This window comes from Niallia sp. FSL W8-0951 (assembly GCF_038006525.1).
Classification (GTDB): Bacteria; Bacillota; Bacilli; order Bacillales; family Cytobacillaceae; genus Niallia; species Niallia circulans.
The window spans coordinates 56,721-114,391 of sequence record NZ_JBBOVK010000003.1; the positions used below are offsets into that span (position 1 = coordinate 56,721).

Below are 57,671 nucleotides of genomic sequence, written 5' to 3' on the forward strand. Positions count from 1 at the left end.
TTCTAACAAGCCTTGCTAAATCCAGCTAATCGGCTAAGGATGAACATTTTGATGATTAAGGCTTGCACCTACAGTTACTGTAGGTATTACAATGGGAACAAAGGGAGGCGATTCTTATGAAGGAAACTTATTCAGTTGGTAAATTTTCTGAATTGACGGGAATACCGGTAAGAACGCTACATTATTATGAGGAGATGGGTCTTATAAAACCTCATAGACAGGCAAGTGGGCATCGGATATATAAACTCGAGGACATGGTGGAACTACAGAAAATATTAAGTTTGAAGTCACTTGGCTTTAGTTTAAATCAAATAGGTGAACTGCTCAAAGTCCCCCAATATGATCAATCACTTGTTGAGATGTTGAGTTTGCAACAACAGGCATTGGAATTAAAGCTTGTTAAGATGGAAGAATCTCTTGAGTTAATAGGACGTTTGATTGCAATCATTCAAGCTGAAAAGCAGCTGGATCATCCACTAATGTTCAGTTTAATTCATAATATGAATCAAGAAAGCTTGCAACGGGAGTGGGTGGAGAACCATCTATCCGATTATACAGTACAAACCCTGTTTGAGCGGTCAGCGGAGGCGCAGACGAAAATGGATGCGAAAACTGTTCAATTCTCCCGAGCAGTAAGACGGTTATCAGAAGGTCCGATCGATTCGGAGGAGGCCGAGGCGGTGATCTGTGCATATGTGAATTGGGCGCTGGCAAATTTTGATCAGAAGGCAATGGATAATTTAAGAAATTTGGATGAGGAGCATTATGCCAAACTTGAGCATTTAGTGGAGATGCCTTTCAATGAAAAGGAGAGCGCTTGGCTGGACAAGGCAATGGAACATTATTTTTCGAAATATATGATGTCTGAACAAGGAGAGCTAAAATTGTAAAGAAGGCTGATACTTAAAACGGAATAATGGACGATTTCGTGGAGTGTGACCCGGGAAGAAGGCGACAAATTGTTTAAATCATTATAAATTGAGGTGGAAAAATAATGAAAAAAGAAGAGTTGGTGCAGCAATTCACATCATTATTTACAGAGGTTAAAAAGCAAGAAATTTTCAATGGTGTGGTTCTTGTAGCTGTTCAAGGGGAAAAAGTGTTATGTGAAGCGATAGGGATAGCGGAATACAATGATAGTAGCGCCCGCCGCTTGACGATAGGCTCTATGTTCGAGCTGGCCTCTGTTTCCAAACCAATTACTGCTCTAGGTATTGTCTTTTTGCAGCAACAGGGGAAATTGGATTGGGATGATCCGATAGCTAACTGGATTCCTGAACTGCCGTATCCAGGAATTACAGTACGTCATTTACTCTGTCATACATCGGGCTTACCTGATTATATGGAGTTATTTGCAAAGAAATGGGATCCTATGCGTTATGCTTGTAATGAGGATGTGTTGCGTATGCTGATTGAGCATCAGCCAGAGCCGTTGTTTGCTCCTAATGAGCACTGGCTGTACAGCAACACTGGTTATATTTTGCTAGCTATCCTCATAGAGCGGATAAGTGGTCAGAGTTACGGCGACTTTTTGGACGAACAAATCTTTCAACCTCTCCGGATGAAGCGAACGCTGGTCTATAATCGTCGAGTCGATCTAAGGGATGTTCCAAATGATTACGCTTTTGGGTATGTTTATAGAATTGAACATGATGGATATGTATTGCCTGATGATATACCGGAACTGAATTATGTAAAATATTTAGATGGGTTACAAGGAGATGGGATGGTCAACAGTACTGCTGATGACTTATTGCGACTGGATATGGCCCTATATGATGATAATTTTATTAGTCCGATCGTGCGCCAGTTGATTTTTTCTCCAGTTATGATGAATAATGGTGAGTCATTTGATTATGGAATGGGTTGGCTGCTCGAGGATGATGAGCGATTTGGGAAAAGCGTCCACCACAGTGGAGGTTGGCCAGGATACTCGACATTGTTTAAACGTTATATTGAGCGTGATATCACATTGATTATGCTGCAAAATGGCGAGCGGGATCATGCTTATACACAGCAGCTGGTAAATAGCATTGAACAGATTATGAGCGGGGAGGCTTACACGGTACCAAAGCCTTTAGAGAGTAAGATAATCATTCCACTTGATCTGAAAAATGCTGAGATATTGCTTGGAAAATACAGATTTGCAAATGAACAGGGAGATCCTTCTGATTTAGATGTATTTGTAGAGCAGGGCAAGTTATATATGAGGATGGAAAATGGGATGTTGCTAAAGTTACTGCCATTATCATCAACATGCTACTATGAGGAACAAACGGCTACAGAACTTGAGTTTCAGAGCGATGAAGATGGCAAGGGCATGCGTCTAATTTGGCATTCAAATGCTAAGCCGGAAGTAGCGGAAAGGGTAGGTATTGATTGAAGTCAAAAAGGTCTCTTTTTATAGGCAGGAAAGATTACTATAGTTAAAGAGACAATCTTGGCAGTTACAGTAAATAGTCACTTTTAATAATAAAAAATAAATGGTAGATAAATGGACATGCAGCGGGGCATGATTGAATATGCAAAATGTATTATAGTAGAAACTTACTGTTACTAATAAAGTAAATGGAGAAAGGATATACATATGAAGTATAAATCAAGAAATGTACAGTTGAGAGAAATCGAAGCACCAATGCCTGATTGCAGTAGAGAACCGTTATTAATCGATGATGAAACGATAAAGACTAGATATGAAAATGTATTGCAAGAGATGAGAATGGATGGGCTTGATGCGTTATTGGTATATGCAGATCTTGAACATGGTGGGAACTTTGAATATTTAGTGGGATTTGTTCCAAGATTTGAAGAAGCTATATTGGTTCTTCACTCTAAAGGCAATGCCTTTCTAATCTTAGGAAATGAAAACTTTAATAAGGCACAATACTCTAGAATTCCAGCCCAAGGAATACATTGCCCGCACTTTTCCTTACCGAATCAGCCTATGGAACCAGATACTCCATTTTCAAGCGTCTTTCTTAAAGCAGGAATCCGAGAATCGATGAAAATTGGTTTAGTGGGGTGGAAGCACTTCACAAGTAAAGTTGAGAATAATCGAAATTTCTTTGATACACCTTCTTTTATTGTGGATACGATCAGAGATATTGTTGGGAAGGAGGGTTCCCTAACTAATAGAACAGATATTTTCATTGCTGGAAACCGTGGAGTACGGAGAGTGAATAATGCAAATGAAATAGCACACTATGAGTTTGGAGCATCTCTTGCGTCGGATTGCATCTTGCGTACTATAAATAAATTAGATGTTGGTGTCTCTGAAATGGAACTAGGTAAAGAACTGAATGATTTAGGCCAAAGAAATAGTGTAGTGACGATAGCATCCACGGGTAAAAGATTTGAAAAGGGAAATTTATACCCTATGTCTAAAAAGGTGACGAAAGGAGATGCCATTTCTTTAACTGTGGGATACAAAGGAGGATTATCCAGTAGGGCAGGATATGCTGTTATGGAACGCTCTGAGTTACCAGAAAGTAAAAAAAATTATGTAGAAGACTTAGCTGCTCCTTATTACACTGCTATTGTAGCATGGCTTGAGAATATTCGAATTGGGATGTCTGGTGGGGACATGTATAGCTTTATTAATTCTGTTCTTCCTAAAGAAGTGTTTCATTGGGAGCTATGCCCAGGACACTTGACGGCTGATGAAGAGTGGCTGGCCTCTCCGATTTATGAGAACTCGGATGAAATTATTAAAAGCGGAATGATTTTTCAAACTGATATAATACCACGTGTCGCTGGATATGATGGAGTATCAGCTGAAAGTACAATTGCACTAGCTGACGATGCATTAAAAGAGGATATAAGAAAAAGTTATCCTGAACTTTGGATGAGGATTCAAAAAAGAAAAGAATATATTAATGATTTCCTTGGAATTAAATTGAGTAATGATGTTTTACCATTATGCAGTACGGTTGCTTATCTAAGACCGTATCTATTAAATAAAAAACTTGCATTTTGTTACAATCATAATGGCTGAATTTAAGATTCTTCGTAAAGTAGTTTAAAAAGTCATGTAATGTAATTGAATATAGGATACTTATCACCTCCTTGTAGCCAAATTTTCTTGTCAGAAAACTTATTACAAGGAGGTTTTATTATTAATAAATCAATTAAGCATATAAAAATAAATATTGCATAGAAATTAAATCTAAAATATAGGTAATACCATATTTTCCATAAATACTAAGATAGTCATTTGAAATGCTATTTTTGCTTATATAAAATATATTTTCATAAGCAATTTTTATACTCTTGTCCTGATTACCAGTTATTAAGAATTTATATCCTCGCAAACTTTTAACAAAATCAAGTGATAATTCTGCGAATTTACCGGATGCCGACACAGTTATAATTATATAGCAGCTTGCTGGTGCTTTTTTGCATTAATTCCAAATAATAATTTTGGTGTGGTTTGAATATTTTTGTGTCCTAAACGTTTCGATACATAGGTAATATCTATATCATGGGCAAATAGAAACATCACATTTTGCATTTTGTGTTTTTAACGAAGTGATATCAAAAGTAGAACTAATTAAATGTCTAACTATGGTTGTATTGCTAGCAGTTCTCCATGTTGCATCCCATTTCTCATACTGAAGTTTCCTTATTTTTATCGATACAAGATTGTATAAGTATACAGCTCGAAGAAGTTTGACGAGAAGGCAAAACAAAAGATATACAAGAAGAAATATTATAACGTTTGATGTTGTTTTTCAATTTTCAAAATTGTAAGATCAACTTATCTACTCGGAGGTGATGTTAATGTATATAGGAAATGGCCATTACTGTTATTCAAATTCAACTGCAATGTTTCTTTCATCAATAGGAGAAAATGTATCTCCTCAACTTGTAGAAGTATTAACTGGTGTTGGATTAGGTGCCATGATAGAAAATGAAAAAAACCTTTTTTTTAGTATGAGAGATCCCGATGATGGTATCAATTATGCTCTAAACATCCTTGGATTTACTGCAGAAGAGCATCAGCAAGCTAGTGACTTAGATGACTCATTTACGTTGTTAAAAAAGCAAATCAAACAAAACCCTGTCATTCTAGGCCCTTTAGATATGGGGGAGCTAACATACCATCCGAATCATAAAAATTTACATGGTTCAGACCATTATGTGCTAGCTTATCAAATGGATAATAAAAATATTTATGTACAAGATCCAGCTGGCTTTCCATTTGTTCCATTATCACTGGACCAATTTAAGAAGGCTTGGATGGCGGAAGGGATTCCATATAGGAAGGGAATCAATAAATATTGGTCTACAGCAAAAAAGGTTGTCACATTAGACAATAACGAAATATATGAGAGAGCAATTGATTACTTTAAGAGAACTTATCGGGAATTCGAAAAAGCGGATATAGGGTTAATTGGAAGGGAAGCAATTTGTTTTTATGCGGATCAGTTATTAAATGCCCCTATTACAGCTGATACTATAGGGCATACAACATTCTTCCTTTTCCAATTAAGTGCAAGAAGAGCCAACGATTATGCAGTGTATTTTAAAGATAGGCATTCACGTCTATCAGAGTTGAAGATTGAACAGGCTAGGGTTCTTGGGATGTGTCATTCTATGTCTGTAAATAAAGATTGGAAAGGTATATCGGAGAAGTTAATGAGGCTAGCCGATTTAGAGGAGGAATTTAGATTGGGACTTTTAAAAGTCGGCAACTAATTATAATTATAGAGATTTCCACTTTAACAAACGAGTGCGTTGATATAAGAAGGGTTAACCTCCCTTTAAAGGGCAGCATTACTGCAAATTTATTAAATTAAAGTTAGTTTTAATACATTCGGAATGCTAAATGCTAGCACGCAACTTGCCGTTCTTATCTACTTTAATTACCGGGAAACAAGTAGACAGAACAGGGTTGCGTGTATGTGAATAGAGTATTCTATTATCAGTGGATTCTTTTAGAATTCAGTTTTAATTATTTTAATCAATTTTTCGACTTCTTCGTCATTACCAGGTTGAATATAGATTTCCTTTGGATACTCAATAATGTTTTTCGTATATTCCTGCATAGGTTCTTTTATTTGTTCTGCAGTCGGCTAATGGGAAGGAATATCATATTTATTGATGGTGCCATCCCCATTCCCGCTTATGTGATGGCACCATCAGCCATTGTTTTCCCTGATAACGATATAATGTCTTTCAGATATTGGACACTATTCTCACCCTAAGGATTTACTGGTTCTCCAGCTGCAATATGCTGAACGCGTAATTCTTCAATATCCCCCTTTTTAATAAGTTGTAACCAAACGCGAGCATACTCAATCTCTTTAGAAGAATAGGCAGATAATATACTACCCTTTTTTTTCTTCTGGCTGATTATTAGAACTATTATTATTTGAAGGTTTATCGTTAAACTCATTACTGTCGGTTTTATTCCCTTCTGACTCAGCTGTTGTATCATCTGGTTCACTTGCTTGGTTGTCATCCTCATCTGAGTTATTCTGTTTTTCTTCTATAGAGCTATTTTCCGAGTTGCTCTTGATTTTACTTTTATCATTACTGCAGGCTATGAGAATAAATGACATTGTCGCAAGTATAGCTATAAGTTTTAAGTACTTTATCATTTTCTTCTCTCCCTTTGAAAAAAAATACGAGGATGTTACGATAAGAAATTATGTGGCAGTAAGAGGATGAGACTCCTTCTCTTACAGAGCTAAAAGCTTGGATGCGTGGTCATAGGTCAATATGATAAAGAAATCTCCTTGAAAAAGGAGATTTTTTTGTCATTGGAGGAAACTTTTTTCATTAAAGCAACGTAGATAAGTAGAATATTTAAGGAGCGTGTTTACATGTATTTTTCTATCCCTGAACCAACAAAAAAAGTATCTAAAGAGGCTGTGAAAGTATGGCGGATATCGGAGGTGATATCTAATAGTACGATTCTTGTGGTATTGGGTGTCTGCTACTTCCTCTATTTCTATTTTTCATGGAAGGCGTGGATAGGTCCAATCATTATAGGTCTTGGCGTATTAACAATCTTGGCGGCATTATGGGGAATTTTTATTGCACCGCCATTAAAACAGCGTTATTGGCGTTATGACGTCAGTGAAGAGTTTATTCAACTGAAATGGGGAGTAATGGTCGAGAATCATCAATTAATCCCGATGACAAAAGTACAGTCGGTTGAATTAACACAAGGACCACTGCAAAGGAAATATCAATTATATTCCATAACGGTGGGGACGATGGGCACTTCGCATGAAATTCCTGCCATTCCAAAGGAAGAGGCTTATCGTTTACGTGATCAAATTGCTCATTTTGCAAAGATTAAGGAAGTGGAGTAATGGAAGGTATCAGGAAGCGGCAGCATCCGATTAAAATAGTTTTTGATATAGTTGGATTTGTAAAAAGTAATTTTTTCTTATTTATTATTTTATTTGTGTCACATTTTGGATCTGAAAAAATGTATATGAAGATATTCCAAGTTCTCTTTCTCCTCTATGCAATTGTGCAGCTTCTTAGCATCATACTGGATTGGTTTACACATACTTATTCAGTAGAAGAGGAAGCGCTACATATAAGGTCTGGGGTTTTTACAAAGTCGCATCGAGTAATCCCCTTTTATAAAATTCAAAATATACATCGACACACCTCTGTTTTTCATAAAGGGCTCCACCTAACTTCCTTAACATTGGAAACAGGAGAGACCGGAGATTCTAGTTCTATACCTTTAACAGTTATTCGCAAGAAAGAGGCAGATTGGTTAGAGTCTTATATCCATCAACCGGAAAATGTCTCAGCAGGAGACGGAGAAGAAGCTAAAACAGTTGCTGGAAGCGAAAGAACGGTTCATTTTCAGGTAACAAGAAGAGACTTAGTGAAGGCTTCTTTTTCTTCTTTGAGCTTTTTAGCGCTAATTCCATTATTAATTTCTTTTTTCTCCAATATAGAATCAATCTTTCAAATGGAAGTGGAGACAAGTAAGGTTCTTACTTATCTATTGGATCATATCTGGATGATAATTGGCGTAAGCATTGCTCTTTTGATTATAGGGGTTCTATTTGGTCTTGGTGTGACCTTCTGGAAATATGGCCGTTTTCAAATAACCTCTGATAAGGATAAGATTTATATAAAAAAAGGACTAGTTTCCGAAACGTCCTTTTCCATTCAAAAGGAGAAAGTGCAGGCGGTGAAAGTGATCCAACTTCCAATGCAAAGACTTTTGAAAATAGCTGAGGTGAAATTGGTGAGTGCCGGGGATATCGGGGATGAAGATTTAGAGGTAAACTCCTTGTTCCCATATATGCCAGTGAACCAAGCATATGAAATCATAGAAAAGATTCTGCCGGCGTATCGATTGAAAAAGCAAATGAAGAAGCTGCCTAAGAAAGCTCTATATGCCAGACTGCTTAGACCTAGTTATTTTGGGATAATCTCAGCAATTGGTCTTGTCTATTGGAAGCCAGAGATATGGTATATAGCGATATTATTGTTTATTTGGATTTATTTGTTGAGAGTATTGGATTACTTTAATAGCAGGTACATCCAAAATGAAGAATTTATTCAAGTGAAGAAGGGGACCCTGCAATCAACATTAATTTTGACAAAAAGAGCAAAGGTTATGGAAGTTAATGTGAAGAGATCCCGGTTACAGAGGAATTTTGGTCTTGCCACTATTGAATTCATCAATCGATCGCAGCCGATTGAGCAAACGGATTTAATCGATGTTCCAGCTTCAGATGCTAGTGAATTTTATCATTGGTATAATAAGCGACTGCGTGACATACATGTAAAAGGTTATATAGAGAACAACGAAGATGAAAATGGTAAGAAAGCACTGAAATAGCAACTATTCTTTTAATTGGATGCTAAAAGGTTTGTTAGACTAGTATCGTCTCATCTTGTTGGTTGAAAAATAACAGCAAGAGGTGAAATCAATTGGCAGTCATTACCAGCTTTGATATAAAAAAACGCGAGAAACAAATAAAATATGAAAGAGCAGTTCTTAAGGAAATATCCGTTAAAGAATTAAAAGAAAAGGTAGCTCACTATTTTGGCTCCTCTAACCTTACTTCTAGTATCTTAATGAACAGTGGTATAGAAGAGGCATGTTATGATGTGGCAATAGAGGCCTTTCTTTTAGGAGCGAATTACAGTAAATTTAGTGAATATGGCGAAGAAATTCAAGCTATAAAAAATAGATGCAAGGAAGAAGATGTTCATTTAAAAGAAACACTTTATCATTTTCTTCTTTATTGGGGCAGTGAGGAAAGCAATAAAAATGAATCCCTTTACTATTTATGCGAACAATTTGTTGATGAATGGTGGCTGGAAGGTTATATGAAAGCGAATAAGAGAAGAAAGCTTCGCTTACATTGAAAGATGGCATGAGGATGCCATCTTTTTGTTATGACCTGAAAGAAGGACTTGCTGTTCTAAAACCTCGTATTCCTCCATATAGTATGAATAAGGACGGGCATAGGGGGGAATGAGGTTAACTGTGAGTAAAAAGTGGAAAATAAGTATATATATCCTAGGACTAGCACTCCTTTTCTTTATTTTGCAACTTGATTTCTCAAATGATGATTCATGGGATGCCTGGAATTTGCCATTAACCGGAAAAGTAATCATTATTGATCCTGGACACGGCGGGCCTGATGGTGGTGCAGGGGATAATGAGGTATTGGAAAAGGATATTGCCTTAAGCGTTTCCTTAAAGCTTCGAGATTATCTGCAAGAGCAAGGAGCGTTAGTCATCATGACAAGAGAAGTGGATAAGGATTTGGCTAGTGAAAGTACGAAAGGCTATCGCAATCGAAAAGTTGAGGATTTAAAAGAAAGAATAAGCATTATCAATAAATCGGATGCGGATTTATTCTTGAGTATTCATTTAAATGCTATCCCTTCATCGAAATGGAGTGGAGCACAAACCTTCTATTCCTCTAAGCAAGAAGGAAACGATAGAGCTGCCAAGTTTATTCAAGACGAATTAATTGATAACTTAGAGAATACTACCCGAAAGGCAAAAACGCTGGAGAGTGTATACATACTTAAATATGCCGAGAGACCAGGAGTGCTAGTGGAGGTAGGTTTCTTATCAAATCCACAAGAAAAGGCAAATCTTATGAAAGAAGACTATCAGGAGAAAATAGCAGCGTCTATTTATAAAGGGGTTAATCGCTTTTTTACAAATGAAGAGGAACTTGAAATTCAAGAATAGAGACGAATCATGTCTCTATTCTTATTTTTGTCGATTCTATTCCCGGGAAATAAATGCTGGTAATAACGTTTGAATCTTCAGAATGTAAACGATAACTATTTTTATGCTATACTGTTAGTAAAAATAGGAAAGGGGATTGCGTCATGATAACAAAAGAAGAAATTGAGAAGATAGTGGAGAATATGATCGATCCTTTTTTACATAAATCATTGCTTGAACTGAGCGCAGTGAAAGATGTCAAATGGAATGAAGAAAAAGGGCATGCCAGTTTAAAGGTTGCTGTAGCAAAGCTTGGTTCCGCCTATCAAATCGAGTTGCAAAATCAAATTGTCAGCGCGCTTAAAGAAAGAGGAGTAGAAAGTGTTGGGTTACGTTTTACGGAATTATCTAGTGCGCTTGTAGAGGAAATAATAAAGGAAACAGAATCTGAAGAGAAGAAGCCAATTTATATTGCCATTGCTAGTGGGAAAGGTGGAGTAGGAAAATCAACGGTTTCCGTAAATTTAGCTGTCTCTTTAGCAAGGATGGGGAAAAAAGTTGGGTTACTGGATGCTGACATTTATGGTTTTAGTGTTCCAGATATGATGGGGATCACGAATAGACCAGAAGTAATAAAGGAGCGTATTATTCCGGTTGAGCGTTTTGGGGTTAAAGTTATTTCGATGGGATTCTTTGTTGAAGATAATACGCCTATTATCTGGAGAGGGCCAATGCTTGGTAAAATGCTGACAAGCTTTATGGATGAAGTAGAATGGGGAGAGCTTGATTATCTCCTATTAGATTTACCACCAGGAACAGGTGATGTGGCCCTAGATGTCCACTCTATGCTGCCGACAAGTAAAGAAATTATCGTAACAACACCTCATCCAACTGCTGCGTTTGTTGCAGCACGTGCTGGAGCGATGGCATTAAGAACAGAACATGAGATATTAGGTGTCATAGAAAATATGTCTTATTTTGAAAGCCGTTTAACAGGGGAAAAGGAATATGTGTTTGGCAAGGGGGGAGGAAAGAAATTAGCAAAGGATTTGGAGGTACCCTTACTTGGAGAACTGCCATTGGGGCAGCCAGATTGGAATGAAGAGGATTTTGCTCCATCCGTCTATAAAGAAACGCATCCTATTGGTGAAAGATATAAGGGGATTGCTGAACAAATAGTAGAAGTGTTAGAGATGGCAGTAGATAGAGTAGAAAACTAACTGCTGATAGCAAAGAGGTACCTTCCTTTGAAGGTACCTCTTTTTATATTTTATTTTCTTCAGATAATAAAGAGGAAGAGGCTTCTTTCGCAGCTTTATCTAGTAATTCTTTAAATTTGGACTTGAATTCAGGTGTTTCCATTGTTTCTTGGAGGATTTGTTCTACATGCTCTCTATATTCTGTGCTTTTTAAAATGTTCTTCATTTCTGATTCTAGTGAAGGATCTTGCAGCAACTCGACCATCATTTTCCGATATCCTGGATCCTTCATTAGGTCTTTGATCAATTTTTCATTTTCGGATTTCATGCTTTTTGCCATTGTTTCAGCAAACTCAGGATCTTTGAATTTCTTTTGCCAAAATTCAGCCGCCTTGTCAGAAACAAGTGTTTTTTCTATTGTGTTTGTTACTGCTTTTTCATTCATAACCAAGTTTTGTTTTATTTCTTCATCGTTCATTACTTCACGAATAGCTTTTTTCCCTTCATCTGTTTTTAATATATCCACAATCATTTTTTTCGTTTGATCATAGTCCATTTGTTGAGAATTTTCACTTTCTGAGCATCCGCTTAATAAAGAAATGACTAGCAGGAGGGTAATCCCTTTTTTTAGCATGATAATTACCTCTTTCATTAAAGATATCTATTAAGTAGAATGGATTCTTTTTGAATTTTTATTCCTGATGGTAAGGAAAAGATAATGAAATAAGAAAGAAAAAAACTGACCCTAAAAGAGTTTCTCGATCTTTATTCAATCGATTCCCTCTAACTTAAGGCACAGCTTTTTTGATTTAATGTACTTCTTTCGATTTGGAATCAGCGTTGGAAATCATTTCTGAAACAGTAACAAACTTTAAGTTCTTTTTTTGTAATTTACCAATAATCTCTGGTAGGGCTTTTGCAGTTTGTTTGGCAGAATCAGAAGCATGTAATAAAACAATGTCCCCTTTTTTAGCTGAAGCAGCTTTTTTAATGATTTGTTGTGCTCCGGGATTGGTCCAATCCTTAGAGTCGATGCTCCAGTGGACTAATGTATAATCATATTGGTCTGCAATAGTTAAGGTAGATTGGCTGAAATGACCAGTTGGGGCTCTAGCTAATAAAATATTTTCGACTTTTAATTTTTGAAATGCCGTTTTTGCTTTAGATATGTCTTGGCGAATTTTTTCTTCTTTTACTTCAGAATAGTCCACATAGTCATAACCTAGTATTCCAATTTCATGTCCTTCCTTTACCATTCTGCTGACTAATTCAGGATGCCTTTCTGCCCATGAACCAGCAAGAAAAAATGTTGCGTTCACTTTCTTTTCTTTCAAGATATCAAGAATTGGTTCTGCTTTTTTGTCACCCCATCCAATATTAAAGGTGAGTGCAACTCCCTTTTCCCCTTTATAAACAGCCTTTGGTCCATCCTTTGAAGAAAATACAGGGATTTGGACAATATTTTCCACATACAAAAACCAGGCTGTGAAGAAGGATACTACAACTATCAATGCCATTTGTTTTAAGGATTTACTGTTAAGAACATAGAAAATATTCATCTGTTTGTCACCTCGTCCACTTTACTGCTCGTCTCATATTTATGTTGAAAAGAAAAAAATAATGACAAAACTTTTATAAAAAAAGAAAAACTAGTACATAATACAGAGACCAAAATATGGATGCAGCAGGAGGATTAGTAATGATTGGATTATTATTAAATAAAAAGGAAATAAAAGAGATTGAATATCTAATAAAAAGGGAATTGGATGAAATTTTATTAGATTTAGGAGATAAAAGAATTGATCTTGCTGTGAAAAAGGCGATGGTTGAAAGGTATAAGAATTTATTTATTTTACTTAAAAGAGTGGCTTCCCCTAAAGAATGTCTGGCATATATCCTGCCAGAAAGTAAACTGTTGGATGAAAAATATAAAATGTGAAAAAAACTGTTGACGAATAATAGTTATCTTGGTATATTAATAAACGTCACTTCGACATGAGAGAAATCAATGAATAAGAAAATAAAAAAGTAGTTGACTCTTAGGTTTGGGTGTGTTAAATTAATAAAGTCGCTTGTTGAGCGGCCAATCAATTGCTCTTTGAAAACTGAACAAACAAACGTCAACAATAATCGTTTTATAACGAATGTTGTAAAACAAAAAAGTAACAAAAAGCTAGAGTTTAGCAATGAGCTAATCAACTCTTTATTGGAGAGTTTGATCCTGGCTCAGGACGAACGCTGGCGGCGTGCCTAATACATGCAAGTCGAGCGGACTTTAAAAGCTTGCTTTTAAAGTTAGCGGCGGACGGGTGAGTAACACGTGGGCAACCTGCCTGTAAGACTGGGATAACTTCGGGAAACCGGAGCTAATACCGGATAATCCTTTTCCTCTCATGAGGAAAAGCTGAAAGACGGTTTACGCTGTCACTTACAGATGGGCCCGCGGCGCATTAGCTAGTTGGTGAGGTAACGGCTCACCAAGGCGACGATGCGTAGCCGACCTGAGAGGGTGATCGGCCACACTGGGACTGAGACACGGCCCAGACTCCTACGGGAGGCAGCAGTAGGGAATCTTCCGCAATGGACGAAAGTCTGACGGAGCAACGCCGCGTGAGTGATGAAGGTTTTCGGATCGTAAAACTCTGTTGTTAGGGAAGAACAAGTACAAGAGTAACTGCTTGTACCTTGACGGTACCTAACCAGAAAGCCACGGCTAACTACGTGCCAGCAGCCGCGGTAATACGTAGGTGGCAAGCGTTGTCCGGAATTATTGGGCGTAAAGCGCGCGCAGGCGGTCCTTTAAGTCTGATGTGAAAGCCCACGGCTCAACCGTGGAGGGTCATTGGAAACTGGGGGACTTGAGTGCAGAAGAGAAGAGTGGAATTCCACGTGTAGCGGTGAAATGCGTAGAGATGTGGAGGAACACCAGTGGCGAAGGCGACTCTTTGGTCTGTAACTGACGCTGAGGCGCGAAAGCGTGGGGAGCAAACAGGATTAGATACCCTGGTAGTCCACGCCGTAAACGATGAGTGCTAAGTGTTAGAGGGTTTCCGCCCTTTAGTGCTGCAGCAAACGCATTAAGCACTCCGCCTGGGGAGTACGGCCGCAAGGCTGAAACTCAAAGGAATTGACGGGGGCCCGCACAAGCGGTGGAGCATGTGGTTTAATTCGAAGCAACGCGAAGAACCTTACCAGGTCTTGACATCCTCTGACACTCCTAGAGATAGGACGTTCCCCTTCGGGGGACAGAGTGACAGGTGGTGCATGGTTGTCGTCAGCTCGTGTCGTGAGATGTTGGGTTAAGTCCCGCAACGAGCGCAACCCTTGATCTTAGTTGCCAGCATTCAGTTGGGCACTCTAAGGTGACTGCCGGTGACAAACCGGAGGAAGGTGGGGATGACGTCAAATCATCATGCCCCTTATGACCTGGGCTACACACGTGCTACAATGGATGGTACAAAGGGCAGCAATACCGCGAGGTCGAGCAAATCCCATAAAACCATTCTCAGTTCGGATTGTAGGCTGCAACTCGCCTACATGAAGCTGGAATCGCTAGTAATCGCGGATCAGCATGCCGCGGTGAATACGTTCCCGGGCCTTGTACACACCGCCCGTCACACCACGAGAGTTTGTAACACCCGAAGTCGGTGGGGTAACCTTTTGGAGCCAGCCGCCTAAGGTGGGATAGATGATTGGGGTGAAGTCGTAACAAGGTAGCCGTATCGGAAGGTGCGGCTGGATCACCTCCTTTCTAAGGAAAATGGAATTTACATTCCATCAAAGATTGTTGACGATTTGATTGTTCAGTTTTGAGGGAGTAATTCCTCAAAATGATAGGCTGAATAAGCCTGATTGTTCCTTGAAAACTAGATTATGAAAAGTAAGAACCAAGAAAGAAACCGAGTAATCGCCATCTTAGATTCTCTATTTAGAGAATTACTTCTTTGAAAAGTAGTCGTATTAAACGAATACTCCTTCAAAGATTGGAGAGCAAAGAGAAGCAAGTAGGTCAAGGAAGCGACCGAACGAGCACCGGAGCGTACGACAGTACGTGAGGAGCAGAGTGAAGAAGCTGACGAAGAGATACGCCGCTTATCTTTGGTCGAAATTAAGTTAAGTTAGAAAGGGCGCACGGTGGATGCCTTGGCACTAGGAGCCGATGAAGGACGGGATTAACACCGATATGCTTTGGGGAGCTGTAAGTAAGCTTTGATCCAGAGATTTCCGAATGGGGAAACCCTCTATCCGTAATGGGATAGAATCTTTACCTGAATACATAGGGTACTGAAGGCAGACCCGGGGAACTGAAACATCTAAGTACCCGGAGGAAGAGAAAGCAAACGCGATTCCCTGAGTAGCGGCGAGCGAAACGGGATTAGCCCAAACCAAGAGGCTTGCCTCTTGGGGTTGTAGGACACTCTATATGGAGTTACAAAGGAACGGGGTAGACGAATCGATCTGGAAAGGTCAGTCGTAGAAGGTAAAAACCCTGTAGTCGAAACTTCGTTCCCTCTTGAGTGTATCCTGAGTACGGCGGGACACGAGAAATCCCGTCGGAAGCAGGGAGGACCATCTCCCAAGGCTAAATACTCCCTAGTGACCGATAGTGAACCAGTACCGTGAGGGAAAGGTGAAAAGCACCCCGGAAGGGGAGTGAAATAGATCCTGAAACCGTGTGCCTACAAGTAGTTAGAGCCCATTTATGGGTGATAGCGTGCCTTTTGTAGAATGAACCGGCGAGTTACGATTACATGCGAGGTTAAGTTGAAGAGACGGAGCCGCAGCGAAAGCGAGTCTGAATAGGGCGAAATAGTATGTGGTTGTAGACCCGAAACCAGGTGATCTACCCATGTCCAGGGTGAAGTCCAGGTAACACTGGATGGAGGCCCGAACCCACGCACGTTGAAAAGTGCGGGGATGAGGTGTGGGTAGCGGAGAAATTCCAATCGAACTTGGAGATAGCTGGTTCTCTCCGAAATAGCTTTAGGGCTAGCCTCAAGATTTAGAGTATTGGAGGTAGAGCACTGTTTGGACTAGGGGCCCCCATCGGGTTACCGAATTCAGACAAACTCCGAATGCCAAATACTTATTCTTGGGAGTCAGACTACGAGTGATAAGATCCGTGGTCAAGAGGGAAACAGCCCAGACCACCAGCTAAGGTCCCAAAGTATACGTTAAGTGGAAAAGGATGTGGAGTTGCTTAGACAACCAGGATGTTGGCTTAGAAGCAGCCACCATTTAAAGAGTGCGTAATAGCTCACTGGTCGAGTGACTCTGCGCCGAAAATGTACCGGGGCTAAACGTATCACCGAAGCTGTGGATTGACATCTATGATGTCAGTGGTAGGAGAGCGTTCTAAGGGCGTTGAAGCTAGACCGTAAGGACTGGTGGAGCGCTTAGAAGTGAGAATGCCGGTATGAGTAGCGAAAGATGAGTGAGAATCTCATCCACCGAATGCCTAAGGTTTCCTGAGGAAGGCTCGTCCGCTCAGGGTTAGTCGGGACCTAAGCCGAGGCTGAAAAGCGTAGGCGATGGACAACAGGTTGATATTCCTGTACCACCTTTAAATCGTTTGAGCAATGGGGGGACGCAGGAGGATAGGGTAAGCGTGCTGTTGGATTAGCACGTCCAAGCAGTTAGGCTGGTAATGAGGCAAATCCCATTACCACATAAGCGGAGCTGTGACGGCGAGGGAAATATAGTACCGAAGTTCCTGATTCCACACTGCCAAGAAAAGCCTCTAGCGAGATTTAGGGTGCCCGTACCGCAAACCGACACAGGTAGGCGAGGAGAGAATCCTAAGGTGAGCGAGAGAACTCTCGTTAAGGAACTCGGCAAAATGACCCCGTAACTTCGGGAGAAGGGGTGCTCTTGCGGGTGCAAGCCTGCGAGAGCCGCAGTGAATAGGCCCAGGCGACTGTTTAGCAAAAACACAGGTCTCTGCGAAGCCGCAAGGCGAAGTATAGGGGCTGACACCTGCCCGGTGCTGGAAGGTTAAGAGGAGGGGTTAGCACGTTAGTGCGAAGCTCTGAATTGAAGCCCCAGTAAACGGCGGCCGTAACTATAACGGTCCTAAGGTAGCGAAATTCCTTGTCGGGTAAGTTCCGACCCGCACGAAAGGTGTAACGATCTGGGCACTGTCTCAACGAGAGACTCGGTGAAATTATAGTACCTGTGAAGATGCAGGTTACCCGCGACAGGACGGAAAGACCCCGTGGAGCTTTACTGCAGCCTGATATTGAATTTTGGTACAGCTTGTACAGGATAGGTAGGAGCCTTGGAAGCCGGAGCGCCAGCTTCGGTGGAGGCATTGGTGGGATACTACCCTGGCTGTATTGACATTCTAACCCGCACCCCTGATCGGGGTGGGAGACAGTGTCAGGTGGGCAGTTTGACTGGGGCGGTCGCCTCCTAAAAAGTAACGGAGGCGCCCAAAGGTTCCCTCAGAATGGTTGGAAATCATTCGTAGAGTGTAAAGGCACAAGGGAGCTTGACTGCGAGACCTACAAGTCGAGCAGGGACGAAAGTCGGGCTTAGTGATCCGGTGGTTCCGCATGGAAGGGCCATCGCTCAACGGATAAAAGCTACCCCGGGGATAACAGGCTTATCTCCCCCAAGAGTCCACATCGACGGGGAGGTTTGGCACCTCGATGTCGGCTCATCGCATCCTGGGGCTGTAGTCGGTCCCAAGGGTTGGGCTGTTCGCCCATTAAAGCGGTACGCGAGCTGGGTTCAGAACGTCGTGAGACAGTTCGGTCCCTATCCGTCGTGGGCGTAGGAAATTTGAGAGGAGCTGTCCTTAGTACGAGAGGACCGGGATGGACGCACCGCTGGTGTACCAGTTGTCTTGCCAAAGGCATCGCTGGGTAGCTATGTGCGGAAGGGATAAGTGCTGAAAGCATCTAAGCATGAAGCCCCCCTCAAGATGAGATTTCCCATAGCGCAAGCTAGTAAGATCCCTGAAAGATGATCAGGTTGATAGGTCAGAGGTGGAAGCGTGGCGACATGTGGAGCTGACTGATACTAATAGATCGAGGACTTAACTAAAATGAAAAGCGGAAACGCCTGTTAATCGGCGATAAGCTGGACAAAATGATTACTTGTTTCTTTCTTCTTACCATAATCTAGTTTTCAGGGAATAATTTTTCGAAATTACACTTGAAAAAATATCTAAAACATGTATAATAATACATGTCTGATAAATAAGTCTGGTGGCGATAGCGAGAAGGTCACACCCGTTCCCATACCGAACACGGAAGTTAAGCTTCTCAGCGCCGATGGTAGTTGGGGGTTCTCCCCCTGTGAGAGTAGGACGTCGCCAGGCATACCATTATTCCGCAGTAGCTCAGTGGTAGAGCATTCGGCTGTTAACCGAACGGTCGTAGGTTCGAGTCCTACCTGCGGAGCCATTATTTTTATTATATGTTAGCCAAGGTGCTTCCATAGCTCAGCAGGTAGAGCACTTCCATGGTAAGGAAGAGGTCACCGGTTCGAGCCCGGTTGGAAGCTTACGAAAATAAATATGGCCCATTGGTCAAGCGGTTAAGACACCGCCCTTTCACGGCGGTAACACGGGTTCGAATCCCGTATGGGTCACCATTTGGAGGATTAGCTCAGCTGGGAGAGCATCTGCCTTACAAGCAGAGGGTCGGCGGTTCGATCCCGTCATCCTCCACCATTGATTCTTAAAAGTTTATAAATTTATTGCCGGTTTAGCTCAATTGGTAGAGCAACTGACTTGTAATCAGTAGGTTGGGGGTTCAAGTCCTCTAGCCGGCACCACTTTTTTAAATTGTCATTAGTTTGAATATCGGAGGGGTAGCGAAGTGGCTAAACGCGGCGGACTGTAAATCCGCTCCTTCGGGTTCGGCGGTTCGAATCCGTCCCCCTCCACCATTTATGATTGGACAATATTAATTATATGTCCTTTTTATATTTTTGGGCTATAGCCAAGCGGTAAGGCAACGGACTTTGACTCCGTCATTCGTTGGTTCGAATCCAGCTAGCCCAGCCAACGAGCCATTAGCTCAGTCGGTAGAGCATCTGACTTTTAATCAGAGGGTCGGAGGTTCGAATCCTCCATGGCTCATCTTTCTTTAAACCAAACACAATCGTGTTTGGTTTTTTTGTGCTTTTTAAGCATGGCATTCTTGTTGTTTCCTCTCGGGATTTATAGAATATTCGCATATATATACATAAAGATGTTGAGTTGAGTCATTGTTTCAGAAGAAGGTACAATAAAAGAAGAATATGACTGGAGAGATGGGGGAGGATTTTCATGAGAAAGCTGACTATTATTGGAATGCCGATGGATCTTGGACAAATGCGCAGAGGTGTAGATATGGGGCCAAGTGCAATCCGTTACGCAGGTATTTTTGAAAGATTATCAAAGCTATTTTCCTCTATAGAAGATTGGGGAGATATATCAGTAGGAAGACCAGAAACCATAATAGATGTCCAAAGCAATCTTAGAAATCTTCATTTAATAGCAGAAAAAAATCAAATGCTTGCAGAAATGGTTGATAAGATTATTCAATCAAAGTCATTTCCTCTTGTTTTAGGCGGAGATCATAGTATAGCAATTGGGACACTTGCTGGAGTATCTAAGCATTACACCAATTTAGGTGTCATTTGGTATGATGCACATGGAGATTTAAATACGGCAGAAACCTCTCCATCAGGGAATATTCATGGGATGCCACTGGCTGTAAGTTTAGGATATGGGCATGAGCTATTGACCAATATATTAGGAACCTCTCCTAAAATAAAACCAGAGCATGTAGTGATAATAGGAGCTAGATCTTTAGATGAAGGTGAGCGCAGGCTTATAAAAGAATTAGGAATAAAAGTTTTTACCATGCATGAAATTGATCGACTAGGGATGACGAAGGTGATGGAGAGTACGATTGATTATTTAAAGGAAAAAACAGATGGGGTACACTTGTCTCTAGACTTAGATGGATTAGATCCAAATGATGCACCAGGAGTTGGAACACCAGTACCTGGGGGAATAAGTTATAGAGAGAGTCATTTAGCTATGGAAATGTTAGCGGAGTCTGGACTTATTACTTCCGCTGAATTTGTAGAAGTTAACCCGATATTAGATGAAAGAAACAAGACTGCCTCGTTAGCTGTAGCATTGATGGGTTCACTATTTGGAGAAAAATTACTATAAATTAAAATCTAAAAAGCAGGCATGGATGTGCACTGCTTTTTAGATGATAATTGGACTGAAAGCAAGATAAAAAGCAATCTTATTATTTAACAGATAGTTCACTACATATTTTTTCATATTTATTTAATAACAAATCTAATTTTGTACTTAAGTCAACAACTTTTGGGTGCGAAAAAGAAGTGTTGTTTGCCAAATAGATCATCATTTCACGATGTTCTTCAATGTCTTTTAATAATTTTCTATCACTCATTTGCTTCACCCTCTATATGTTTTTATAATTCTTCATAATCTATATAGCCGTAGTAAATTCAAATGTTGCTTGTCTTGATTTTAGCATATTATTACTTTTTTTATAACCAATTCTAAAAATTTTAAACATTATGTGGCATTATTTGTTAAAATAAGAATGAGTATCCTAAAAAAGATAGATGTGCATAATAGGGAGATTTTTCACTACATATAAGTGAGAATATTATTTTTTTTATACATAAATAAAATTTTTTTAGAGAAAAAATGAAACCTTTCCTGCTGTCGATTCGTAAATCGATTAGCCGCACTAGAGCGGAGGTAAATAGATGGAAGCATTAGTAAAAAAAAGGATTCAACAAGTTTTAAAAGGGGATAAAAATGCATTTGGTGACATAATCGAACTATATAAAGATAAAGTGTTTCAAATTTGTTATCGGATGTTGGGGAATAGGCATGAAGCAGAGGATATAGCACAAGAGGCTTTTATTCGTGCATATGTGAATGTTCATCGCTATAATATGGAATATAAGTTTTCAACATGGCTATATCGTATTGCGACAAACCTATGCATTGACCGTATAAGAAAAAGGAAACCAGATTATTATCTTGATGCAGAGGTTCCAGGAACAGACGGCTTAAATATGTACTCGCAAATTTCCTCGGATGGAAAATTGCCTGAGGAAGATGTAGAGAGTATGGAACTGCAAGCAATGATACAAAGGGAAATCTCCAAACTTCCTGAAAAGTATCGAGCAGTCATCGTTTTAAAATATATCGAAGAACTTTCTTTAAATGAGATAAGTGAAATTCTGGAGCTTCCTTTAGGAACAGTTAAAACGCGTATTCACAGGGGAAGAGAAGCGTTGAGAAAACAATTACGGTATGTCTGATAAAGAAGGTGAAAATAATATGACTTGTACAACAGAGATTATTTCCTATATGCATCAATATCTTGATGAAGAAATAGAAGAAGAGAATTTAAAAGAATTAAAGAAGCATTTAGATCAGTGTGAAGAATGTGCAACTCATTTTCATGAACTGAAAAAAACTATCGCACTGGTCCAAAGTACTTCTCACATTCAAGCACCAATGAACTTTACAGAAAATATACTTGCTAAATTACCGGAAGAAAAGAAGCAAGTCAGAGTGAAACGATGGCTGCGTCATCATCCTATGCTTGCTGCTGCTTCCCTTTTCCTTATATTAATGATATCGAGTCTAATGTCGTCATGGAATGAGGATCATCAGTTTTCTGTTTCGAAACAGCCAAATATAATAGTAGAAAATAATACAGCTATTGTGCCAGAGGGAGAGACAGTAAAAGGTGATGTGATCGTTCGTAATGGAGATATTAAAATAGAAGGACAAGTTGAAGGAAATGTAACAGTAATCAATGGAAAGAAGTATATGGCTTCTGCTAACCAAGTAACTGGTGATATTAAAGAGGTAAACGAGATATTTGATTGGTTATGGTACCATATAAAGAAAACTGTAACGGATATTACAGGGGTATTTAGTGATGAGGATAACACCCAAAAAAATAGCCTTCCTGCAATTTAATTTTAAATTGCAGGTTTTTTTATTTAGTTTTACATGTATTTTTCTTTCGAGTAAAAATAGGGCTTAAATACAATGGAGACACATATACTACTGATATGGACAATCTAATTGTTTTCAAGATAGTTGGTTATGCTTTTCTTTGTATTAATTGGAATTGTGTTATAATATGATAATTGTAGGTTTTCTCCTGACATGTTTGAGTTAGGGAAAAATCTTCAAAACGTCACTTTTGAAATATATACTTTGGAGGAAGGAAAATGTCGTTTGCAGATTTCCCTTTTTTAAAATATTTAGCGAATACAGTAGACATTATCCTTGTTTGGTATGTCATTTATAAGATTATTACAATTATCCGTGGGACAAAAGCGGTACAATTGTTGAATGGAATATTTGTTATTTTAATTATTAAAATGTTAAGTGACTATTTCCAACTACAAACATTAGGCTGGATGATGCAGCAGGTAATACAGTGGGGTGCATTAGCCCTTATTATTATTTTCCAGGGAGAATTAAGAAGAGCTCTCGAACAATTGGGGCGAGGGAAGTTTTTTTCACGATCCGTTGTTCAAGAACATGAACTCCAAGCCCAGTTAGTGGAATCCATTGTAAAAGCAGTAGACTATATGGCTAAACGAAGAATTGGTGCGTTAATCACAATTGAAAGAGAAACAGGAATGAGTGATTACATAGAAACAGGTATAGCGCTTGATTCAAAGATATCTGCAGAGCTATTGATTAATATTTTTATTCCGAATACTCCACTGCATGATGGAGCCGTTATTATACAAAAAACAAATATTGCCGCAGCTGCATGTTACCTTCCTCTATCGGAAAGTCCCTTTATTTCAAAAGAGCTGGGAACTAGACATAGAGCGGCACTGGGCATTAGTGAAGTAACAGACAGCTTAACCGTCGTTGTTTCAGAGGAAACGGGTGCAATCTCCATAACGAAAAACGGTGATTTGCACAGAGAATTAAAACTAGATGCATTTAGAGAAATGTTATCTAGTGCCTTGATAACACCTTCTACCAAACAAACCACGTCTAGTAAGTGGAGCTGGAAGGGGAAGAAAAATGAGTAAATTGTTTAATAATGTAATAGGTAAAAATTGGTTTACAAAAGTTTTATCCTTAGCTTTTGCTCTTTTACTTTTTTCCTATGCATATGATCCCAATGAAAGTTCAACAGATGTAAATGTTCCAGGTGATTCTGAAACTGTTATTTTAGAGGATATTCCGGTAACAGCCTATTATGATACTGAAAATGTAGTTGTCACAGGGATACCGAAAACAGTTACCGTCACTTTAAGAGGTCCAACGGTTCATATACAGCAGGCTAAATTGAAAAAGGATTTTGAGGTATATGTTAATTTAGCAAATGCTAATTTAGGAAGTAAGACCGTTCCCCTTCAAATAAAGAACTTATCTGATAAAATTAGGGCAACGATTGATCCCGAAACGATAAAAGTCACGGTTAAAGAAAAGGTTACTCAAGAATTTAATGTAGAAGCAGAATTTAGCAGTAACGCTATTGCGAAGGGATACGCTGCTGGAACACCGAAAATTGAGCCAAAAACAGTTAAGGTTACAGGAGCAAAAGATGAGATTGAAAAAATTGCCTATGTAAAGGCAAATGTAAATCTTGATGGAAATACAAATGAGGCAGTAAGCCAACAGGCGAAGGTTTCTGTATTGGATGGTAGTTTAAATAAATTAAATGTGCAAGTGGAACCAGAAATAGTAGAAGTGAATATTCCTGTCAAAAGAACGAGTAAAACAGTACCTATAAATATAGTGGAACAAGGTAAGCCACAGGATGGTATAACGATTGACTCGATAACTTTGGATACAAAGGAAGCAACTATCACTGGTCCAGAAGATGTTTTAAAAGATGTGGAAAGCACAAGAGTTGAAGTTGACCTAAGTAAAATAGAAAAGGATGAAGAATTAACATTACCTGTCATTATATCCAATGGGGTAACATCTGTTGATCCAGAGCTTGTAAAGGTTACAGTAAAGGTAACAGCAGCACAGCAAGAACAAGAAAAAGAACAGAAAGAGGATGAGCAGGAGAATCAAGATTCAGAGGAAGCCGCGACGACAGAAAAAACAGAAACAAGAACGTTAAGCAATGTACCTATTACTATTATAGGCTTAAATAGCGATTTGGAGGCAACCATTACTAAACCAAAAAGTAGTAGTACAAGTCTTCGGATTTCTGGGGAGCAAAATAGGGTAAGGGAATTGAGTGTCTCTGATTTTAATCTCTATATAGATTTAACAGGAATGGATGATGGGGAGCACGAAGTCCCTATTAAAGTAAATGGGCCTGACAATATAGATTGGGAACTAGCTACGAATACGGCGAGTGTGTCTATTACAAATAAAGAGGCTTAACATAAAACGTGATCTATACTAGTTAGAAGGAGCGATATAGAAATGGGTAAATATTTCGGTACGGACGGAGTACGAGGTGTGGCAAATAGTGAACTAACACCAGAAATAGCGTTTAAGCTAGGAAGATATGGTGGTTTCGTCCTAACAAAAGACCACGACAGACCAAAGGTATTAATCGGACGAGATACTCGTATTTCCGGACATATGCTGGAAGGAGCGCTTGTAGCAGGATTGCTTTCCATTGGTGCAGAAGTAATGCGCTTAGGTGTTATCTCTACACCAGGTGTATCCTATTTAACAAAGGCATTAGGAGCACAGGCGGGAGTAATGATTTCTGCATCGCATAACCCGGTCGCAGATAATGGAATTAAATTTTTTGGTCCTGATGGTTTTAAACTATCGGATGAGCAAGAGTTAGAAATTGAAGCACTTATTGATCAAGCAGAAGATACGCTGCCTAGACCAACGGGTGCAGATCTTGGTCAGGTTGATGACTATTTTGAAGGTGGTCAGAAGTATCTGCAATTCTTAAAACAAACAGTGGATGAAGAATTTGCAGGTATTCACATTGCATTAGATTGTGCACATGGAGCAACTTCTTCCTTAGCAATGCATTTGTTTGCAGATTTGGATGCGGATATTTCTACAATGGGCGCATCACCGAATGGATTAAATATTAATGATGGCGTAGGTTCTACACACCCTGAGGCGCTTTCTAAATTTGTCCTAGAAAAAGAAGCAGATGTTGGGTTAGCCTTTGACGGTGATGGTGATCGTTTGATTGCTATTGATGAAAATGGGGATATCGTTGACGGCGATCAAATAATGTATATATGTGCAAAATACTTAAAAGAAACAGGAAGACTCAAAAACAATACAGTTGTGTCTACTGTCATGAGTAATTTAGGCTTCTATAAAGCGCTAGAACAACACGCAATTACGAGCATTCCAACTGCTGTTGGAGACCGTTATGTAGTCGAAGAAATGCGTAATAATGGCTATAACCTTGGTGGAGAACAGTCAGGACATATTATCTTCCTTGACTACAACACAACAGGTGATGGTCTTTTAACTGGGCTGCAATTAGTTAATATTATGAAAGTAACAAAGAAAAAGCTATCGGAGCTTGCAGGAGAAATGAAGAAATTTCCGCAAAAATTAGTGAATATTAGAGTGACAGATAAATTTCATGTAACAGATAATGAAAAAGTAAAAGAAGTAATTGCAAAAGTGGAACAAGATATGAACGGAAATGGAAGGATTTTAGTTCGTCCTTCTGGAACAGAGCCACTTGTACGTGTGATGGCGGAGGCTCCAACAGAGGAATTATGTGAAGCTTATGTGAATGTTATTTCCGAAGTTGTTAAAGAGGAAATGGGTTTACCAGAAGAATAAACTTAAACACATAAGGGACTTATACTAATATCTATGCAATTTGGAACACAATTAGCACGATAGAATACATTATTAGGGTGAAAGACATTTCCGAAGGAATGTTTTTTACCCTATTATTTTTTCCGCTTTTCGTGTCGGAATGTATCCTACCTCAGTTAATGAAATAAAAATTTACGATTTTGTCATAGGATTGTATTTGACGGAACGATTCTTGGTAGGGTATGATTAAATTGCTTTTTGAATAAAAGCAAACCTGTTGTTAAGGAGGATAGGAGTTATTTTAGGAATTTGAAGCGCCTGGACTAGTAATGGACGACACGAAACTAGTTGACGAGGAGGAGGTTTATCGATTTTTCGGCGGATGCCTCCCGGTTGTATTAGCCAATCGTAAGTCATACTTTAAAACATTAAGGTAACTTAATGCACAAAGAGTAGGGCATGCTAATCAGAAGCGTAATCTTTAAGTTGTATTATCTACAACCTTTTGTTTTTATCTGTCTTTATGCAGGACAAAAGATGCAGTATATTACGACTTATAACCCCAAAAAAACAGAGATAAGGGAGCAAGTTTGTTCCCTAAATAGTGACTTCTTGCTCCCTTAGAACGGAGGAAAAGAAGTATGTGCGGAATTGTTGGTTATATTGGAAATCAGGATGCGAAAGAGATTTTATTAAAAGGTTTAGAAAAACTAGAATATAGAGGCTATGACTCAGCTGGTATTGCATTAAGCAATGGAGAGGGAGTTCAAGTTTTTAAAGAAAAAGGACGAATTGCTGACCTACGCAGTATTGTGGACGAAGAGGTATTTGCACCTGCTGGAATTGGTCATACACGCTGGGCAACTCATGGCGTGCCAAGCAGATTAAATGCGCACCCACATAAAAGTGCATCAGAACGCTTTACAATTGTTCATAATGGCGTTATTGAAAACTATGACTTATTAAAGAAGGAATATCTTGCTGATATCACTTTGAAAAGTGATACAGACACGGAAGTCGTTGTTCAACTTATTGAACATTTTGTAGAAGCTGGAAGTGATGTAAAGGCAGCATTTGTTCAAACACTAAAGTTATTAAAAGGGTCTTATGCATTTGCCTTATTAGATGAGCAAAACAAAGACATGATATATGTAGCAAAAAATAAAAGCCCATTATTGATAGGTTTAGGGGAAGGCTTCAATGTTATCGCAAGTGATGCAATGGCTATGCTTCAAGTAACTGATCAATATGTGGAATTAGTAGATAAAGAAATTGTGATCGTGACAAAAGACGAGGTAACGATTGAAACATTAGAGGGAGAGGTTATTTCCCGGGAAGCATATACGGCAGAACTAGATGCTAGTGATATTGAAAAAGGGACATATCCTCATTATATGCTAAAAGAAATTGACGAACAGCCAGTAGCTATTCGCAAAATTATTCAAGAATATCAAGGCAAAGATGGAAAGCTGACAATTGATCCAGCGATCGTGGAAGCGGTGAAAGCTGCCGATCGTCTGTACATTGTAGCTGCTGGTACATCTTATCATGCCGGTCTTCTTGGAAAGCAATTTATTGAGAAATTAGCAAAAATCCCTGTAGAGGTTCATGTTGCAAGTGAATTCGGCTATAATATGCCGCTGCTTTCTGAAAAGCCACTGTTCATCTTCATTACACAAAGTGGAGAAACAGCAGATAGCCGTGCTGTACTTGTGCAAGTGAAGGAGATGGGGTATCCAACTCTAACAATCACAAATGTACCAGGCTCCACATTGTCTCGTGAAGCGGACCACACCTTATTATTGTATGCTGGTCCGGAAATTGCAGTAGCTTCTACTAAAGCTTATACTTCGCAAATGGCTGTATTGTCTATCCTTGCAGAAGTAACAGCAAGAAACAAAGGCTACCAGATAGATTTTGATCTTATTCATGAATTAGGTATCATTGCCAATGCCATGGAAGGCGTTTTTGAAGATAAAGAAGAGCTAGAGGCTATTGCTCGAGAATATCTGGAAACATCAAGAAATGCTTTCTATATCGGGCGCGGCATTGATTACTATGTTGGCCTTGAAGGTTCTTTAAAGCTAAAAGAAATCTCTTACATCCAAGCAGAAGGATTCGCAGGTGGAGAATTAAAGCATGGAACAATTGCTTTAATTGAAGATGGAACACCTATTATCGCATTAGCAACACAAGAGAGTGTTAACTTAAGCATACGTGGTAACGTGAAAGAGGTAGTAGCTCGCGGAGCAAACCCATGCATCATTTCAATGAAAGGCTTAGAAATGGATGGCGACCGCTACATCGTACCAGCTGTGCACGACCTGTTAACACCCCTTATCTCTGTAGTACCATTACAATTAATTGCTTACTATGCAGCACTTCATAGAGGCTGTGACGTAGATAAACCACGTAACTTGGCTAAGAGTGTTACGGTGGAGTGATTTATTTTGTAATTCTTTATGTGAGTTGTCTTCAAATAAAAGTTCCCTTCCTTAGATAAAATTAAGGGTTCTTAGATAAAAATAACGTTCCAATTCCGAAGGTTCTCCGGTACTTTTCCCGGCAGACCTTCGGTTTTTTTTATGCGAAAAAGCGGGTGAAAACCAGATTGAAATCCAATGGGGATTCGGCAAATTTTCATTCTGTTTTTAGGTGCAAATTCAATCGCTTCGTTCTATTCCATATTCCTCCAATCCCTTGTCCAATAAGGGTTGGGACTGACTTTTTGTAGTGGAATATAATTAAAGGGGAGAATTGGAAGAGAATAATAATCAAATAGAAGGTGTATTACATGATGCTGGTATGTTTGTAGGATTAGCAGATGATCGTCCTATTGGATATGGCCGTTTGATATATTATCAGTAATTATTCAATCCAAAGAGGTGTTCAAAAAACAATGGAGCTATAAACTATTTGCCAATTAACAGATAGAAACCATGCAGTGTTAGGTTTTACTTATTTTAGTATTTATTAAAATAAGTAAAACAGATAAAATAAGATTAGATATTAAAGTATTCATAAAGTGAGGTATTTCTATGAATAATGAATTATTTGAGAAAGTTTTGAGTAAAGATGGATGTAACATCCACTATTGGGTTTCAAATAAAGGAAAGAGTTCATGGTTAATATTCTTACATGGTGCTGGTGCTGATCACGAGATGTTCAATGAGCAAGTACCAATTGTAAGTAATGAGTTCAATCTCTTGCTTTGGGATGCAAGAGGTCATGGTTTATCTAGGCCCATGGGTGATAAATTTAGTATAAAGTTATTGATGGATGATTTAGTAGAGATAATGAATAAAGAAGGTATAAAAAAGGCGACATTTGTTGGTCAATCAATGGGTGGCAATACAGCACAAGAGATGGCATTCTATTATCCATATAGAGTAGAGAAGCTAGTATTGATTGATTGTACTTGTAATACAATGAAGTTGACAGGTTTAGAGAGGTTTTATTTGAACTTAACCCCACTTATTATTCGGATGTACCCATGGAGCTACTTGGTTAACGCAAGTGTGAAAGCAAGTGCGATAAAACCGCATGTACAATTCTATTTGAAGCAGGTATTTGATCTGGTAGGAAAAAAGGATTTTATGAAAATATTTTTAGCAACTGCAGCATGTTTACATTATGAAGAAGAATATAAAATAAACAAACCTATCTTGCTTGTTTATGGAGAACATGACCAAACAGGAAATATTAAAAGAATTGCTTCTTCATGGGCATCTAGTGAATCAAATTGTAGGTTGTTTGAAATATCCAATGCAAGTCATTGTGCTAATCAGGATAATCCTTCACAATTTAATACTGTTTTTTGGGACTTTTTGAATGATCAATAGATAACTGTAAAAAGAGAGGTATATTCAGTCATGGACGTTAATAAGTTGGAGTATGATGAAGAAAAACAGGTATTTGTAGAAAAGTTAGGTATTTATTATGAGGACTATGGGATTCCACGAATTGGTGGAAGAATTTTAGGATTATTATTAGTTTCTAATCAACCTATATCAGCTGAACAAATGTCCAATCTTTTAAAGGTAAGCAGAGGGAGTGTATCGACAAACGTGAGACTCCTAGTTTCTATGGGATTGTTAGAGAAAGTATCAGCTGTTGGAGATAGAACAGATTATTATTCCGTTAGTGAGTCCATATGGGATAATGCCATAAAAACGAGGATTGATGGTTTTAAAAACTTGAAAAAAATTGTAGAACTAGGTTTAAAAGCATTAGAAGAACACTCTGATGCAAATAAGAAATTTTCTGAAATGCTCCTTTGGGTTGATAGTATGATCTCTAGTCATGAAAAAGTGTTGTTAGAATGGAGGAAAGAAATCAAAGATAAAAATTAGTAGTAGATATAATTGAGCAGGAACATCAGGTGGTCCAGTCTATAAAAAAGATTTATCATTTAAAACAAAGTTCGGTTATTTAAAATAAAGAATGATAATTTATAATAAAGTTTGTTTAAAATCCTGTTTTTACAGGATTTTTTTCTTTAACTCTAGGGTAGCGTTTATCGAAAAAAGATTAACGCTTTTTTATTGTAATCAAAAGGTGCAGTTTTAGATTTAAAATAAAGTTGCAACTTCGCAACATAAATACTCTATTTCCTGAATATCTTTATGACATAAAATCCATCACCTCCCATTCCTCCGATACTAATCAAACATACAGCTCTTTTTACAAGAACTTCAATTCCTTGCCGGGCAATTTGGTTTGTCTTTTGATCACTTGTCAAAACATGCCCATATTGATTACATGTTTGTCTATGCCATAAAGAAAAAACAAAATAAAACGGAGGTGGCGATGTGATTTCAATCAGTTTATGCATGATTGTAAAAAATGAAGAAGCTGTTATTGGACGGTGCTTAGATTCTGTGCAAGGGATAGCTGATGAAATAAACATTGTGGATACCGGTTCAGTTGACAAGACGAAGGACATCGCTGCCCGTTATACAGACCGGATTTTTGATTTTGAATGGACTGATGATTTTGCGGCTGCCCGAAATTTTTCGTTTCAGCAGGCAACGACCGACTATATTTTATGGCTTGATGCCGACGACGTGTTTACTGAGAATGATCAAGAGATTTTATTGGATTTAAAAGGAACGCTAGATCCGCGTATTGACGCGGTCTCAATGAAATACCATTTAGCTTTTGATGAAGAAAATAACGTCACATCCAGCTTAAGAAGGTACCGGCTGGTAAAACGCGAAAAAAGCTTTAAGTGGATTGGCGCCGTCCATGAATATTTGGAAGTGTACGGAAACCTTCACCACAGTGAAGTTGCAGTTTCTCACCTTCCACTTAGCCATGACGCAGATCGCAACCTCCGAATTTATGAAAAAATGGCCTCGTCAGGAAAGGATTTTTCTCCAAGAGATTTATTTTACTATGCGAACGAGTTGTGTGATCACGGAAAAATGGAGCAAGCAATTGAGTATTATTTACGGTTTTTACAAATGAAACAGGGATGGGTCGAGGATAATATCAGAGCGTGCAATAAATTAGCAGACTGCTATCATTCATTGGGGCTGAAGGAAAAAGAATTAAGCTGGGTGCTCCACACGCTCGTCTATGGACCGCCTAGAGCAGAAACCTGCTGCAGGTTGGGATACTATTTTTTAGAAAAAAACGATTTTCAAAGTGCGGTCTATTGGTATGAAAAAGCAATAGAAAACAAAGGAGCAGAAAACCTGGCTTTTCAAAACCGCGCCTGCGCGACCTGGCTTCCCCACCTGCAATTAGCAGTCTGCTACGATAAACTCGGCCAGCATCAGCTTGCCTATCAGCATAATGAATCGGCATTACAATACCGTCCCCATGATTCAAGAATGCTAGCCAACAAAAAATATTTTGAAGATATCCTTCAGCAGCAAGCTAGCTCCGGGGGTGAACAGCATGGAAATCAATAAAAGGTAACTTTTAAGGAAGGAAATGAGAAAGAGAGGAAAATCACTAAAAGGCAATTACAATTTTTGAAGAAATGAAAACCAAAGCGAAAACAGCCCTTAAATGTGAAGAGAAGGCCGCAATCTACGCTCGTCGGAAAATCGAAGTAGAGAGTGCGTTTGGTCACCATTAAAGGCTATCGGTCGTTCCGCAGGTTTTGCAGTGACCCCCAAAAATTAAACACATTATTTTAACCTATGGTCTGAGTTCGATATTCTGTTGGACTCAGACCATTTAGTTTTGTTTTAATTCGTTTATGGTTGTAGTAATAAATATATTTTCTAGTTCTTTTAAAAAATGCTCTTTATTTTTAAATTTCATGGAATAGAAAAACTCTGATTTTAGAATGCCAAAAAAATTCCCCATTACCGCATTGTCGTAACAGTTTCCTTTTCGCGACATACTTTGTGTGATTTTCCGTTCCTTTAAGGATTCACGATAAGACTTCATCTGATAATGCCATCCTTGATCCGAATGTAACAGGAGATTTGTATATTTCTTGGGCAAGCGCTTCATAGCCTTTTGTAACATTTCCGATACTAGCGAATAGGTCGGTCTAGATCCTGTGGTATACGTAATAATCTCTTGGTTAAATAAATCTAAAACAGGAGATAAATAGACCTTTTCGCCAAATAGCTTGAATTCGGTGATATCTGTTACCCATTTTTCATTCGGTTTTCTTGCAGTAAAGTCTCTTTTCAATAGATGGGGAGCAGTTTTTCCTACTACTCCTTTATAAGACTTATATTTTTTCAATCGAATCATACATTTTAAGCCTAGTATTTTCATGATTCTTTGCACTTTTTTGTGATTGATTTTATATCCCCTGTTCTTTAATTCACTCCAAACACGACGATATCCATAACGGCCTTTATTTTCAACAAAGATAGAGGTAATCTCCTTTTTCCAATTTTCATCGGGATCTGGCTGATTCATTAACTTAACTCCATAGTAATACGTACTGCGACGAATATTCGCTATTTTGCATAACTTATTCACCGGATATTCATGCCTTAGTTCATACACGACCTTTATTTTGTCTTGTTTGGTGACTTTTCCTTGTCTTGAACTAAGGCATTCAACTTTTTTAAATACGCATTTTCCATACGTAATCGTTCTAATTCTCCCTTTATTTCTTTGATTTCATCTTTCTCTGCTTGTCCTTTTTTCTCCATGGTAGATTTCTCCTCTTTCTTGGAAACAAAGGCTACTTCCCCTAGACGATTATACTTCTCCTCCCACCGTTGGATAGTATACGGGGAAGGTAAGTTAAAGTAAGTGGCAGTATTCAGATAAGATGCCCCTGTCTCTACACGATATTTTAGTACCTCCAGTTTAAAGGAGGGTTCATACACCGTGCAACTATTTCGGGGCATTAGTGCCTCTACTCCATGCATTTGATATAACTTCCACCACTTTATGACTGATTTTTTATCGATCCCGATACGATTAGCAACTTCAAGAAAGGAAAATTTGCCACTTTCATATAGTACAATAGCTGATATTTTTTCTTCTATAGTCCACCGTTTTCTTTTATCCATACAAAAGCCCCAATTCTTGTGGTGTCCAATAATTGGGGTGCAGTTCAGTTTTCGTTGAGGGGGCTCATTAAGGTTCATGTCGAGTTTGGGATTGTGGCATTGGCCCACAACCTATTGAAAGTAGCAGGCATCCGCCAGCTACTTTCAGATAGAAATCAACAGAATAGAAAAGCAAGAGGAGAAAAACGAACCTTTTTCTCCTCTTGCTTTATTTTAGGGACTTTTCAGACAGCCCTTCTATTTTGATACGCGTGGATTTATGAGCAAATACATAGCAGTGAACTGAATGTGTATTTAAGAGAATCTAATTGCGTTTATCTCCAAATTTAGTGCGCTGCTGCTACTCACATTACTTGCTGTGGTAAAGATTATCCTAACCTCATAGGAAGTCGTACCAGTGACTGTTGCAGTCTCTACATACGTTGTAGCAATTGGAAATCTTGACGTAATTGCAGCATTAACATTTCTTTGCACGGTGCGTGTATTTACAAATACTCCGTTTCTATAAACTCTAGTTTGGAAAGTAAAGTTCGAGTTAGCTGTCGTTGTCACATCCACAGAAATGGCAAAATCTAATTTTATTAATTGGCCAGTGACTGTTGGCACACTTAAAGTCCCAATTGACGTTTCAGTACCATTAACAGCAACTGAAACTGGGCCTGCTACCTCATTGTAAAACAGTTGCGGATTTGCCCCTGTTGGTCCAGTTGCCCCTGTTGGTCCAGTTGGTCCGGTTATTCCAGTTGGTCCAGTTGGTCCGGTTATTCCTGTTGGTCCAGTTGCCCCAGTTGGCCCTGTTGGTCCAGTTGGTCCAGTTGGTCCAGTTGGTCCTCTACTACCTCCACATGAGTTAAGTTGAGCGCACATTCCTGTCACTACTTTCAGCAAAAATTTGTGGAATCAAAGATACAAACTGATTAATATTGATAATTTAATGAAAAAGAAACGGTTACATTTGCAGTTCCAGTTCCTCCTGCCCCAACAATACCTATTGAATTGATACCATTCAAAGTGACTGATCTACTTTCTCCTGGCGCTACTGTAAATCCCGCAACTGCTGTTCCATTAACTGTAAGAGAAGCTGTGGGGCCAACTCCTACAATCCCATTGTTTTCTACCATTATTGTTCCATTTATAACAAAAGAAGTTCCATCTTCCCAAACTGGAGTAGCTACAGCTCCAGTATCTCCTAAATCAATCGTGAAACATACAGCATCGTTTACAAAGCCAGTTTGCTCGTTACTACAACCGCCCAAAATAGCCATAATTATCCTCCTCAATTTGTATTATCTTTATAAGAATATGTTATAAAAAACAATTTCGATTGGATAATCAACCTAACTTAAAAATATTTAATAGTTTTAATAATGTGATTCAGCTGAACTTCTATTTGTCCTTTCAATTTTCTTTTTGATGATTCGATCTTAAGACACTCGAGATCTTTAACCGTAATAGAGCAACTTTCTCCTTTATTCACACCTAATGAATATAAATTTTCTTTAGTCTGAAGAATAATTTTAATCGAACAATTCTTGGTATCCTTATGATGAAGAGTGACTGTAGCAGTATTAGCAAAGTTAGTTTCGTTGTTCCATAAAATACCTGTTTTATTTTCATTTGTTAAAAAACAAATTTCAAATTTATCCTTTATACTTGGTTTTAAAATCAGATAATCATATACAGGAATTTCAACTTCACCAATACCACAAAAAAAAGAAATATCAATCAAAATACGTGAATCTGAACGATACAAAGCTTTATTGGCACATAATGTTTTCATACAACAAGGAACAAGTAATTCTAGGACAACACATTTTCGCAGTTCATTAACCGAAATGACCTTAAAATAGCATGTATGGAATAGTTCTCCATTCGATATGCCAGATGCAATAAAATGTTCTCCTTCTTGATTAATTAAAAAAACTGGTGTTACAGCAAAACATTCATCAACTTTTATTTGTTTTTCATTACTTTGAATTCGTTTTAGTTTTTCAATGATGCAGCCTGTCAAGTTAAACCAACTCAATTCATAGCTATAAAAGTTAAAGTAGCTTTTTATAACTTATAATATGCGACATAAGACTAATTGTGCATTTGGTGAGAATACACCTTCATTGACTTGTATATGCCCCTTTGATTTGGTTCAAGTGCATCTAAACCGCAAGCCTCCATCTTTTTCCGCCAATCATGCACTATTGTATAACTAGAGATTCTAAAAAGAGTTGCGGTATCCATTAACGACGCACCAGACCGAATTTTTGGGTTGAAAATCCTAAAATACAACATCCAAAGGCAGTTGTGGAATTGGTATTTTGTGACTCTTCAGTAATTCTGCTACTTAGCAAAGATAATGCCTTATCCGAGAATTTTAGAAAACTTTTGAAGACTGGAAGGGTTTAAATTCCTACAATCGTTCGTAAACCTTATTGAGGGGGCATTAGTTCAATAAGAAATAATCAAACTTTTTTATAAAACCGAAAATTAAATATGCCAAAAAGGAATCCATTTTGATCAAACTTTATTTCAAAGCAACAGTGAGTGTGGCTTTGAAATAAAGTTGCGATGTTTTGAAGAAAGTCACGAACTTTATCCCTTTAGAAGGGGTGTTTTTATGTCTAAAAGAAAAAGAGCATCTGAAATTGAGAAGTGGATTAAAGAAGCTAATTAGAAAAAATGGTAGAACATTGGACTGCTCATAACTTTGATTTAGAGATATCAAGATATTAACTCCTGACACAGCATCAGAATATACATTTCTTTAGATACATGGGCATTTTTATAATGGTACTGCATTCTTAGTACTGATTATGAGTTAGATGATTTTAAATATATGTTAGGATAGCTAAACAGTAAAATCATTAATTTCTTTCACAAGAAAAGAAGTACCACACATTTAGAGTCAAATAAAATAAATAAATATAGATTTCAAACGCCAATTATGAAGAAATATCCATTAGTTTGATTAGATAAAGAAGACTGCAGATATATAGAATAGTTAATAAAATTTAACATAAAAATACAGAAATTCAGCAAGCAGAAGATAGAATAAATGATTAGATTTCGGAAAAATTTGAAGAGGATGAGATAGAACTGTTGGAAACGGAATTAATGACATAAATATTTTATATTTAAACTTTTTTACAAGATAATGGATAAATTTAAAATAAGAAACTATTTTGCTCAAACTTTAATTAAAATGGTTCCTTTTATTCACTTACAGTACCGTAATAAGAGAAAGAGTCATTAACCAGTTTTTAAATATTATTGCATATTATACCAAGTATAATTAGAATAGTTATGTAAACCACTAAAATGGAACAATTAGATTTGAATTCGCAAAAAATCATTTGCTAAGCCAAAATAACAAGCTAAAATCCCCATCATAAGTGATAAGGATTGTACATTTGTGAACTCATAATAAGTCCGAAAAAAACCAGTGCCTATTCTAGACTGACACTGGTTTCTGGTTTTTTTATTTATCTTGGTAAGTTAAAGGTAGCAGATTTTCCTTTGAATTGGTCTTTGCCATCTGTACCGACAAATGGACCAAATCTCATATCAAACTTTTTATATATTTCAAATTCATCTTTTCTAAGTAGGAAAACATGCAGTTTTTCACCTTTTTGTCCCGCAGCAATCTCCCTTTGTTCACGAGGTTCCACCATACCCTGACTTAACACTTTCGCACGATTGTCATCAATATTAAGAGTAGTTTTTAGATTCGATATGTCAACAGGTTCTGATGTTTGATTATCAACATTCAATTTGACAGTCACAGCCACAATCCCATTATCACCAAAATTTCTAAAGCGTTCTTTATTGGCTTCTGTTGGAATCACTTCAGTATATTGTACACCTTCAAGGGTAATTTTCACTTTATCTATCTCTTTGGTATCATTAATTCCAGATTTTTCAAAAATCATTTTTTTGTCAGCCATATTATCAGTCGTTAAACGATCTTGATAAAATTGGGGTTGTTCAGCTGTTTGTTTTGCTTGTTCTTCGCTATAAATAAAATCATAAGCCGGCGACTGCTGCATGTTACTATTTTTAGCTTGGTCATTATCAGCTAAACCGCCTTCAATTATATATTTTGGTTTTACTGTTTTTAATTTTTCAAATTCAGCATCTGATAATCTGAAACTCATTAAGCCAGTTACCTTCTCGCCAGCTTCATATAAAGTAATCTTTTCTTTATTCTTTTTGATTCTATTAATCTGCTGATCTTCAGGTACAAGAGTTTTCCAGTCAGCCGGAATATAATCATACTCATTGCTTAGCTGGATCTTATGATTATTATTATAATACATTGGTTTATCGGTTCCATTTTCAATGGTAACTTTAGTCGTTATTACGTATCCATTATTCTGGCCATCAAAACGCAACTTAGAATCTTCGTTCATGTCTGTTACTTTAACAATTTGGTACTCGTTAACGGATACTTTGAAACCTTTAATATCATTTAAAAATCCAGGTTCTTTATTGGTATAAACCACTTCAACATTTCCTTCTGTTTCTTCTGCAATACTTGGATTCAATACCTCACCTGATTTAGTATCTGATTCTTCTGCTTTTTCATTCGTTTTCCCTTTATTACTTGTTTCCTCTGTTTTAGCCTTTGAATCATTCTCCTTTGGAGATTCAGAAGCTTTTTCTTCATTTCCGCAAGCCGCCAACAATAACATTGCTGCAGAAAGGATTGATACCGATAATACTTTCGTTTTTTTCACATTTACACCCCTTCTTTTTATGTAGACCATAATTATTATAAAGGAAAATAGATAAGAATTCCTTTAATATTACAAAAATGGTATATTTTATCTAGTTTTGAAGAAGACTTTATCCCCAATTTCAATAAGTTTTGTAGTATGAAACTTTCTGAAAATTTTGATAGAAAAATGGATGAATGAACGGCGAAAAGTCATTAAAGCATAGATTGATCAACCTGCTTTCACGAGAAATTAAGAAAGAAGAAGCTAGATTTTTCGATTTTGCTGTCTTGGATAAAAGAGTCAGGAGCATATTTGAGCTGCGTATCGGCATCAATTATACTTAAGGAAATGGATGGAACTAATAGAAAGACTGCCATCCGTCTATCCAGTAAAAATCTAACTAGATACCGGGAGGAGAACTGCTTACGATGACACAATTTGAGGCGTTCAATTCACTTAGGGAAATAGGAAAAAAGCCGGTCTTGGCGCAAATTGGCGGATTTCGTCCGGAGGAAGCGAGGATGAGTTGGTTTGGCGGGCATTTTTATATCGATAAAGAAGCGGGATGGCCTCATGACAAAGATGGTCCCATGATTCCCGTATTGCAAGCGTATGTGCCTGAAATACCTGGTGGGATCGATGGTGTGGGAGAGGCAAGTTTGATCCAGCTATTTCTGAACAGGAAACAGCTTCCAATCTATCCTGTCAAGAACGGAGAAGGCTGGCTACTCATCGAGCATCAGTCGGTGGAAGAGCTGCAATTAATGGAAACACCGGAAGAAGCAAGAGGTCTCAGGGAGTTTCAGATTAGATGGCACAAGGCTGATAGCGATGATTACCCGTGCTGGGAAGAGGCTTGGGATTATGTTGACTTGACGGAAGTGAACGAGGATGAAGATGCGAGCGATCAGTTCTTCGATGAATTCGGCAGTTACCCGCAAACGAAAATAGGAGGATACGCATCCTATATCCAGTCACCGGTTTCCTTAGAAGATTGTCAGTATATCATGCAGATCGGAAGCGAGGAAAAGCCGAGATTTATGGTGGGTGACAACGGGACGATTTACTTGTTCAGGTCTCGTTCGACTGGTGAATGGCATATGCATTGGGATTGTTATTGAGGGTTTGGCGGTCAGATAAGATAAACTGGCGCTAAAAAGTAGGTTTTTCTACCCATGCCCGTCAGCATGAAATAATTTAAGCTGTTTCCGGACTCGCAAATGGTAAAATTATGTTAGGGTTAAGCCAGCGGTCGGTGGAGTCGTTTCGTCTAGTCTCTTGGGATTTTGGCGAATCGGGACAGTTTAAGCCGCGAGATTCAACCGTTTTCGGTTTAGTTAGCTTAGCTTGTATACGACTGGTTTTGTTTAATACTTAATGTTTATAATGTATTTTCCAGAGAAGGCAAAACACAATGCTATTTCCTTAAGTTACTTTATTTTAAAGCTGCAGGTAAAATACTTGTATATACTATCTAGAATAAAGAGACACTATAAAACAACTTCGAAAAGGTACACTTAAACAAAGTACTAATTCGAAAGATGTTTTGCATGGGAAAAACTATGTGATACATATTATTCTAGGTAATATGCACTAAATAAACTATTCATGTCCTTCATATGGGCATACCTCCTTCTTGCGTGAGATAAAGTGGTTGAGGAAACCAACTCTTTATCCCACGCAAGAAGGAGGTTTCTTATTACCTCGCTAAAAAGCTTTCTGGAACTCCCTGCATAGACAGGGGTTTTCGAAAATCATTAATCAAACCCACAAATTTTATTCCAAACCAACAAGATTTGAAACGAAATTAATCAAATTTTATTTCAAAGTTACAAAAGGAAAAATAAAAATACTTGCATTTTAAATCCAATTGAGTTAAATTATTTGATGGGTCAATGATTGATAGGTCAAATAATTTCAAACAATAAAAAAGGAGGGAAGTTATTGACAAATTCTTGCTCTAAGGAAGCAATTATTTTATATAAATTATTTTTTATTAATAAAGAAATCAATTCGAAATTTGAAGGGTGTACAGGTGTTAGTCAGTCGCGCCTTGAACTTTTGAGCCATCTTTATCAAGTGGATGAAATGAGCCAAAAAGCGCTTCAAAAGGAGATGAATATTGACAATGCTGCCATCACGCGGCATTTAAAACAACTCGAAGTAAACGGGTTGATTTTAAGACGAAAAAAAACAAGTGACAATAGGATTACGCTTGTGACGCTTACTGATTATGGACGTCAAAAAATTAGTTGCTATCAAGAAGAAAAGAAACGTTTCGTCACTTCTATGCTAAAAGATATTAGTGAAGAGGAACGAGATTTGCTATTTGATATGCTAAATCGTATTCAAAATAACATAAAAGAAATCTAATACGTAAAATTTTAAGAGGACGCCGTTCAAATATGCAGCTAATGCTTGTAGCACGCGAACATGGATACGATACATGCCTAATCGGTAGTTTTAGAAAAGGATAAGATTGCAGAAGTATTTGGCTTAGAAAAGGATCGTTATATACCAGTGATGCTTATTTCAATTGGGAAAGCAGCAGACAGCGGTTATAAATCTGTTCGAATTGTATAGTGGAAGAAAAAAAGGAAAGAAACAAGTCCTGTGGTGGATTGATATACACACTGCGTGTTCATGGATGTTTTAAATTTTCTTTAGCATAAAAAGATTCAGAGAAGAGGAGGAGAACGATGATTATTATTCATGCTGTGATGCAAATAGACTCAACAAAGCAACAAAGTTTTTTAGAAGAGATAGAAACACTAATTCGTGCTTCTAGACAAGAAAGTGGAAATATTTCTTACAATTTATATAAGGATATAGAAAAGAACCATACATTTACCATGGTTGAAGTATGGCAAGATGCAGCGGCGGTAGAAAGCCATAATACAAGTGAACATTTTACTTCTTTCGTGGCCAAAGCTAGTAACTTTTTAGTTGCGCCACTTGATATAAAAGCATATGATGGACACCCTTTGCAAAGTTAGGGAGTTCTAGTGCAAAAAAATCTTTAGTGAGTTATAAGTAGACATCACTTTTTTATTGCGAATTATAAATGGTAAGATTGTTAATTAAAAAATATCTGGATAATAATGACATGTCCGAATCTTACTAAGAATAGTAAAGTTTACATTTTTAAGAGATCCTCCTGCATGGCTATCGACTTAGTTATAAAACACCTTTGAAAATCGCGAATTAATTAGAAGTAGAAGGAACAAAAAACTAATGAATATCGATGGCGCAGCCGTATTTATCCTTGTTCGCTCAACCGAGCAAGTCAGAGTCTTCACCGGAAATGCCGGCATAGAAGACTGTTCTGTATTTAAGAAAGTGCTGTTGTAATTGAAGAAAAATATAGAAAATATTAAAAAATTATAGGAGTTGTTTGCACATGAAAACTACATTAAAAACAAACGATTTTATGAAAATAATGAAAGGGCGCCGATCCATTCGCAACTATGATCCAACAGTTAAAATCAGTAAAGAAGAGATGACTGAAATATTAGAGGAGGCGACTACAGCTCCATCTTCGGTTAACGCACAGCCATGGCGTTTTCTTATCATTGAAAGCCCAGAATCCAAAGAAAAACTTGCGGGGCTTGCTAAATTTAATCAGTCACAAGTCACCACTTCATCTGCCGTAATCGCCGTATTTGCAGATATGAACAATGCAGACTATTTAGAAGAAATTTATTCAAAAGCCGTTGACTTAGGATACATGCCACAGGAGGTAAAAGACAGACAAATCGAGGCTTTGAAGGCACATTTTGAACAACTACCGGAGCAAGTAAATCGGGAAACGATTCTAGTTGACGCTGGTCTCGTCTCCATGCAGCTTATGTTGACAGCACGCGCGCACGGATATGAAACAAACCCAATAGGGGGCTATGAAAAAGAAAATATCGCTGAAGCTTTCGGATTGGAAAAGGAGCGCTATGTACCAGTCATGCTTCTATCCATCGGAAAAGCAGTCGATGAAGGATATGCTTCATACCGTCTCCCTGTCGATAGAATTGCACAATGGAAATAATATAAATTGATATTAGGAAACAGAAAAGGGGGGGATTAGTGAGTGGAAGTACTTGCGGCCATTTTAGTTGGGATAGTAGCAATAGAACATTTATTTATTATGATCCTTGAAATGTTTTTTATTGATTCAAAATTGGCAAAACGAGCTTTCAATTTACCGAAGCACTTAGAAAGAGATCGAAATGTAGCCATCATGTTTGCAAATCAAGGTTTATATAATGGGTTTTTAGCAGCTGGTCTCATTTGGGGACTAATACTTGGACTTAATTCAATTGGCTATATGATTCAGTTGTTTTTTGTAATTTGTGTGGTAGTGGCAGCCATTTTCGGAGGCTTTACATCCAACAAATCAATTATTGTGAAACAAGGAATTCCAGCTATTTTAGCACTGGTTACCCTTTTGTCTGTAATGTAGAACCGAAGCTTTTATATTTTATAAATATATGTATGTTGAAGATCATAAGATGAAAACAATCAAACTTTTTTATAAAAAAATCTAACAGAGTTATTAAAAGAAAATCCATTTTGAAGAAAACTTATTCAAAATGGATTTTTTGTATTCTTTGGTAAATAAAGAGTCAATAAAATGTTTTAATTAATCTTTATTTGAAAGCTACATTTGTATAAAATTGCAACGTTTATCCCCCTTTAGTTCTAATAATTGGCAGGGGGTTTTTTAGTGAAGGGAAGAGGTATGCATATTCAAATGGGAGAATGATTGAAGGGGAGTAGCGGGTATTTCATTAACTCAGTAGATTGCCCATAAAGTAGTTTCCTAATAACAAATATAGTAAAATAAAGGAAAAAGAAAAGGCGGTTTTTGAATGCAGCGCAACTTTGGAAAGTATGATATACCAGCAAGCCTTCAAAAATTAATGGAATTAGAGAAGGAACTTGGCGATTGTGAATCTTTTTATAATGGGCTTCACTTTTATATTTCATTATCCGACTTTCGCTATTTTAACACACCAAGCGATGTTATTGTATTTGGCCATATTGGAGTAGATGGTATTCATTATGGGTTTTTAACAGACTATGGATCGGTTTCTGACCTTGAAGAGGCGCCTATTGTCTGTATAAGTCCAATGGAGTTTGAAAAGCCAACCCTTATAATCGCAAAAAATTTGCGTGAATTTTTACGTATCAATTGCACAGATAGTGATTTATTTTATAATTATTTCGCTGATGAAGACAGTTATTTAGTATTCAAGGAACGGGAAGTGGATGATGAACTTCATCCTCAGTCTGAACGACAATTATTAAAGTATATCGATAACTTTTTAGAAAAAAACATTCAAATGCCTATTATTGCTAATCCTTATCGCTATATTCAAACGCTTAGATTGCAGCGACAAAAAAAGATAACTATTCAAACCCAGGATGGTCTTGGTGTAATTGCTCCATTTCTTGCTAATGAAACGCACATTCCTTTTAAAATTAATAAAGACGTTGAACCAGACTTAGCAGCTTTAAAAGCATACTTATCTCGTGCACCAATACCATCACAATATGCTGTATTTCGAGATATACAACTTCATCATGTTCTATCAGATGAACCATTGTTAAAGAAAATTGTGCTGGAATCCATGTATAATATAGGACTTATCGATGAAGCGAATAGACTATCTTAAAATCTCTTACCAGGTCTAAAAAATAAGCCTGAAAATGTTTCTAAATGAAAGTGTTTGAAGACATATTAACCTAAGAAGTGCTGCAATATCAGCATTTTTTTGAATATAAAAACTAGTTAAAGGTCAAGAAAAGCATAGTTCGAAAGGTCACTTATCAAAAAAATCTTCTAAGTTAACTAAAAACGTCAATATATACGTAACCAAATAAGAGGAGGGAAAATGTGAACGAAAGTATACTTATTATAGAAGATGAAGTAGGATTAATTAAAATGTTGAAACGCTTATTGGACAAAGAAGGATTTCAACAAATCTATCAGGCTGAATCGGGGGATCAAGCATTAATAAAGGTCAAGGAACACAAGATTGATCTAATATTGCTCGATGTCATGCTGCCTGATATAAGCGGTTTTGAATTGTGTCAACAAATTAGAGAAATATCAGATGTTCCCATTATCTTTTTGACTGCTCGCACTACAGATATTGACAAATTAACCGGATTTTCTATGGGCGGTGATGATTATATAACGAAACCGTTCAATCCTCTTGAAGTCGTTGCTCGAATAAAGGCCATTCTATATCGTCAAAGAAAAAGACTGCCGGAAATGGTTAAGATGTTTCGCACAGAACGGTTTGCATTGTACTATGACCAAGCAAAATTAATTGTAGAGGAAAAAGAAATAAATTGCCCAGCTAAGGAGTTCCAATTACTAAAATTCATGTGCCAACATCCCAATCAGGTTTTTAGTGTAGAACAACTGTATGAAAAAATTTGGGGGGATTATAACATTTTTGGGAAAGAAAATACGGTTATGGTCCATATTAGTCGTCTACGTCAAAAAATTGAAAAAGATCCTAAACATCCGGAGTATTTAATAAATGTTAGGGGATTGGGTTATATGCTGAATCATGGAAACTAAAGGAGTTGCTAATGAAATTAGAATCTAGAATATCCTTGGCTTTGATAATCATTTTTTTAGCCATAGGTGCTATCTTTTTTATAACGGGCTTTTCAGTCCTTAACTTATTGAACATTCCTTTAAGAATTAACGGATTGGTTAATTATGTTTTATTCCCGTTATTATTCATTGGAATGCTTATTCTGCTTGGCCGTATTATTGACCGTCAAATCAGGAAGCCCCTTTTCTTTTTTATACGCTGGATTGATCAATTATCACTTGGTGTTTTTAAAATGCCTAATACAATAAAGAATTTCCCCTTAAATAAGATGAAGTTTGGTCCATTTGTGGAACTTAAATCAAAGCTCGATGGACTAACATATCAACTAAATGCAGCGGAGGAAGAGCGAAAGGAACTTGAAGATATAAGAAAGAACTGGAGCGCTGGAGTGACACATGATTTAAAAACACCGTTATCGTACATTAAAGGCTATGCAGCCATGCTTCGTTCAGAACATAATTGGGACGAAGAAGAAATGAAGGAGTTTGCTAAAATCATTGAAGAAAAATCATTGTATATGGAGCAATTACTTGATGATTTAGGTGCTATTTATGAGTTTGATAAAATGCAAATTCCATTGAATTTACGTACTATGAATCTGGTCACTTTTGTACAAAATGTTTTGAAAGATATTCGTCAGTATCCGCTGGCTAATGATTATTACTTTTATTTAAGAGTCCAGGATGAGGGAGATATTTTCTTATCTTTTGATCAAGCATTATTAAAAAGAGCTTTAGAAAACTTTATTATGAACGCTATCTATCATAATCCCCGTGAAACAACTATTACTGTTTCCATAGAAACTATAGAAGGTTCAACTTTAATAGAAATTAAAGATAATGGCCGTGGAATGGATGATAAAACAATTAAACAGTTATTTAATCAATATTACCGAGGTACAACCACGGATAAACGCCATCTTGGGTCAGGTTTAGGAATGTCTATTGCTAAACAGTTTATTGAAAAACAAGGTGGGCAGATTAAAATTGAAAGTGAGCCGAATAAAGGGACGAAGATAAAAGTGTATTTCTTTGCCAAAAATTAAGGTCCTGTTAAGACACCATTTCAGTGGTGTTTATTTTTTTGCCCTATACTTTATTTAGCAATTAAGCGTTCCCGGTGATTCATTTCATTACGAAATAGGGAGGAATGAAATATATGAACAAAACTATCTATAGGCAAAAGGGAAAAGATTTGAATCAAGCTATCAAGATGATGTTCACTATAGTGGCATTATCTGTAACTAATGTAGAGTTTGGTGGGTGGTGCAAATGCTGATTGAAGCTCAAGACATTTCAGTAACAATCGGTGGACGGCTTGTACTAGATGGAGAGTCTGTTCGTTGTAACCCCGGTATAATGACAGCCCTCGTTGGTGCGAGTGGTTCTGGAAAAACCACACTCCTGCATTGCCTCGGAATGTTGCTGCCGGTTGATAAGGGGAAAATTCTGTCTGGAGGGAATGATGTCACGAGGTACAGCAATGCAGCGCGACGTCGCTTCTGGCATGATCATGCAGCGTTCATACTTCAGGATTACGGCATTATGGATGAAGAGTCGGTTGCCTTCAATGTTACGATGAAGGCAGGTATCCTTGGACGGCGTGTCCTGGGAGACAAAGAACGCTTGGTACAATCACTTGAACAGACAGGTCTTAAAGACCGGGAGAGTGAGTTAGCTGGACATTTGAGTGGAGGTGAAAAGCAAAGACTTGCCTTGGCTCGCGCTATCTATAAGAATGCAGATGTGCTTTTTGTTGATGAACCAACTGCTTCGCTTGATGCAGCGAACCGGCATAAGGTCATTGAATTGCTTGCGGACTTTGCCTCAATTGGGCGAACAGTTATTATCTCAACACATGATTCCGAGATGATTGATGCATGCAGCGCCATTCATCAGGTCGGTTCAAAAGAACGTCACGTTAACTAAAGAATATAAGGAGGATATGCATGAAGCCGATTTCTAAGATTATTATCAGTTTCATTGTTGGTTTACTACTAGTAATGGGAGTCTTTGCGCTTCTAAACGGTTGGATAACGGGATCACCAAAAGATACCCACCCGCCATGCGACCGGCTGCCATCAGTTGCAGAAGCCAATGCTGCTTTGAACGATCATGCGAATTTAGCTAAGGAAATAGAAAAGTTGGGAGAGGGGATTAAAGTGGAGGTTGGTCAGCCTTGCTCAGATGATCTGAAACGGGGACTCATCTTGGTGAGCTATGATTCGAAATCAGATCGTGATGCTATAAATAATTTACTCTCTCATAGTGAAGGATTTGGGGTCCCGATTCATTTGGTGAAGCGCTGACACTGTCTTTTCAACTGTTTGCCTAAAATGTTGTTTCTGATACTTGTACACGGGTATTTCGTCTAGAACCCTCGAATATGACCCCTTTCATCTATGCTACAGAGTTTTTAATATAGCTTGTAGAGGGGAATGATAGGCAGTAATTCAAGGGATAAATAGTTTCATAAGGAAAGAGGAGTGGATAAGGGAGATGAATATTTATAAGCGTATCATAGTGGTTGTATCGGGTGCGTTGTTTATTTTACTTGTCCTGCTGGCTGCAATTATTACCGACCTGAATGATCGAGATTTCCCACAAGCTATTGGCAGCGAAAGCAGGCTTAACATTACCTTCAATGAATCGGCGTACTCTATTACTGAAGCATTTTCGAAGTTAGTAGAACTCGATACACGCTTGGATCTTGGACTGGTCAAGATTGCCCCTGATCTTGCGAGCGATGGAGATGGCAAGATCTTTGTTACGCTTAATGATGAGGAAGATTTGCCCGATGAAATTACTGGGTTTAACGGTGATAATAAAGTCGAAATCGTCGGCAAACATCGTCTTGCCAATTCTTATCCCGATGGGGTCTACCTCGTTACTGGCGATACTTCTCATTTGAATGAGTTTGTAGACACTTTGAAAGATGAAGGAGTAAAAGTTACCCGGAGGGATGTCTCTATCTTTGATAGTTTTATATTCGTGGTGCAAGAAAGAGGTTTTACAACCGTAATTTTTGCATCACTTGCACTGATCTCATCGCTTGCACTGTTCTGGTTGTTAGTGAGGGCAAGAGGGCGTGCACTTCGTGTTTTGGGTGGGTCTTCAATTGTACGGATTCAAATGCAGGACCTTACAGAGTTTTGTGTGGCGCTAATAGGCTCGGCAGGAACAGTAGCTATAATTGCGGCAAGCTATGTAGGGATTTTTCATGGCTGGATATATGTTAGTACCTTCCTAAAAATACTGATTAGTTTACAAGCAGTTGTTATTGCTATATCTATATTTGTGGCACTCATTATGTCAGCCTCTGCATGGCCGAGTGTTTTCATGCTAGCTACTAGACAGCCAGCTGTAAAAAGTCTCCGATCAGCAGCGATTGTAATCCAAGCGCTGACGTTTGTTTTAGTGGTGGCTACGACTGCTCCTGCTTGGTCTGCCTATAAACAATCGTCTGCTAAGGAAGCTGAAATGACGCAGTGGAAGAAGCTTTCAGACCAAGCGTCAATTGTGTTCACAACAGATATTGACGAAATGGATCGGATGCAGCCGATGATAGGCAGGATGATAAAGGATTCAGAATTGATGGATGCAGTAGCGCTTTCTTATACTTATAAAAAGGAAATGTGGGCACCGCTTGATTTTGGCGAGTACTCCGGTGTCTCTTTTGTAAACCAGCGTTGGCTTGACTTAGTCTCTAAAGGAGTGAAACAGCCGACTGTAACGAAAATTGCACTCGGCAGCATTTCAAATGATCTTGTTCACGCAATCCAGGAAGAGGTTGATATATTGTCGAGAGAAGAGCATTCCAAGTATCTATTCGAACAATTACAATTCTTCGAACCAGTCGAAGGATACCAACTTCCAGTAGCACAAGGGGGAGGGGGAGAAAGTCTCTATTTTGGAGATGATATCCTGCTTGTTGTCGTTCCCTCGCTGTATGACAGCTTTAATGACACGACTTTGACATCCATGGTCTCGAGTGGCAACATAGTGTTTACTGGTATAACTGCTACGCAGCAATTATTAGAACAACACAGCCTTAATGCCAAGGCGCTGCGCAATCGCGGCATCAGTGGGGAACTAAAAATTGTTTACATCGCAGAAGAGGGTATACTACAAGCTCAGTTCGCAGCATACCTTGTATGGCTGCAGAATCTTTCCATGTTTGCACTGATGATTGCTTTCAGTATTGCTACTGTAATCAGGTCATTAATTGCAGCAGCATCACAGGCAAAACGTGACTTCCCATTACGATTAGCAGGTCAGTCATGGATGAGAATCCTTCAGAACCGTGTGATAAAAGAATTGTTTGTAGGAACTATACTTGTAATCTTTGTTGTCATGTTACAAAGACCTAATGAAATTGAAATTATACTTATGACTGCTGCATATGGATTGCTTATTGGACCAATGTCCCATCTGTTTGCCGTACATTGGTGTTTTAATGGAGTCAGTAAACGCAGGATTTGATTAGATTAATGGAATAGCCAGAGATTTCTCGGCTTTTTAATTGATAAGAAAGGGTTGTAGAAAAACTAGAGAGAAAGTTTATTGATTTCCAACATGTGAATTCGGTAACTTAATCTAAAAAACACTTCATAATAATTTTAAATTTATATCTATACTAATTAATTTAGACGGGACAACAAAGGCTTTGGAGGTTATGGTAAAACTGCTGAACAAGAAGTCTTTTATGTTTATTATAATGTAAAAGAAAAACGCTATTATGAGTTAGCTCTAAAACCCTATACAGCTAACTTTATGCACTTATGTGAGGTTAATTACTGAAAAAAGCTAGAAGCAAACAACTTGTGTGATGGGATTAAGACTAATAGCATCACTCCTAATGGTTTTAAGAAAAAAGAAGATGGAACCACCTATCAAAAGAGAAGTTCTCGGTTATCTTGAGGAGTATCAGTGAAGCTGATACCACCCACAAAAAGAAAATGTCAAGGTTATAATTAAGTTGTTCAATGTCGAATACTTCTACTTACCCCCGTCCTGTTTTGGATGGGGGTGAAATAATAGTGTTTTTCAACACTTGTTCCGGAGCACTGAAGAACTTTATTATCTTGTTCCCCTCACGGTTACCTGAGTTCAAGCAGAAAACTTCACAATTTCTTGACTCTATTCGAACAATGGCATTATATACGTTCTAATCATTTCAATTCTATCCTTGGCACGTGGCATAAAACGAGAAGCAATAGTAATTACCATTTCCTGTTTAGGGTTTATATAAATTACATTGCCCCCATCGCCAAAAGCTGCATAGCAATAATCATCAACAATCCACCACAAGTATCCATATGAAAACTTTCCCCATCGACTTTTTTCCGTTGTGCTGTCCTCTATCCACTGGGAAGAGAGAATTTGATGACCGTTCCATACACCATTATTTAAAAATAACTGACCTATTTTTGCCATATCCCGAGGTGTTAAGGTAAGCCCCCCACCTGCAGTGTTTACACTTTTAGGATCTGTAATCCAACCAGTTACATGTTTATCCTTAAGGAAGGCAAAATATTCTTCTTTATTTAGTATAAATGCACTATTAGGAGCTTTAATATCAAGAGGTTTAAACAAGTTCTCTGTCGCGAAATCAATTACACATTGACCAGTTGCATTAGTAAGTATACCTGATAAAATATGTGTGCCAACAGTAGAATATTTAAATTCTCCAATATCGCCTTTTCCCCCTAGCAAATCCAGTGTAGCTTTTACCCAGTCGTCACTTGTATAAATCTTTGTATATGGCTCTGATTTGTATTTATATGGTGCAGTCATTGTCATCAAATTTTTTATTGTTATATTTTGTATTGTTTTTTCACCACGCTTAACTGTGTAATCTGGAAAAAATTCTAATACTTTCTGTTCTATATTTTTTATATATCCTTTATCTATTGCAATGCCAATAAGAACTGATATAACACTTTTTGTTACAGATGCAATATGCAATACATCCTCTTTGGTGTATCCATCAAAATATTTTTCATAAATCAAACTTTCATTTTTTCTAATAACAATGCCTGCTATATTTGCATATTCTTTTTTTATTAAATTTTCAAATTTAGAAATGGGAGTATTATTCATTTCTACCTTTTCGAATAGACATATTGACGTCAAATACATCCATCCATTCCTTTCGTTAATTCATTGATCAATAATGATGTAAGAATAATTTATTATAAAATTAATTTCAATGCATTTTTAAAAAGAAATGAAATGTGGAAAAAAAGTAGATTTGTTATGCAATTATTGTAATAAAAACGCCACTCTATTTGAAATGTATTATTTTCTATTCGGGTATATATTTATAATTAATATTGGAAATTACTCCACTAATTAGAATAATGATATAATTTTTAGGAAGGCACTTTTCATTAATTTATAGTCATATTTCTCTCTACTAATCAATTACATTAAGCGGGCAAACATGTATGAATTCTTTTAGTAGATACGGCTATCCGTTTGAATACTATCAAAAATTAAAAGAGGTAAATCTTCTGTAGATTTAAAATAAAGTCGATATGTTTATAAAAGTTGCACAGCTTTACCCACCCCTTGGATAATATTGTAAAAAAGGATGTTTTTTTAGATTGAGCAGTGGATGAAACAAGGCCAAGGGAGAGGTTGGAACAAAGATCTCTTTTGATAGGTTGATATAGGTATGTTATATGTTAAAGAAAGCAGCTATTTTAAAAAGGAGGAAGAAATGGTTCATGTATTGTATATAGAAGATCAAAGTGATATAGGCAGCTGGGTGACAAAGGATCTAACGGAAAGAGGATATGAAGTAACATGGCTACAGTCAGGCGAAGGAGTGGAAGAGTATCTATTAACCGTAGATATCCTCATTTTGGACGTAATGTTACCAGGATTAGATGGTTTCTCTATCGGAAAGCGTATCAAAAAAGAAAATAGTGATTTGCCTATTTTAATGCTTTCCGCACGTACCTCAATTGAGGATAAAATAGAAGGTCTTCATTTTGCAGATGATTATTTAACAAAACCTTTTCATCCTGATGAGCTTGCAGCTCGTGTCGAAGTATTAATAAGAAGATATCAAAAAAATGACGATATATTAGAATTGCGACATCTAACTATTTATACAAAAGACATGAGATTAGTAAACAATGACACAGGAAGCGAAATTCAATTAACAGGAAAACAATATCATTTATTTCAATTCTTTATTCGACATTTGAACCAAATATTAACAAAGGAACAGCTATATGAAGGCGTTTGGGGCGAGCGATATATCGAAGGAGATAAGACTTTAATGGTTCATATTCGTTATTTACGAGAAAAAATTGAAAAGAATCCTTCAAATCCAACAATCATTGAAACGATTCGCGGCATCGGATATCGGGTGAAAATATGAGAAGGTTTTTCCAATCATTATTGGCGAAGTACATGATGATTATTTTAATTGCCATTTTTCTTGTTCAATTCGCCTTCCTAGTTGTCACAATATTTGTGTCTGGTGTTGCAGAAAACATGGAAAGTGGAAGTCAATCCCAATATAGGAATGATTTCAATGAAATAGAGACAAAGTGGCATGCTGAAGCAAACCATTTGAAAAACGTCACGCCTGAAACAATTGAACAGCATTTTTCCAAGTGGAAAAATCAATTTCACGATGCCTCTATGTTTTGGGTGGATGAAAATGGTAAGTTAGGAAAGCAAGTAAATGTAAGAGAACAACTTCCTTCCGAATGGTCATCTTTTTTTACAGCAAAATTTATCAAAGGTCGTTATGAAGGGGACCCCTTTACGGTTATTGCCTTTGTTGGAAATGAAGAATCTCGAGGCTTTATAGTTTTTGAGATTCCTAGAACTGCGTTAAAATCTCCGCTTGAAAAAGTAAATGATAATTATGGCACGATATTATTAGTCGGTGTTATCTGTATCATCTTCTTATTTATTATAGCTTCCTTTTTATTTTTTAGAGGCATCAGAAAACGATTATTACAATTACAAGATGCGATGGAGATACGGGATGTTGACGGTTTGCCAATCCAGATTAACGTAAAAAAGCAGGATGAAATTGGACAACTTGAAAAAGCGTTTAATCAAATGGTATTTGAACTCAAGGAAAGTAAGCAACGTGAACAGAAGGAAGAACAAATACGGCGGGAATTAATTGCTAATCTTTCTCATGACTTACGGACACCTTTAACCAAAATAAGAGCTCAAACCTATTCAATTGCTAAAGAAGATTTATCAGAAGAGGGTACAAAAGCAATAAAGGCGTTGGAAGCCTCGGTAGTGAATATTGATAGATTAATTGAAAATTTGATGTCATATACTCTACTAATGGCTAGTAAATATAAAGTTGATTGGAAGGATATAGATGTTATTCGTTATGTGCGTGAATGTTTAGCTTTATGGTATCCGGTTTTTGAAAAAGAGGGATTTGAAATAGAAGTTAAATTACTCCCGTTTAAAAATAGTAAATGGACGGTTGATCCAATTTGGTTAGGACGTATATTAGATAATTTATTGCAAAATGTATTGCGTCACGCTAAAAGTGGAAGATATATTTGTGTGAAAACGGAATCCACAGATCAATATGATGCTATAGTTGTTTCAGATAAAGGAAAAGGGATGAAGAGTATTTCAAATGAAGCAGGTGCAGGAATTGGATTGTCTATTGTTGATATGATGGTGAAAGGTATGGAGTTATATTGGGAAATTAAGTCAAGTGAACATGGAACAACAATAAAAATAATAAAAAAAAGAGACTCAAGTAAAGGTAGATTGGAAAAGGTCATTTAGCACCTTTTCCAATCTATCTTTTTTTAAACAAAATTTAACCTGTCAGCATACCCAGTTTTAACCTTCTTTTCCTAGGATAGAAGATGAGGTGAGAGAAATGGAATATGTAGTGCAGACGGAAAATTTATCTAAACGTTTTGGTAAAGAAGAGGCTGTTGCAGGCTTGAACATGAAGATTAAAAAAGGAGAAATATACGGATTTTTAGGGCCGAATGGTGCAGGGAAGACAACGACGATTCGTATGCTTTTGGGGTTGATGAAATCAACATCGGGTATGATTCATATTTTTCAAAAGGATTTAAGGCTGGAAAGAAGAGACATATTAAAAAGAGTAGGTTCACTAGTAGAGAATCCATCCTATTATCCTCATCTAACTGCTTATGAGAATTTAGAAGCATTGAGAAAGATTTTAGGGGTGCCGAAAACGAGAATTAACGAAGTATTAGAGATTGTTCGATTACAAGACGTGGCAAATAAAAAAGTAAAAGGCTTTTCATTAGGAATGAAGCAACGGTTAGGAATTGCGGCTTCTCTATTAAACAATCCCGAATTATTAATCTTGGATGAACCTACAAACGGACTAGACCCATCCGGAATTATTGAGATCCGGAATTTAATTAAACGATTGCCTGCTGAGACAGGAATGACTATATTAATTTCTAGTCATTTATTGTCAGAGATTGATCAAATGGCGACAACGGTAGGGATCGTTACAAAAGGAAAAATGATTTTTCAGGATTCCATTGAAGCATTACGTATGTATGCGCAGCAAAGGATTTTATTAAAGGTTAGTGATAGTAAGCTAGCTTGGCGCTCCTTATTAGGAAAAGGGATAAATGCTGATTGGCAAGATGGGATCATTTTATTAACCGAGCATTCAAATGAGGGGGTAGCAAAAGCTGTACAGTCTCTTGTTCAAGAGGGTTTTTCGATTTATCGTGTTGAAGAGGAAAAGAGATCATTGGAAGAAATATTCCTTCAAATGACTATGGAGGAGAAAGCAGTATGATTGGAAAACTTTTAAGGGCAGACTTTTTAAAAATTAAACGAAAAGGATTTTGGTTTCTAACCTTTTTAGGCCCCTTTGGTGTTGTCGCATTACAGATGGTTAACTATGGAGTGAGAAAGGATTATTTATTAAAACAAAGTGAGGATGATTGGGGATATTATTTATTGAATGTAAGTTCTTTTACACCACTTGCACTTGCATTAGGCATCGTCATTTTAACATCCTTTATGGCTAGTATTGAAAATGAAACGAATTCATGGAAGCAACTGATTTCGTTGCCTGTTTCCAAAATGAATGTTTATTTATCAAAATTTACAGTGCTTGCATTTTTTTTATTCCTATCATCCGTGCTATTGATGGTATTTACCATAGCTTTGGGAGTCTTTTTAGATTTGGGTGAGCAAACTCCATTTGCTGAGATAGTAAAATATAGTTTTTATCCGTATTTTGCCGCACTGCCTATATTGGCATTACAGCTTTGGATTGCGACTGTTAGTCAGAATCAAGGGATTCCGATTACCACAGGGGTTTTAGGCGTGATTTTTGTTTATTCGGCTTTGGTTTTACCAGATTGGATGATTTGGAAGTGGCCTTCATTAACGAACGAATGGAATGAGCCGATGATCAATGTCCTGCTTGGAATTGGAGTAGGTATTTTATTATATATGGCTGGAATGATAGATTTTACAAGAAGGGATGTGAAATAATAAATGCTCTCTATTCTTCAATCAGAATGGTTTAAATTGCGAAAATCAAAAATCCTATTAATTATTTTTACCGGTCCTCTCATTGGCCTTTTTACAGGGATGACTGCTAAACCCTTCCATGTAGAAATTGAAATAAATGAATGGTATTTACCATTATTATCAATGAACTTGACATATGCTTTACTATTTTTACCTTTGGTCACGGGGGTGCTGGCGAGTGTGATATGCAAATATGAACATCAAGCTGGTGGTTGGAAGCAGCTGTTAGCACTGCCTGTAACAAGAGGACAAGTATTTACAGGGAAATACATATTGTTAATGCTCCTCGTATTGGTTATACAATTATTCTACCTTGGTGCCGTTTATGGAGTGGGAATGATGAAAGGTTTCACAGATCCATTTCCAATTGAAATTGTTTGGAAAAGTATTTTCGGAGGATGGATTGCCACGTTTCCATTAGTGGCTTTTCAATTGTGGATGTCTATTCTATTCAAGAGTTTTGCTGCTCCTTTGGCTGTCAATGTGATCTTCACATTACCGTCAATATTAGCGGTTAATTCTGAGCGTTTTGGACCTTATTATCCATGGGCCCAGCCCTTTGCAATGATGTATATCAGTGATACTAGTGATGATGTGTTTTCTGTTCCTTGGGAGCACTTACTAACCGTGGTGGGAGGAAGTTTTATTTTATTTTTTCTTGGAGGGTATTTATATTTTCATAGGAAAACTGTATAGAACGGATAAGCCTTATTCCCAATCAACTTACTTAATTGTTGTAAATTTATTTTTCCGCATCACAACAAGAAAACCTTGGTATATTCAATTCTTGCTGTACCAAGGTTTTCTTTATAAAATATAAAGGAAGACTCTACAAAGGTGGAGAGACTATATCCGATCGATATATAAGCTTAAAAACCTATTTTAATTCCCGCTTATTTTCTTTTAAAAACTCTTTGTAATTTTCTCCCCATTCATTCATTAGAGAAATAATTGGTTCGAGCGTTCTTCCAAATTCCGTTAATGAGTATTCCACTTTAGGGGGGATTTCGGGATATACTTCTCGATGAACAATTCCGTCTTCTTCCAGTTCCCTTAATTGGAGAGATAACATTCGTTTGGTAATACCAGGCATTAATCTACTGAATTCATTAAATCTTTTCTTTCCATCTAATAAATAAAACAAAATAACGCCTTTCCATTTACCCCCGATCACATCAAGCGTTCCTTCAACCGGACATCCTTCAGGGCATCCATACCCCTTCTTTCGATTTCTCATCGGTACTCATACCTTTCTCATTTCTGCTTGTTCTTCTTTTCTTAATTAGTAACATAGTTAATAGCAGATTACAAGAATGTCAGTTGCAGCTGCTTTCATTTCTCTCCTAATAGGTAACATGTGTGATACCAGATTACAAGAATGTGCGTACTTACTCTTAATATATTTCTTTTTTATAATAAACATGAATAAAAAAGGAGGGCTTTTAAATGAAAGCAGTTGGATTGTATAAATATTTACCGATTGAAAAGGAAGAAAGTTTGATAGATGTCCAAGTGGAAAAACCGACACCAACCAAAAGAGATATACTTGTTAAAATAAAAGCTGTTTCGATTAATCCGGTTGATGTAAAGGTACGTGCTCCTAAAGATAAAGAAGAAACAGAACCAAGAATTTTAGGCTGGGATGCAAGTGGAGTGGTGGAAGAAATTGGACCGGATTGTACAATGTTTAAACCTGGAGACGAAGTGTTTTATTCTGGTGACCTAACTCGACCAGGGACGTATAGCGAATACCATTTGGTTGATGAAAGAATTGTCGGATTAAAGCCAAAGTCTTTAAATTTTGCACAATCAGCGGCTTTACCACTGACATCGATAACAGCATGGGAAAGTTTATTTGATCGATTAATGATAGATATTAATAACTACGAAGAAAATCAATCTAAGAGCATTCTTATTATTGGCGGGGCTGGGGGAGTGGGCTCCATAGCGATTCAATTAGCTAAAATGGCAGGTTTACAAGTGATTGCCACAGCATCTAGAGAAGAGAGTAAGCAATGGGTGAATAAATTAGGTGCTGATTATATCATTAACCATCACGAAAACTTTCGAACTCAACTACAAGATCATGATATAAAAGGCGTTGAGTACATTTTATGTTTGAACGAAACAGAGCAGCATTGGCAAAACATGGCCGATATTAT

At 37.6% G+C, this 57,671-nt stretch carries 48 protein-coding genes, 8 tRNA genes, 3 rRNA genes and 2 pseudogenes (1 of these 61 only partly in view); 49 read left to right on the top strand and 12 right to left on the bottom strand.

From position 1 onward, the window contains the following. Positions 1 to 116: 116 nt before the first annotated feature. From NSS71_RS22600 to NSS71_RS22615, 4 genes are all read left to right on the top strand, one after another. The gene (locus NSS71_RS22600; protein WP_061800908.1) at positions 117 to 890 is read left to right on the top strand and encodes a MerR family transcriptional regulator; all 774 of its coding nucleotides are present in this window, start codon (positions 117 to 119) and stop codon (positions 888 to 890) included. Between the two features lie 104 nt (positions 891 to 994). After that, a complete protein-coding gene (locus tag NSS71_RS22605) occupies positions 995 to 2,383 on the top strand; it encodes a serine hydrolase domain-containing protein (RefSeq protein ID WP_061800907.1) in 1,389 nt (462 codons plus the stop codon). A 204-nt stretch (positions 2,384 to 2,587) separates the two neighbouring features. After that, positions 2,588 to 3,994, top strand: a complete 1,407-nt coding sequence (locus NSS71_RS22610) for a M24 family metallopeptidase (protein ID WP_061800906.1) — start codon at positions 2,588 to 2,590, stop codon at positions 3,992 to 3,994. Positions 3,995 to 4,773: 779 nt separating this feature from the next. Next, positions 4,774 to 5,697 carry a BtrH N-terminal domain-containing protein gene (locus tag NSS71_RS22615; RefSeq protein WP_144546879.1) on the top strand — a complete coding sequence of 308 codons (924 nt, stop codon included), beginning with the start codon at positions 4,774 to 4,776 and terminating at the stop codon, positions 5,695 to 5,697. A gap of 632 nt (positions 5,698 to 6,329) precedes the next feature. Here NSS71_RS22615 and NSS71_RS22620 read toward each other — a convergent pair. Beyond that, positions 6,330 to 6,602 carry a hypothetical protein gene (locus tag NSS71_RS22620; protein ID WP_061800904.1) on the bottom strand — a complete coding sequence of 91 codons (273 nt, stop codon included), beginning with the start codon at positions 6,600 to 6,602 and terminating at the stop codon, positions 6,330 to 6,332. Between the two features lie 225 nt (positions 6,603 to 6,827). On the opposite strand from NSS71_RS22620, the gene NSS71_RS22625 reads away from it, so the two are divergent. The 5 genes from NSS71_RS22625 (at position 6,828) to NSS71_RS22645 (ending at position 11,397) form a co-directional block, all read left to right on the top strand. Further along, positions 6,828 to 7,322, top strand: a complete 495-nt coding sequence (locus NSS71_RS22625; RefSeq protein ID WP_061800903.1) for a PH domain-containing protein — start codon at positions 6,828 to 6,830, stop codon at positions 7,320 to 7,322. Beyond that, positions 7,322 to 8,824, top strand: a complete 1,503-nt coding sequence (locus NSS71_RS22630) for a PH domain-containing protein (RefSeq protein ID WP_061800902.1) — start codon at positions 7,322 to 7,324, stop codon at positions 8,822 to 8,824. The genes NSS71_RS22625 and NSS71_RS22630 overlap by 1 nt, the downstream gene beginning before the upstream one ends. A gap of 92 nt (positions 8,825 to 8,916) precedes the next feature. Further along, the gene (locus tag NSS71_RS22635; protein WP_047943744.1) at positions 8,917 to 9,357 is read left to right on the top strand and encodes a DUF2521 family protein; all 441 of its coding nucleotides are present in this window, start codon (positions 8,917 to 8,919) and stop codon (positions 9,355 to 9,357) included. Between the two features lie 121 nt (positions 9,358 to 9,478). After that, entirely contained in the window at positions 9,479 to 10,198 is a 720-nt protein-coding gene (gene cwlD / locus NSS71_RS22640; protein ID WP_047943750.1) for an N-acetylmuramoyl-L-alanine amidase CwlD, read from the top strand. Positions 10,199 to 10,341: 143 nt separating this feature from the next. Beyond that, positions 10,342 to 11,397, top strand: a complete 1,056-nt coding sequence (locus NSS71_RS22645) for a P-loop NTPase (RefSeq protein WP_047943745.1) — start codon at positions 10,342 to 10,344, stop codon at positions 11,395 to 11,397. Between the two features lie 43 nt (positions 11,398 to 11,440). Here the strand turns inward: NSS71_RS22645 and gerD are convergent, their stop codons facing one another. Together gerD and pdaB are read right to left on the bottom strand one after the other, a co-directional pair. Continuing rightward, complete coding sequence (gerD, locus tag NSS71_RS22650; RefSeq protein WP_047943746.1) at positions 11,441 to 12,010, bottom strand: spore germination lipoprotein GerD; 570 nt, start codon at positions 12,008 to 12,010, stop codon at positions 11,441 to 11,443. Between the two features lie 175 nt (positions 12,011 to 12,185). Continuing rightward, positions 12,186 to 12,935, bottom strand: coding sequence for a polysaccharide deacetylase family sporulation protein PdaB (gene pdaB / locus NSS71_RS22655; RefSeq protein WP_047943747.1), 750 nt, complete (start codon positions 12,933 to 12,935; stop codon positions 12,186 to 12,188). Positions 12,936 to 13,075: 140 nt separating this feature from the next. Here pdaB and NSS71_RS22660 point away from each other — a divergent pair, with 140 nt between their 5' ends. The 13 genes from NSS71_RS22660 to rocF all read left to right on the top strand — a co-directional run bounded on the left by NSS71_RS22660 (position 13,076) and on the right by rocF (position 20,551). Further along, positions 13,076 to 13,315: a hypothetical protein gene (locus NSS71_RS22660; protein WP_047943748.1), complete on the top strand. Its 240-nt coding sequence runs from the start codon at positions 13,076 to 13,078 to the stop codon at positions 13,313 to 13,315. Positions 13,316 to 13,579: 264 nt separating this feature from the next. Then, positions 13,580 to 15,127 (top strand): 16S ribosomal RNA (locus NSS71_RS22665). A gap of 360 nt (positions 15,128 to 15,487) precedes the next feature. Next, positions 15,488 to 18,423: ribosomal RNA gene (locus tag NSS71_RS22670) — 23S ribosomal RNA — on the top strand. 160 nt (positions 18,424 to 18,583) lie between these two features. Then, positions 18,584 to 18,700 (top strand): 5S ribosomal RNA (gene rrf, locus NSS71_RS22675). The 16S, 23S and 5S rRNA genes sit together here with 8 tRNA genes alongside, the layout of an rRNA operon. A 10-nt stretch (positions 18,701 to 18,710) precedes the next feature. Continuing rightward, positions 18,711 to 18,785 (top strand) — tRNA-Asn (locus tag NSS71_RS22680). A 27-nt stretch (positions 18,786 to 18,812) separates the two neighbouring features. Further along, positions 18,813 to 18,885, top strand: a tRNA-Thr gene (locus tag NSS71_RS22685). Positions 18,886 to 18,900: 15 nt separating this feature from the next. Beyond that, positions 18,901 to 18,975 (top strand) — tRNA-Glu (locus NSS71_RS22690). A 3-nt stretch (positions 18,976 to 18,978) separates the two neighbouring features. After that, positions 18,979 to 19,054, top strand: a tRNA-Val gene (locus NSS71_RS22695). Between the two features lie 28 nt (positions 19,055 to 19,082). After that, positions 19,083 to 19,158 (top strand) — tRNA-Thr (locus tag NSS71_RS22700). 30 nt (positions 19,159 to 19,188) lie between these two features. After that, positions 19,189 to 19,272 (top strand) — tRNA-Tyr (locus NSS71_RS22705). A gap of 43 nt (positions 19,273 to 19,315) precedes the next feature. Continuing rightward, positions 19,316 to 19,390: transfer RNA gene (locus tag NSS71_RS22710), tRNA-Gln, on the top strand. Positions 19,391 to 19,392: 2 nt separating this feature from the next. Then, positions 19,393 to 19,465 (top strand) — tRNA-Lys (locus NSS71_RS22715). A 189-nt stretch (positions 19,466 to 19,654) separates the two neighbouring features. After that, entirely contained in the window at positions 19,655 to 20,551 is an 897-nt protein-coding gene (rocF, locus tag NSS71_RS22720) for an arginase (protein WP_047943944.1), read from the top strand. Positions 20,552 to 20,633: 82 nt separating this feature from the next. On the opposite strand, the gene NSS71_RS22725 is transcribed toward rocF, so the two are convergent. Further along, positions 20,634 to 20,801: an aspartyl-phosphate phosphatase Spo0E family protein gene (locus NSS71_RS22725; protein ID WP_082138414.1), complete on the bottom strand. Its 168-nt coding sequence runs from the start codon at positions 20,799 to 20,801 to the stop codon at positions 20,634 to 20,636. Between the two features lie 325 nt (positions 20,802 to 21,126). On the opposite strand from NSS71_RS22725, the gene sigW reads away from it, so the two are divergent. From sigW to NSS71_RS22770, 9 genes are all read left to right on the top strand, one after another. Continuing rightward, positions 21,127 to 21,690 carry an RNA polymerase sigma factor SigW gene (sigW, locus tag NSS71_RS22730; RefSeq protein WP_047943945.1) on the top strand — a complete coding sequence of 188 codons (564 nt, stop codon included), beginning with the start codon at positions 21,127 to 21,129 and terminating at the stop codon, positions 21,688 to 21,690. Positions 21,691 to 21,709: 19 nt separating this feature from the next. Next, positions 21,710 to 22,360 carry an anti-sigma factor gene (locus NSS71_RS22735; protein ID WP_341152060.1) on the top strand — a complete coding sequence of 217 codons (651 nt, stop codon included), beginning with the start codon at positions 21,710 to 21,712 and terminating at the stop codon, positions 22,358 to 22,360. Between the two features lie 257 nt (positions 22,361 to 22,617). Continuing rightward, positions 22,618 to 23,442 (top strand): diadenylate cyclase CdaA, encoded by an 825-nt coding sequence (gene cdaA, locus NSS71_RS22740; protein WP_047943946.1) that lies wholly within the window; start codon positions 22,618 to 22,620, stop codon positions 23,440 to 23,442. After that, positions 23,435 to 24,757, top strand: a complete 1,323-nt coding sequence (locus NSS71_RS22745) for a CdaR family protein (RefSeq protein WP_047943947.1) — start codon at positions 23,435 to 23,437, stop codon at positions 24,755 to 24,757. Before cdaA ends, NSS71_RS22745 begins: the two co-directional genes overlap by 8 nt. Before the next feature lie 42 nt (positions 24,758 to 24,799). Continuing rightward, complete coding sequence (gene glmM, locus NSS71_RS22750; protein WP_047943949.1) at positions 24,800 to 26,152, top strand: phosphoglucosamine mutase; 1,353 nt, start codon at positions 24,800 to 24,802, stop codon at positions 26,150 to 26,152. A 620-nt stretch (positions 26,153 to 26,772) separates the two neighbouring features. Beyond that, positions 26,773 to 28,575 carry a glutamine--fructose-6-phosphate transaminase (isomerizing) gene (gene glmS, locus NSS71_RS22755; RefSeq protein WP_061800741.1) on the top strand — a complete coding sequence of 601 codons (1,803 nt, stop codon included), beginning with the start codon at positions 26,773 to 26,775 and terminating at the stop codon, positions 28,573 to 28,575. Positions 28,576 to 29,169: 594 nt separating this feature from the next. After that, complete coding sequence (locus tag NSS71_RS22760) at positions 29,170 to 29,973, top strand: alpha/beta fold hydrolase (protein ID WP_061800739.1); 804 nt, start codon at positions 29,170 to 29,172, stop codon at positions 29,971 to 29,973. Positions 29,974 to 30,003: 30 nt separating this feature from the next. After that, entirely contained in the window at positions 30,004 to 30,483 is a 480-nt protein-coding gene (locus NSS71_RS22765; RefSeq protein WP_061800738.1) for a GbsR/MarR family transcriptional regulator, read from the top strand. Positions 30,484 to 30,942: 459 nt separating this feature from the next. Next, on the top strand, positions 30,943 to 32,049 hold the full coding sequence (locus tag NSS71_RS22770) for a tetratricopeptide repeat-containing glycosyltransferase family 2 protein (RefSeq protein WP_061800736.1): 1,107 nt from the start codon (positions 30,943 to 30,945) through the stop codon (positions 32,047 to 32,049). A 227-nt stretch (positions 32,050 to 32,276) separates the two neighbouring features. On the opposite strand, the pseudogene NSS71_RS22775 reads toward NSS71_RS22770, so the two are convergent. The 6 genes and pseudogenes from NSS71_RS22775 to NSS71_RS22795 form a co-directional block, all read right to left on the bottom strand. Beyond that, positions 32,277 to 33,627: pseudogene (locus tag NSS71_RS22775) on the bottom strand (IS3 family transposase). Positions 33,628 to 33,921: 294 nt separating this feature from the next. Beyond that, positions 33,922 to 34,494, bottom strand: coding sequence for a collagen-like triple helix repeat-containing protein (locus NSS71_RS22780; RefSeq protein WP_341152061.1), 573 nt, complete (start codon positions 34,492 to 34,494; stop codon positions 33,922 to 33,924). Between the two features lie 50 nt (positions 34,495 to 34,544). Then, a complete protein-coding gene (locus tag NSS71_RS22785) occupies positions 34,545 to 34,892 on the bottom strand; it encodes a DUF3992 domain-containing protein (RefSeq protein WP_341152062.1) in 348 nt (115 codons plus the stop codon). A 77-nt stretch (positions 34,893 to 34,969) separates the two neighbouring features. Continuing rightward, positions 34,970 to 35,638, bottom strand: a complete 669-nt coding sequence (locus tag NSS71_RS22790) for a CotZ-related putative spore coat protein (protein WP_061800730.1) — start codon at positions 35,636 to 35,638, stop codon at positions 34,970 to 34,972. 71 nt (positions 35,639 to 35,709) lie between these two features. After that, the gene (locus tag NSS71_RS25755) at positions 35,710 to 35,913 is read right to left on the bottom strand and encodes a helix-turn-helix domain-containing protein (RefSeq protein WP_373694332.1); all 204 of its coding nucleotides are present in this window, start codon (positions 35,911 to 35,913) and stop codon (positions 35,710 to 35,712) included. A 1,190-nt stretch (positions 35,914 to 37,103) separates the two neighbouring features. Continuing rightward, positions 37,104 to 38,357 (bottom strand): DUF5068 domain-containing protein, encoded by a 1,254-nt coding sequence (locus NSS71_RS22795; RefSeq protein ID WP_061800728.1) that lies wholly within the window; start codon positions 38,355 to 38,357, stop codon positions 37,104 to 37,106. 410 nt (positions 38,358 to 38,767) lie between these two features. Between NSS71_RS22795 and NSS71_RS22800 the strand changes: the two genes are divergently transcribed. The 12 genes and pseudogenes from NSS71_RS22800 to NSS71_RS22855 all read left to right on the top strand — a co-directional run bounded on the left by NSS71_RS22800 (position 38,768) and on the right by NSS71_RS22855 (position 49,446). Beyond that, complete coding sequence (locus NSS71_RS22800; RefSeq protein ID WP_061800725.1) at positions 38,768 to 39,460, top strand: DUF1963 domain-containing protein; 693 nt, start codon at positions 38,768 to 38,770, stop codon at positions 39,458 to 39,460. Between the two features lie 823 nt (positions 39,461 to 40,283). Then, positions 40,284 to 40,712 (top strand): MarR family winged helix-turn-helix transcriptional regulator, encoded by a 429-nt coding sequence (locus NSS71_RS22805; protein WP_047943954.1) that lies wholly within the window; start codon positions 40,284 to 40,286, stop codon positions 40,710 to 40,712. A gap of 32 nt (positions 40,713 to 40,744) precedes the next feature. Then, a pseudogene (locus NSS71_RS22810) lies at positions 40,745 to 40,922 on the top strand (nitroreductase family protein); the annotation flags it as partial. 116 nt (positions 40,923 to 41,038) lie between these two features. Next, complete coding sequence (locus tag NSS71_RS22815; RefSeq protein WP_061800723.1) at positions 41,039 to 41,335, top strand: putative quinol monooxygenase; 297 nt, start codon at positions 41,039 to 41,041, stop codon at positions 41,333 to 41,335. A gap of 404 nt (positions 41,336 to 41,739) precedes the next feature. Then, positions 41,740 to 42,378, top strand: a complete 639-nt coding sequence (locus tag NSS71_RS22820) for a nitroreductase family protein (RefSeq protein WP_047943956.1) — start codon at positions 41,740 to 41,742, stop codon at positions 42,376 to 42,378. A 42-nt stretch (positions 42,379 to 42,420) separates the two neighbouring features. Next, positions 42,421 to 42,792, top strand: a complete 372-nt coding sequence (locus tag NSS71_RS22825; RefSeq protein ID WP_047943957.1) for a DUF1304 domain-containing protein — start codon at positions 42,421 to 42,423, stop codon at positions 42,790 to 42,792. 409 nt (positions 42,793 to 43,201) lie between these two features. Next, positions 43,202 to 44,008, top strand: a complete 807-nt coding sequence (locus NSS71_RS22830) for a hypothetical protein (protein ID WP_061800721.1) — start codon at positions 43,202 to 43,204, stop codon at positions 44,006 to 44,008. A 221-nt stretch (positions 44,009 to 44,229) separates the two neighbouring features. After that, positions 44,230 to 44,925 carry a response regulator transcription factor gene (locus NSS71_RS22835; protein WP_061800718.1) on the top strand — a complete coding sequence of 232 codons (696 nt, stop codon included), beginning with the start codon at positions 44,230 to 44,232 and terminating at the stop codon, positions 44,923 to 44,925. 11 nt (positions 44,926 to 44,936) lie between these two features. Continuing rightward, positions 44,937 to 46,010, top strand: a complete 1,074-nt coding sequence (locus tag NSS71_RS22840; protein ID WP_061800714.1) for a sensor histidine kinase — start codon at positions 44,937 to 44,939, stop codon at positions 46,008 to 46,010. A gap of 226 nt (positions 46,011 to 46,236) precedes the next feature. Next, positions 46,237 to 46,893, top strand: coding sequence for an ABC transporter ATP-binding protein (locus tag NSS71_RS22845; protein WP_061800711.1), 657 nt, complete (start codon positions 46,237 to 46,239; stop codon positions 46,891 to 46,893). A gap of 20 nt (positions 46,894 to 46,913) precedes the next feature. Further along, the gene (locus NSS71_RS22850; protein WP_061800708.1) at positions 46,914 to 47,273 is read left to right on the top strand and encodes a hypothetical protein; all 360 of its coding nucleotides are present in this window, start codon (positions 46,914 to 46,916) and stop codon (positions 47,271 to 47,273) included. A 598-nt stretch (positions 47,274 to 47,871) separates the two neighbouring features. Next, positions 47,872 to 49,446, top strand: coding sequence for a hypothetical protein (locus NSS71_RS22855; protein ID WP_235844540.1), 1,575 nt, complete (start codon positions 47,872 to 47,874; stop codon positions 49,444 to 49,446). Between the two features lie 657 nt (positions 49,447 to 50,103). Here NSS71_RS22855 and NSS71_RS22860 read toward each other — a convergent pair. After that, the gene (locus tag NSS71_RS22860; protein ID WP_341152063.1) at positions 50,104 to 51,099 is read right to left on the bottom strand and encodes a serine hydrolase domain-containing protein; all 996 of its coding nucleotides are present in this window, start codon (positions 51,097 to 51,099) and stop codon (positions 50,104 to 50,106) included. A 589-nt stretch (positions 51,100 to 51,688) separates the two neighbouring features. Between NSS71_RS22860 and NSS71_RS22865 the strand changes: the two genes are divergently transcribed. The 5 genes from NSS71_RS22865 (at position 51,689) to NSS71_RS22885 (ending at position 56,205) form a co-directional block, all read left to right on the top strand. Then, on the top strand, positions 51,689 to 52,357 hold the full coding sequence (locus NSS71_RS22865; protein ID WP_061800747.1) for a response regulator transcription factor: 669 nt from the start codon (positions 51,689 to 51,691) through the stop codon (positions 52,355 to 52,357). Then, on the top strand, positions 52,354 to 53,754 hold the full coding sequence (locus NSS71_RS22870; protein WP_061800706.1) for a HAMP domain-containing sensor histidine kinase: 1,401 nt from the start codon (positions 52,354 to 52,356) through the stop codon (positions 53,752 to 53,754). The genes NSS71_RS22865 and NSS71_RS22870 overlap by 4 nt, the downstream gene beginning before the upstream one ends. 97 nt (positions 53,755 to 53,851) lie before the next feature. Continuing rightward, positions 53,852 to 54,763, top strand: a complete 912-nt coding sequence (locus NSS71_RS22875) for an ABC transporter ATP-binding protein (protein ID WP_061800705.1) — start codon at positions 53,852 to 53,854, stop codon at positions 54,761 to 54,763. Then, complete coding sequence (locus NSS71_RS22880) at positions 54,760 to 55,470, top strand: ABC transporter permease (protein WP_061800703.1); 711 nt, start codon at positions 54,760 to 54,762, stop codon at positions 55,468 to 55,470. Before NSS71_RS22875 ends, NSS71_RS22880 begins: the two co-directional genes overlap by 4 nt. A gap of 3 nt (positions 55,471 to 55,473) precedes the next feature. Continuing rightward, positions 55,474 to 56,205, top strand: a complete 732-nt coding sequence (locus NSS71_RS22885) for an ABC transporter permease (protein ID WP_061800701.1) — start codon at positions 55,474 to 55,476, stop codon at positions 56,203 to 56,205. A 181-nt stretch (positions 56,206 to 56,386) separates the two neighbouring features. Here NSS71_RS22885 and NSS71_RS22890 read toward each other — a convergent pair whose 3' ends face one another. Next, positions 56,387 to 56,746 carry a winged helix-turn-helix transcriptional regulator gene (locus NSS71_RS22890; protein ID WP_047943959.1) on the bottom strand — a complete coding sequence of 120 codons (360 nt, stop codon included), beginning with the start codon at positions 56,744 to 56,746 and terminating at the stop codon, positions 56,387 to 56,389. Between the two features lie 209 nt (positions 56,747 to 56,955). Between NSS71_RS22890 and NSS71_RS22895 the strand changes: the two genes are divergently transcribed. Beyond that, a protein-coding gene (locus NSS71_RS22895; RefSeq protein WP_061800699.1) for a zinc-binding alcohol dehydrogenase family protein crosses the window boundary here: on the top strand, positions 56,956 to 57,671 show its 5' portion. The gene runs 304 nt beyond the window's last position; only the first 716 of its 1,020 coding nucleotides appear in the window; its start codon is at positions 56,956 to 56,958; its stop codon lies beyond the right edge, outside the window.

What these genes read in the sequence shown, in the direction of transcription:
- NSS71_RS22600 (WP_061800908.1), top strand. Translation starts at nt 117, where the DNA reads ATGAAGGAAACTTATTCAGTTGGTAAATTTTCTGAATTGACGGGAATA.
- NSS71_RS22605 (WP_061800907.1), top strand. Translation starts at nt 995, where the DNA reads ATGAAAAAAGAAGAGTTGGTGCAGCAATTCACATCATTATTTACAGAG.
- NSS71_RS22610 (WP_061800906.1), top strand. Translation starts at nt 2,588, where the DNA reads ATGAAGTATAAATCAAGAAATGTACAGTTGAGAGAAATCGAAGCACCA.
- NSS71_RS22615 (WP_144546879.1), top strand. Translation starts at nt 4,774, where the DNA reads ATGTTAATGTATATAGGAAATGGCCATTACTGTTATTCAAATTCAACT.
- NSS71_RS22620 (WP_061800904.1), bottom strand. Translation starts at nt 6,602, where the DNA reads ATGATAAAGTACTTAAAACTTATAGCTATACTTGCGACAATGTCATTT.
- NSS71_RS22625 (WP_061800903.1), top strand. Translation starts at nt 6,828, where the DNA reads ATGTATTTTTCTATCCCTGAACCAACAAAAAAAGTATCTAAAGAGGCT.
- NSS71_RS22630 (WP_061800902.1), top strand. Translation starts at nt 7,322, where the DNA reads ATGGAAGGTATCAGGAAGCGGCAGCATCCGATTAAAATAGTTTTTGAT.
- NSS71_RS22645 (WP_047943745.1), top strand. Translation starts at nt 10,342, where the DNA reads ATGATAACAAAAGAAGAAATTGAGAAGATAGTGGAGAATATGATCGAT.
- gerD (WP_047943746.1), bottom strand. Translation starts at nt 12,010, where the DNA reads ATGCTAAAAAAAGGGATTACCCTCCTGCTAGTCATTTCTTTATTAAGC.
- pdaB (WP_047943747.1), bottom strand. Translation starts at nt 12,935, where the DNA reads ATGAATATTTTCTATGTTCTTAACAGTAAATCCTTAAAACAAATGGCA.
- NSS71_RS22660 (WP_047943748.1), top strand. Translation starts at nt 13,076, where the DNA reads ATGATTGGATTATTATTAAATAAAAAGGAAATAAAAGAGATTGAATAT.
- rocF (WP_047943944.1), top strand. Translation starts at nt 19,655, where the DNA reads ATGAGAAAGCTGACTATTATTGGAATGCCGATGGATCTTGGACAAATG.
- NSS71_RS22725 (WP_082138414.1), bottom strand. Translation starts at nt 20,801, where the DNA reads ATGAGTGATAGAAAATTATTAAAAGACATTGAAGAACATCGTGAAATG.
- sigW (WP_047943945.1), top strand. Translation starts at nt 21,127, where the DNA reads ATGGAAGCATTAGTAAAAAAAAGGATTCAACAAGTTTTAAAAGGGGAT.
- NSS71_RS22735 (WP_341152060.1), top strand. Translation starts at nt 21,710, where the DNA reads ATGACTTGTACAACAGAGATTATTTCCTATATGCATCAATATCTTGAT.
- cdaA (WP_047943946.1), top strand. Translation starts at nt 22,618, where the DNA reads ATGTCGTTTGCAGATTTCCCTTTTTTAAAATATTTAGCGAATACAGTA.
- NSS71_RS22745 (WP_047943947.1), top strand. Translation starts at nt 23,435, where the DNA reads ATGAGTAAATTGTTTAATAATGTAATAGGTAAAAATTGGTTTACAAAA.
- glmM (WP_047943949.1), top strand. Translation starts at nt 24,800, where the DNA reads ATGGGTAAATATTTCGGTACGGACGGAGTACGAGGTGTGGCAAATAGT.
- glmS (WP_061800741.1), top strand. Translation starts at nt 26,773, where the DNA reads ATGTGCGGAATTGTTGGTTATATTGGAAATCAGGATGCGAAAGAGATT.
- NSS71_RS22760 (WP_061800739.1), top strand. Translation starts at nt 29,170, where the DNA reads ATGAATAATGAATTATTTGAGAAAGTTTTGAGTAAAGATGGATGTAAC.
- NSS71_RS22765 (WP_061800738.1), top strand. Translation starts at nt 30,004, where the DNA reads ATGGACGTTAATAAGTTGGAGTATGATGAAGAAAAACAGGTATTTGTA.
- NSS71_RS22780 (WP_341152061.1), bottom strand. Translation starts at nt 34,494, where the DNA reads ATGTGCGCTCAACTTAACTCATGTGGAGGTAGTAGAGGACCAACTGGA.
- NSS71_RS22785 (WP_341152062.1), bottom strand. Translation starts at nt 34,892, where the DNA reads ATGGCTATTTTGGGCGGTTGTAGTAACGAGCAAACTGGCTTTGTAAAC.
- NSS71_RS25755 (WP_373694332.1), bottom strand. Translation starts at nt 35,913, where the DNA reads ATGTTGTATTTTAGGATTTTCAACCCAAAAATTCGGTCTGGTGCGTCG.
- NSS71_RS22800 (WP_061800725.1), top strand. Translation starts at nt 38,768, where the DNA reads ATGACACAATTTGAGGCGTTCAATTCACTTAGGGAAATAGGAAAAAAG.
- NSS71_RS22815 (WP_061800723.1), top strand. Translation starts at nt 41,039, where the DNA reads ATGATTATTATTCATGCTGTGATGCAAATAGACTCAACAAAGCAACAA.
- NSS71_RS22820 (WP_047943956.1), top strand. Translation starts at nt 41,740, where the DNA reads ATGAAAACTACATTAAAAACAAACGATTTTATGAAAATAATGAAAGGG.
- NSS71_RS22830 (WP_061800721.1), top strand. Translation starts at nt 43,202, where the DNA reads ATGCAGCGCAACTTTGGAAAGTATGATATACCAGCAAGCCTTCAAAAA.
- NSS71_RS22840 (WP_061800714.1), top strand. Translation starts at nt 44,937, where the DNA reads ATGAAATTAGAATCTAGAATATCCTTGGCTTTGATAATCATTTTTTTA.
- NSS71_RS22845 (WP_061800711.1), top strand. Translation starts at nt 46,237, where the DNA reads ATGCTGATTGAAGCTCAAGACATTTCAGTAACAATCGGTGGACGGCTT.
- NSS71_RS22850 (WP_061800708.1), top strand. Translation starts at nt 46,914, where the DNA reads ATGAAGCCGATTTCTAAGATTATTATCAGTTTCATTGTTGGTTTACTA.
- NSS71_RS22865 (WP_061800747.1), top strand. Translation starts at nt 51,689, where the DNA reads ATGGTTCATGTATTGTATATAGAAGATCAAAGTGATATAGGCAGCTGG.
- NSS71_RS22870 (WP_061800706.1), top strand. Translation starts at nt 52,354, where the DNA reads ATGAGAAGGTTTTTCCAATCATTATTGGCGAAGTACATGATGATTATT.
- NSS71_RS22875 (WP_061800705.1), top strand. Translation starts at nt 53,852, where the DNA reads ATGGAATATGTAGTGCAGACGGAAAATTTATCTAAACGTTTTGGTAAA.
- NSS71_RS22880 (WP_061800703.1), top strand. Translation starts at nt 54,760, where the DNA reads ATGATTGGAAAACTTTTAAGGGCAGACTTTTTAAAAATTAAACGAAAA.
- NSS71_RS22885 (WP_061800701.1), top strand. Translation starts at nt 55,474, where the DNA reads ATGCTCTCTATTCTTCAATCAGAATGGTTTAAATTGCGAAAATCAAAA.
- NSS71_RS22890 (WP_047943959.1), bottom strand. Translation starts at nt 56,746, where the DNA reads ATGAGAAATCGAAAGAAGGGGTATGGATGCCCTGAAGGATGTCCGGTT.